Annotated in this window: 45 protein-coding genes and 1 tRNA gene (1 of these 46 only partly in view); 19 read left to right on the top strand and 27 right to left on the bottom strand. The window is 47.4% G+C overall.

Annotated features, from left to right (window positions below):
* Positions 1–41: 41 nt before the first annotated feature.
* The 7 genes from J3491_RS00685 to J3491_RS00660 form a co-directional block, all read right to left on the bottom strand.
* Positions 42–115: transfer RNA gene (locus tag J3491_RS00685), tRNA-Cys, on the bottom strand.
* Between the two features lie 179 nt (positions 116–294).
* The gene (locus J3491_RS11965; RefSeq protein ID WP_208855952.1) at positions 295–429 is read right to left on the bottom strand and encodes a putative transporter small subunit; all 135 of its coding nucleotides are present in this window, start codon (positions 427–429) and stop codon (positions 295–297) included.
* Between the two features lie 114 nt (positions 430–543).
* A complete protein-coding gene (locus J3491_RS00680) occupies positions 544–2,211 on the bottom strand; it encodes a sodium:solute symporter family protein (RefSeq protein WP_243455995.1) in 1,668 nt (555 codons plus the stop codon).
* 913 nt (positions 2,212–3,124) lie between these two features.
* Positions 3,125–4,180 carry a formate dehydrogenase accessory sulfurtransferase FdhD gene (fdhD, locus tag J3491_RS00675; RefSeq protein WP_207968861.1) on the bottom strand — a complete coding sequence of 352 codons (1,056 nt, stop codon included), beginning with the start codon at positions 4,178–4,180 and terminating at the stop codon, positions 3,125–3,127.
* A 148-nt stretch (positions 4,181–4,328) separates the two neighbouring features.
* Positions 4,329–6,698, bottom strand: coding sequence for an FdhF/YdeP family oxidoreductase (locus J3491_RS00670; protein WP_207968860.1), 2,370 nt, complete (start codon positions 6,696–6,698; stop codon positions 4,329–4,331).
* A gap of 197 nt (positions 6,699–6,895) precedes the next feature.
* Positions 6,896–7,819, bottom strand: a complete 924-nt coding sequence (locus J3491_RS00665; protein WP_207968859.1) for a c-type cytochrome — start codon at positions 7,817–7,819, stop codon at positions 6,896–6,898.
* Positions 7,816–9,201 (bottom strand): cytochrome c, encoded by a 1,386-nt coding sequence (locus tag J3491_RS00660; RefSeq protein ID WP_243455994.1) that lies wholly within the window; start codon positions 9,199–9,201, stop codon positions 7,816–7,818. The genes J3491_RS00665 and J3491_RS00660 overlap by 4 nt, the downstream gene beginning before the upstream one ends.
* 265 nt (positions 9,202–9,466) lie before the next feature.
* Here J3491_RS00660 and J3491_RS00655 point away from each other — a divergent pair, with 265 nt between their 5' ends.
* Positions 9,467–11,512 (top strand): PhnD/SsuA/transferrin family substrate-binding protein, encoded by a 2,046-nt coding sequence (locus J3491_RS00655; RefSeq protein ID WP_207968857.1) that lies wholly within the window; start codon positions 9,467–9,469, stop codon positions 11,510–11,512.
* 110 nt (positions 11,513–11,622) lie between these two features.
* On the top strand, positions 11,623–12,300 hold the full coding sequence (locus J3491_RS00650; RefSeq protein ID WP_207968856.1) for a response regulator transcription factor: 678 nt from the start codon (positions 11,623–11,625) through the stop codon (positions 12,298–12,300).
* Between the two features lie 91 nt (positions 12,301–12,391).
* Here the strand turns inward: J3491_RS00650 and J3491_RS00645 are convergent, their stop codons facing one another.
* The 6 genes from J3491_RS00645 to J3491_RS00620 all read right to left on the bottom strand — a co-directional run bounded on the left by J3491_RS00645 (position 12,392) and on the right by J3491_RS00620 (position 20,753).
* Positions 12,392–13,186: an ABC transporter ATP-binding protein gene (locus tag J3491_RS00645; protein WP_100749770.1), complete on the bottom strand. Its 795-nt coding sequence runs from the start codon at positions 13,184–13,186 to the stop codon at positions 12,392–12,394.
* Between the two features lie 66 nt (positions 13,187–13,252).
* Positions 13,253–14,152, bottom strand: coding sequence for an ABC transporter permease (locus J3491_RS00640; RefSeq protein ID WP_075101629.1), 900 nt, complete (start codon positions 14,150–14,152; stop codon positions 13,253–13,255).
* A 296-nt stretch (positions 14,153–14,448) separates the two neighbouring features.
* A complete protein-coding gene (locus J3491_RS00635; RefSeq protein WP_207968855.1) occupies positions 14,449–15,486 on the bottom strand; it encodes an ABC transporter substrate-binding protein in 1,038 nt (345 codons plus the stop codon).
* A 108-nt stretch (positions 15,487–15,594) separates the two neighbouring features.
* The gene (locus tag J3491_RS00630; protein ID WP_075101627.1) at positions 15,595–16,638 is read right to left on the bottom strand and encodes an ABC transporter substrate-binding protein; all 1,044 of its coding nucleotides are present in this window, start codon (positions 16,636–16,638) and stop codon (positions 15,595–15,597) included.
* A 299-nt stretch (positions 16,639–16,937) separates the two neighbouring features.
* Entirely contained in the window at positions 16,938–19,007 is a 2,070-nt protein-coding gene (metG, locus tag J3491_RS00625; RefSeq protein ID WP_424108332.1) for a methionine--tRNA ligase, read from the bottom strand.
* Between the two features lie 330 nt (positions 19,008–19,337).
* Positions 19,338–20,753, bottom strand: coding sequence for a GntP family permease (locus tag J3491_RS00620; protein WP_207968853.1), 1,416 nt, complete (start codon positions 20,751–20,753; stop codon positions 19,338–19,340).
* Positions 20,754–21,109: 356 nt separating this feature from the next.
* Here J3491_RS00620 and J3491_RS00615 point away from each other — a divergent pair, with 356 nt between their 5' ends.
* The 8 genes from J3491_RS00615 to dcd all read left to right on the top strand — a co-directional run bounded on the left by J3491_RS00615 (position 21,110) and on the right by dcd (position 29,037).
* Entirely contained in the window at positions 21,110–21,823 is a 714-nt protein-coding gene (locus J3491_RS00615; RefSeq protein WP_207968852.1) for a CoA transferase subunit A, read from the top strand.
* A 191-nt stretch (positions 21,824–22,014) separates the two neighbouring features.
* Positions 22,015–22,644, top strand: coding sequence for a CoA transferase subunit B (locus tag J3491_RS00610; protein ID WP_207968851.1), 630 nt, complete (start codon positions 22,015–22,017; stop codon positions 22,642–22,644).
* 50 nt (positions 22,645–22,694) lie between these two features.
* Complete coding sequence (locus tag J3491_RS00605) at positions 22,695–23,495, top strand: 3-hydroxybutyrate dehydrogenase (protein WP_207968850.1); 801 nt, start codon at positions 22,695–22,697, stop codon at positions 23,493–23,495.
* A gap of 253 nt (positions 23,496–23,748) precedes the next feature.
* On the top strand, positions 23,749–25,101 hold the full coding sequence (gene mgtE / locus J3491_RS00600) for a magnesium transporter (RefSeq protein ID WP_207968924.1): 1,353 nt from the start codon (positions 23,749–23,751) through the stop codon (positions 25,099–25,101).
* A 195-nt stretch (positions 25,102–25,296) separates the two neighbouring features.
* On the top strand, positions 25,297–26,529 hold the full coding sequence (gene apbC, locus J3491_RS00595; protein ID WP_207968849.1) for an iron-sulfur cluster carrier protein ApbC: 1,233 nt from the start codon (positions 25,297–25,299) through the stop codon (positions 26,527–26,529).
* Positions 26,530–26,614: 85 nt separating this feature from the next.
* Positions 26,615–27,040 carry a hypothetical protein gene (locus J3491_RS00590; RefSeq protein WP_207968848.1) on the top strand — a complete coding sequence of 142 codons (426 nt, stop codon included), beginning with the start codon at positions 26,615–26,617 and terminating at the stop codon, positions 27,038–27,040.
* Positions 27,041–27,063: 23 nt separating this feature from the next.
* Positions 27,064–28,185 (top strand): DUF2804 domain-containing protein, encoded by a 1,122-nt coding sequence (locus tag J3491_RS00585; protein ID WP_207968847.1) that lies wholly within the window; start codon positions 27,064–27,066, stop codon positions 28,183–28,185.
* 276 nt (positions 28,186–28,461) lie between these two features.
* Positions 28,462–29,037, top strand: a complete 576-nt coding sequence (dcd, locus tag J3491_RS00580; protein WP_075101619.1) for a dCTP deaminase — start codon at positions 28,462–28,464, stop codon at positions 29,035–29,037.
* Between the two features lie 149 nt (positions 29,038–29,186).
* Here dcd and J3491_RS00575 read toward each other — a convergent pair whose 3' ends face one another.
* The 6 genes from J3491_RS00575 to J3491_RS00550 all read right to left on the bottom strand — a co-directional run bounded on the left by J3491_RS00575 (position 29,187) and on the right by J3491_RS00550 (position 35,592).
* Entirely contained in the window at positions 29,187–29,612 is a 426-nt protein-coding gene (locus tag J3491_RS00575; RefSeq protein ID WP_207968846.1) for a ClpXP protease specificity-enhancing factor, read from the bottom strand.
* 190 nt (positions 29,613–29,802) lie between these two features.
* Entirely contained in the window at positions 29,803–30,417 is a 615-nt protein-coding gene (locus J3491_RS00570; RefSeq protein WP_075101617.1) for a glutathione S-transferase N-terminal domain-containing protein, read from the bottom strand.
* Positions 30,418–30,653: 236 nt separating this feature from the next.
* Positions 30,654–31,370: a cytochrome c1 gene (locus J3491_RS00565; RefSeq protein WP_207968845.1), complete on the bottom strand. Its 717-nt coding sequence runs from the start codon at positions 31,368–31,370 to the stop codon at positions 30,654–30,656.
* Positions 31,370–32,575, bottom strand: a complete 1,206-nt coding sequence (locus J3491_RS00560) for a cytochrome b (protein ID WP_172953106.1) — start codon at positions 32,573–32,575, stop codon at positions 31,370–31,372. Before J3491_RS00560 ends, J3491_RS00565 begins: the two co-directional genes overlap by 1 nt.
* Before the next feature lie 22 nt (positions 32,576–32,597).
* The gene (petA, locus tag J3491_RS00555) at positions 32,598–33,182 is read right to left on the bottom strand and encodes a ubiquinol-cytochrome c reductase iron-sulfur subunit (RefSeq protein ID WP_075101614.1); all 585 of its coding nucleotides are present in this window, start codon (positions 33,180–33,182) and stop codon (positions 32,598–32,600) included.
* Between the two features lie 469 nt (positions 33,183–33,651).
* Positions 33,652–35,592: an ATP-binding cassette domain-containing protein gene (locus J3491_RS00550; RefSeq protein WP_207968844.1), complete on the bottom strand. Its 1,941-nt coding sequence runs from the start codon at positions 35,590–35,592 to the stop codon at positions 33,652–33,654.
* Positions 35,593–35,832: 240 nt separating this feature from the next.
* Between J3491_RS00550 and J3491_RS00545 the strand changes: the two genes are divergently transcribed.
* From J3491_RS00545 to J3491_RS00530, 4 genes are all read left to right on the top strand, one after another.
* A complete protein-coding gene (locus J3491_RS00545; protein WP_207968843.1) occupies positions 35,833–36,090 on the top strand; it encodes a SlyX family protein in 258 nt (85 codons plus the stop codon).
* Positions 36,091–36,265: 175 nt separating this feature from the next.
* Entirely contained in the window at positions 36,266–37,342 is a 1,077-nt protein-coding gene (locus J3491_RS00540; protein ID WP_207968842.1) for an RNA-guided endonuclease InsQ/TnpB family protein, read from the top strand.
* Between the two features lie 202 nt (positions 37,343–37,544).
* A complete protein-coding gene (locus J3491_RS00535; protein ID WP_207968841.1) occupies positions 37,545–38,996 on the top strand; it encodes an outer membrane protein transport protein in 1,452 nt (483 codons plus the stop codon).
* 701 nt (positions 38,997–39,697) lie between these two features.
* A complete protein-coding gene (locus J3491_RS00530; RefSeq protein WP_424108333.1) occupies positions 39,698–41,266 on the top strand; it encodes an OmpP1/FadL family transporter in 1,569 nt (522 codons plus the stop codon).
* Positions 41,267–41,435: 169 nt separating this feature from the next.
* On the opposite strand, the gene putP is transcribed toward J3491_RS00530, so the two are convergent.
* Together putP and J3491_RS00520 are read right to left on the bottom strand one after the other, a co-directional pair.
* Positions 41,436–42,935 (bottom strand): sodium/proline symporter PutP, encoded by a 1,500-nt coding sequence (gene putP, locus J3491_RS00525; RefSeq protein ID WP_207968839.1) that lies wholly within the window; start codon positions 42,933–42,935, stop codon positions 41,436–41,438.
* Between the two features lie 544 nt (positions 42,936–43,479).
* Complete coding sequence (locus tag J3491_RS00520; protein WP_075101606.1) at positions 43,480–44,352, bottom strand: LysR family transcriptional regulator; 873 nt, start codon at positions 44,350–44,352, stop codon at positions 43,480–43,482.
* Between the two features lie 372 nt (positions 44,353–44,724).
* Between J3491_RS00520 and leuC the strand changes: the two genes are divergently transcribed.
* The 5 genes from leuC to J3491_RS00495 all read left to right on the top strand — a co-directional run bounded on the left by leuC (position 44,725) and on the right by J3491_RS00495 (position 50,469).
* The gene (gene leuC, locus J3491_RS00515) at positions 44,725–46,143 is read left to right on the top strand and encodes a 3-isopropylmalate dehydratase large subunit (RefSeq protein WP_207968838.1); all 1,419 of its coding nucleotides are present in this window, start codon (positions 44,725–44,727) and stop codon (positions 46,141–46,143) included.
* A gap of 44 nt (positions 46,144–46,187) precedes the next feature.
* Positions 46,188–46,850, top strand: coding sequence for a 3-isopropylmalate dehydratase small subunit (gene leuD / locus J3491_RS00510; protein ID WP_207968837.1), 663 nt, complete (start codon positions 46,188–46,190; stop codon positions 46,848–46,850).
* 137 nt (positions 46,851–46,987) lie between these two features.
* Complete coding sequence (locus tag J3491_RS00505) at positions 46,988–47,656, top strand: hypothetical protein (protein ID WP_207968836.1); 669 nt, start codon at positions 46,988–46,990, stop codon at positions 47,654–47,656.
* A 203-nt stretch (positions 47,657–47,859) separates the two neighbouring features.
* Positions 47,860–48,963 (top strand): 3-isopropylmalate dehydrogenase, encoded by a 1,104-nt coding sequence (gene leuB / locus J3491_RS00500; RefSeq protein WP_207968835.1) that lies wholly within the window; start codon positions 47,860–47,862, stop codon positions 48,961–48,963.
* 372 nt (positions 48,964–49,335) lie between these two features.
* Positions 49,336–50,469 (top strand): L,D-transpeptidase family protein, encoded by a 1,134-nt coding sequence (locus tag J3491_RS00495; protein WP_207968834.1) that lies wholly within the window; start codon positions 49,336–49,338, stop codon positions 50,467–50,469.
* Between the two features lie 481 nt (positions 50,470–50,950).
* Here the strand turns inward: J3491_RS00495 and infA are convergent, their stop codons facing one another.
* The 6 genes from infA to queA form a co-directional block, all read right to left on the bottom strand.
* Entirely contained in the window at positions 50,951–51,172 is a 222-nt protein-coding gene (gene infA / locus J3491_RS00490) for a translation initiation factor IF-1 (RefSeq protein WP_021814850.1), read from the bottom strand.
* Between the two features lie 107 nt (positions 51,173–51,279).
* Positions 51,280–52,119 carry a tRNA pseudouridine(38-40) synthase TruA gene (gene truA / locus J3491_RS00485; RefSeq protein WP_207968833.1) on the bottom strand — a complete coding sequence of 280 codons (840 nt, stop codon included), beginning with the start codon at positions 52,117–52,119 and terminating at the stop codon, positions 51,280–51,282.
* A gap of 59 nt (positions 52,120–52,178) precedes the next feature.
* Positions 52,179–53,264, bottom strand: coding sequence for an asparaginase (locus J3491_RS00480; RefSeq protein ID WP_207968923.1), 1,086 nt, complete (start codon positions 53,262–53,264; stop codon positions 52,179–52,181).
* Between the two features lie 213 nt (positions 53,265–53,477).
* Positions 53,478–55,097, bottom strand: coding sequence for a FimV/HubP family polar landmark protein (locus J3491_RS00475; protein ID WP_207968832.1), 1,620 nt, complete (start codon positions 55,095–55,097; stop codon positions 53,478–53,480).
* Between the two features lie 51 nt (positions 55,098–55,148).
* Positions 55,149–57,005 (bottom strand): type IV pilus assembly protein FimV, encoded by a 1,857-nt coding sequence (locus J3491_RS00470; protein WP_207968831.1) that lies wholly within the window; start codon positions 57,003–57,005, stop codon positions 55,149–55,151.
* A 123-nt stretch (positions 57,006–57,128) separates the two neighbouring features.
* Positions 57,129–57,671, bottom strand: partial view of a tRNA preQ1(34) S-adenosylmethionine ribosyltransferase-isomerase QueA gene (gene queA / locus J3491_RS00465; protein ID WP_207968830.1) — the end only. It continues 672 nt past the right edge of the window; 543 of the gene's 1,215 nt are visible here — the last part of the coding sequence; the start codon falls outside the window, past its right edge — the gene reads right to left on this strand; it ends in the stop codon at positions 57,129–57,131.

The raw sequence follows: 57,671 nt of genomic DNA, 5'->3' as shown, positions 1-57,671 counted from the left end.
TGATAATGCAAGCCTAAATTAACATGACGTTAATAAATAATTGGAGGCTGGAGTCGGAATCGAACCGGCGTTAACGGAGTTGCAGTCCGCTGCATGACCACTCTGCCATCCAGCCAATCAAGGTGGACTATATTAGCAAAAATAATTTAAATTACAAGTCATTTTTTGGCTAAAAATAGCTTATTTGTTCACTTGTGCTGATTTTAGTGCTTTTTTATGAGTTTTTTTTGCGTATTCAGGCTCATCAGCGAGCCGGACTCACTGATGAGAGTACTGATCATTGAGTGTGTACTTTTATAATATCTCTTCGTTATTACGTTTGGCTCGTTTGATATCGCGATAAGTTGCGGTACAAATCAATACCAGCACGCCGAGCGTAATGGCTGGCCAAATTAAAATATATAAGCCGTAGATAAAGACGTTGTCCATGATATCTCCTTATAGTATTTATGAAGGGTTGCTTGTGCAGTTGGCCACATATTGACCAACTGCCAAACCCGCAAGCGGTGCTTGCTACCTGTTTTTATGAAAGCTCACCTGTTTTTATGAAAGCTCAGAGGTCGATGCTTTGGCTTTTTTATCATAATCGCCGACACGTTGATTGATTAAAGCAAAATCAAAGTGTTCATCACCCATGAGGCTAACGATGATACAAACGATGGTGCTGGCACCATAGGCCGTTAGTGAGGCCAGTAGTACCATGTACTGACGTAAGAAGCCTGTGGCAAAAATGAGCATCAGTATCAGCGTGATCGCTGCCGCTACCATGCCGATTTTACGACCCAAAAAGCCAAAGACCATCAGTCCAATCACGACTGCGGCGCCCACACTGGCCAGTATTTCAAAGAAAAGGGCAGTAAAGCCTGTCATCGGTAGCAGCTCAAAGCGCACCACACAGAATAGCAGCAGGCCGATGATGACCGCCGAGGTAAAGGCGGCATTGGTCACGCGGTTCCAAAACACACTGGCGATGACCGGGAAAACAATCGCGCCCCACAGCGCCCCTACAAAGACTAACATCACCAAGATATCTAGCTTAAAGCTGGCAAAGATCAGTCCGGCAGCGGTGGCGATAATCATCGTGCTACGACCAACGAGCATCATCGTTTTGGGCTTGACGCGGCCTTTGGCAATGTTTTTGCCATACACATCCGCCATCATAATGGTCGATAATGCCGACAAATCCGAGTCGGCTGTCGATGATAGTGAGCCAATGACCAAGATAAAGAACAAGGCGATAAATACAGGGTGCAAGTAAGTGCTGACCATCTGCGGGATGAGGTTATTCATATTGCCATCTAGTGGCTCGATACCGATGGTCAAAGCCATCAATCCGATCATACCAAGACCGATGACGATACCAGCATAGCCGACTGTGGCGGTAATAAAGGTCTGTTTAATCTTAGTCTTATCGATCGCAAACAAGCGCTGAGTGATGGTTTGGTTACCAATCGCATAAGCAAGTACAGCGACAAAATAGGGCGCCCCTTGCTGAAAAAACGCTTCGGATGAAAAGAAATCCTGCTGTTCAAGCGTGAGGTTAGAGAGGCCATCGACCATGACTTGTGGTCCACCCATCGCAAACAGTACCGCTGGAATAATGACAATACCGATGGCCATCAAAGCGACCAATTGCGCAAAGTCTGTAAAGACGGAAGCGCGAAACCCTGAGGTTAAGGTATAGCTTAGCACCCCGATACCTGCAATCATGACCCCTGTCTGAAACGATAATGGCGATAATACCGACACCAATGCCCCAGCCGCAGTAAAGTTGACCATCAAGCTAATTAAGCTGCCCATAAGGTTGGATATGGCTAAAATTAATTGGCTTGATGAGCCATGGCGGGCGTGGATAAGCTCACCTAAGGTATGACCATCGGGCGCAAGCTCACGAAAGCGCATACCAAAAGGATAGATGAATAAGATCATCAGCGCGCCCCAAAAGCCGTAATGTATCGGCCCTGACACGCCATACTTGTAGCCAGAGGTCGCCGCGGCATAAAATGATGCGGCCCAAATCCAAGTAGCGGTCATACTAGCAGCACCCATGCCAAAGCCGACACCGTGGCCTGCTACCATAAATCCTGAAGTGGTTTCTTTGTCTTTTTTGATCAGCAATGACAACAAATACGTGCCGCCATAAAACGCTAACAACAATAAAATAATGGTTAACGATGAAAATTGGAACAGTGACTCAGTTTTCAAATTCATACCTCGCGATTATTTTACATAAATAAAAGTTTAATAGTATAACTTTATCCAAAACTGTTAAGAATATAATAAAGCCCATAAAATTCTTATGTAGAGGCATCACACAGTGCTAACAGTTGGCCGTCATAAAAAGCGGTCAGCGCCGATCCAAATGCAGCGCGCTGGCGCACTTGGTGTTTTAAGAGTAGATCCTGCAACCTGTAAATGACAACTGCCCATCGACATCATGCCGGTTACTCACTGTTGTACGTCATTTGAAAAAATCACATGCAACAGTGAGCCACGTCTCACAAAAATCGCAGGGCAGTCATCAGCATGCGTCTATTGATGGATAGTCCATCACGCTGTCAAGTGGTCATACTTGATAGTAGCTGGCTGCTATAGAGCGCTGACAAGGCAGGTATCTACAGCAAAATTATGGATAAGCACTCAGCCATCTGCTGATGACGGTGCTAAGTGTAGACAGCTTTATCGGCTAATATTATGTATAGCCGGCTGAAATACACCCAAGCATGAGCGAATTTTTGCCCATGATTAGGTAATTGACGCATTACCTGTAGTTAAGGTATCAAACACGCTATAGCCCTGATGCGTCGCACCATAGGCTCGGTATTTATAAATAAAACTACAGCTATGTTAACTATGTGTAACATACTCGTGCGCTAAGGGTACCCTATTCTGCCGTGAAGCTCAAATCTATCGGTCAGTTATTTATCATCAATGACCAAAAGGCAGAGACAGACCTCAAGAAAAATGGCATTGACAAATAGGGCTTATGAAAAGGTGTTTGTGAGGGTGTCAATAAGGCTAACGTATTGAATGGTGGCAGTATTAAATGCTCAATGTGAGGGTATCAAAGTAAATGAATCGGTGATAATGACAGGATTTAGAAAATGTGGTTAGGCAATACTTATCAAATACCCGTGTAGTAGGTGACTCTATTGTCACGCAAAAACCCAGCCAGCCCTAGACCATAGCGCTGGGCGACCCGTACGGCGGTACTGGTGGGCGCAGACATGCCAACGAGCCAAGGGATACGCCCACGAATCGATTTTTGTACCAGCTCGATAGACAAGCGTGAGGTCATCAGCACACAGTCTGCCTCTCGCTTGTTGCGCAGCTGCCAGCCAATCAGTTTGTCTAGCGCGTTGTGGCGGCCAACATCTTCAAACAAATACAGCTGCTGGTCATGCAGGGTCGCTGCAGCGTGTACCGCTCCTGTCAGCTGATGGGTATGCTGCATGGCAGTGATTTGCTGGCGCATATCCAATAAATAATCCAGACGCGGGCAGGCTGCCCGAATTAGTTGGCTATCTTGCGTATAAGCGCTTAAATCAGGTAGGGCTTGTGTCAGCCCCGTGATACCGCACATACCGCAGCCCGTTCGTCCCGCCAGTTGTCGCTTTTGGGCTTGGATGCGCTGATGGCAGCGTTGGTTTAGCACTAGCTCTACTACATAAATATCGTAATCTTGCAGTGATATTAAGCTTTGCTCAAATGCTTCAGATTCAAGACTCTCATTCATAGGGTTTTTTACATGCGAATCTTGCCTAAATGAATCTTGCGTAAACTTTTGATAACTTGCGATATCTTTAAGCTGGGTAACTTCCCAATCAAGCAGCTCATGACTGTGCTGAATTAAGCCTTCACTAAATAAAAATCCAACAGCTAAATATTCTAGCTGATGAGGACTTGCCATTAATACCGCATAGTGAATACCGTTAATAACGATAGCGACAGCTGCTTCCACTGCCAAGTCCGCCGATTGCTCTTCACTGTGAAGCTGAGACTTATCCATTTGTCCGGTATTGTCTGGCATACGGCTATTGGCAAAGGTAGGATTATCGGGCAGATAACAATGCTTTTTCGCACAGTGGCTACGGGCGAGTGGGGCGGTGGTAGGCGATCTCGTAGAGACAGGCAGGGTGTTTGTTAGCGGATAGCTTCGCTCATTATTACTATCAGGCATGGGGTTGCTTTTGCTTATCATGATGACTCAACACGCTTTATTGCCATGACAGATCGTCTGGCTGTTTTGGAATAACAATCGATATGGAAAACACACCCATACGGCGCTATGCTAAGCGCCTTTATGGGACACGGCCTACGCTGACAATTTATGCTGACAGTACAGGGTCAGATAATCGCGCGGCTGTGGCAACACGCTGCAAAACCACCGTTGTCGATTTGTAGGCAGGTATGTGCGAGTCTGGCGCATGGGTATCCAAATCAAACAGGTCGTTACATTCAGGATAATAGGCGGCGACGGCATTGGCGGCGATATCCATCTCAGTCAATATGAGCGGCCCTAGTACGCGCGGCTTGTTTTTATGCGCTGTGTGGCTTGAGCTGGCGTGCCGCGATACCATCACCTGATCTCCTTTTTGCCAGCCTAGGCGGCTTATCTCGTCTGGATGCATAAATAGCACGTCGCGGCGGTTGGTCTGGCGATAGCGATCGTTATAGCCAAAAATCATGGTATTAAATTGATCATGGCTACGTACACTGGTCAATTGCCAGATTTTTTGTTCGATATTTTGGTCGCTGTCATTGCCAGAGGGGTTTAAGCCATCATTTAAGGCAGCGGCGGTGTTGGCCATTTGGGCTGCGACATAAGTGATGGGGTATTTCGGCACGATAAACTGTGCTTTACCACTGTCTGTATTCCACACGCGGTGGCGCGCTGGATGGTATAAATGAAAACCGCGCTCGGCTGCCCGAATGTGCGTGTTGAAGTTCTCAAAGCCGTCAATCGCTTGGGCGATATAGTCGCGAATGAGATCGAAGTCGGTACTCATCGCTTGCCAAGGAATGTCGGTATCAGTCTTGAGCACATGCGTGGCGATATCGGCGACGATCTGCGCCTCGGATTTGAGCGCGTCGCTGACGGGTGTTAGGGTGCCTTGCGTCGGGACAATCTGACACATAGAGTCTTCGATGGTGGCAAACTGCTCACCTTTGGCCGTCACGATACGCTCAGTACGCCCTAGACAAGGCAGTATTAGGTTGTGCGCCCCGGGGTAGAGCATGGTTTCATTGAGCTTGGTGCCCACAAATATATTGAGCTGTGTGGTGGTGAGTGCTTGCTCGATAGCGCTGGTATCGGGGGCGGCCACGGCATAGTTACCGCCCATACTCATAAAGACTTTTAGCTTACCGGCGATCAATGCTTTGGCACCTGTCACCACATCAAAGCCTGCTGCTTGCGGCATTGGGCGCTTAAAGACGCGCGCTAGGCTGTCGAGTAGCTTTTGCGCTGGGCGCTCATGGATACCCATGGTGCGATCGCCTTGTACATTAGAGTGTCCACGCACAGGAGATGCGCCTGCGCCCTCAATGCCAATCATACCCATCAATAATAATAGGTTGGTAATCATTGCTACATTGTCATCGCCTTGTACATGCTGAGTGATGCCCATGCCCCATGTGCAAATGGTCGCTGGACTATCGGCGACCAACTTAGCAAGCCTGATAATCTCTGTCTGAGCGATACCGCAGCCTTGCTCGATATCCGTCCATGATTGCTCGGTCAGCCATTGTTTTAATGGCTCGAACCCTGAGGTATGCGTTGTAATAAAATCGGTATTAATTTTATTATTCTCAATCAGCCATTTGGCAATGCCGGTCAGTAGCGCCGCATCGCCGCCGATTTGGATTTGCACGACTTCATCGACCATGGTGTCGCTTTGGCCTGCTGCCATATGCGTGGGTTTTTGTGGGTTTCGAAACTTACTCAAGCCTTGCTCGCGCATGGGGTTTATCGAGAGGATTTGGCAGCCTTGCTCATGGGCATGAGCGAGCATCTCGAGCATGCGCGGATGGTTGGTGGCAGGGTTTTGACCAAACATCAATATGAGCTTGGCTTGCTCAAAATCCTCTAGCATGACTGTCGCTTTGCCGACGCCCAGCTGTTTACCGAGCATCACTGAGGTTGGCTCGTGACACATGTTTGAGCAATCTGGTAAATTATTGGTACCAAAACAGCGTACAAACAATTGATACATAAAGGCTGGCTCGTTGGTTACACGGCCTGAGGTATAAAATAGCGCCTCGTCTGGCGAATCAAGCTGTGCTAACTGTTCTGCAATACGCTTATAAGCGGCTTCCCAAGAAATCGGTACATAGCGATCTTGTGCGGCGTCGTAATATAAAGGTTCTGATAAGCGCCCACTATGCTCAAGCTCATAGCCCGACCAGCCTTGCAGCTCGGTGACGGTATGCCGCGCAAAAAATTGTGCATCCGCCTTTTTCGTCATGGTTTCGCTGGCGATGACTTTGATGCCGTTTTCGCAGACGTCGATGCGCTTATGTGACTTATGGTCTGGCCACGCGCAGCCTGGGCAGTCAAATCCACCTTGAGGCTGATTGCTTTTTAGGACGCTGACACTACCGCGTAAAAAGGTTTGATAATCCATCAGTTTGCGTGTCGAGGAGATCAGCGCAGGCCAACCGGCAGCAGGGTGGGAGTAAACAGGAATTTTGCGCATGACAGACCTCATCGATAAATGGCGGCATAATGGTGGTATCTCATCACTATATAATGCCCGCTGTACCGTGTGTAGCAGTAGTAACCATAGATAACAAAAAACCTTTAAGAAAAGCGCGTTTTCTTAAAGGTCTGCTTTGTTAGAGTGGTTTTATTAACAGCTAAGAACAACCACAGAAAACACCGCGTTTAGGACGATCAGTAGCGCGCGTCTTTGGGTTTTTTACCACTGGGCCAGTCATTGACCTTGCCTGCAAAATCAGGGCGCGGCTGATGGGTAAAGAAATGCGCCACGTCGACAGCATCTTGATCGCTTAGGACATTGCCGTGGCCCCATAGCCCTTTGGTCTGAATGCCCATGGGCATGTTGTATTTAATAAAGGCGGCAGCCTTATAGGTGCGAGCCATGCCTGCGCCGATATTAAAGGACTCGTCGCCCCATAATGGCGGAAAGACGATGTCACCGCGACTGTCTTTGAGCCCTTCGCCATTGTCGCCATGGCAAGTCGCGCATTGTGCCTGATAGATTTGCTCGCCGCGTATAGGGTCCGGTGTCAATGAGGTATCGACAGCGCCTGCGTTTTTGATATCGACTTTGTGCTCTTTTGGCGTGTTTTGTGACAGCCATTTCATATAAGCCATCATCGCCTGCATCTCAGGTGACTCACGGTCTAAGGGTTTGCCATTCATTGAGCGCTGAAAACAGCCATTGATACGGGCTTCTAAATCGACTTCTTTGCCAGCGCGCGGCATCACCCGTGGGTAGGTGTTATAGCTGTTGATATAGGGGTCGCCGAGTGGGACTTTGCCTTGTGATATATGGCAGCTATTACAGTTCATCTGCGCGCCGACGTGCTCTGGTAGCAGGCGCTTGGTTTCGTTGAGGAGCCGTTTGCCATAAAATATTTCCTCAGCATTTGGCTCATATAAGATGGCAGTGTCTTGCGGTAGGATATATGTGCCGATGTCTTCGTTGGCATCGTCGGCTGTGACCGTGTTAAATTCAGGCGCATTGCGCTCAGCAGGGGCAGGGTTGGAGCAGCCACTGAAGGCGCCTATACTGATGACACCTAAGACGGCATAAACCGCGGCGCGCGGCCATGTGAATAGTAAATGGGTCATTGGTTTGCTCCTTTTTCTGCAGCGTCAATGCTTAGGTCTGGGGCGATATCGGTACTGGTTTTTGGTTTTTTGGCGAGAAAAGCGCGCATTTTTACTACGTCATTGACGTCGATTTTGGGCGCTTGGTTGGTCCAGCTGTTGCGGACATAGTTGACCACCTCGGCCACATCCGCATCGCTTAAGTTAGAAAACTCAGGCATGGTAAATGCCATACGGTCATAAGGGGTCTTGGGCATCCGGCCGCCGCTTAAGGTGATTTGCAAGACGGAGTCCGCGTTTTTAGAATACACCGCGCTATTACCATCAAGGGCGGGGAAGATACGCGCCACACCTTGACCATCGGCGCGGTGGCACACTTGACAATACTCTGCGTAGAGGATTGCACCGCGTGAGTCATAGTTGCCATCTAGCAGTTTTTGCGTGGTGGTGTCTGCTTTATTCGGCAGGGTTTCTTCTTTGTTTGGTGCAGGGCTTAGGGTTTTGAGGTAGGACGACATGGCGTTGATATCGTCGTCAGTCATGTATTGGGTGCTGTGCTCGACCACTTCGGCCATGGCACCAAAGGCAGCAGTGGTGTCGGTACGGCCAGTTTTAAAGAAGTCGTTTAACTCTGCCACTGTCCACGTGCCAAGTCCGCGATGCTCGCCGCGTATGCTTTTGGCACGCCAGCCATCGATGACCGCGCCGCTTAGATATTTGTTGGAGTCTGCGTTACTGAGCGCGACCTCTTGAAAGCCGATACCGCGGCTAGTGTGACAAGAACCGCAATGTCCAGGGCCTTCGATTAAATACTGACCACGGGTTAAGAGCGCATCGTCCGTTTCAGGGACAAATTCACGCTTGTGATCAAATAACACCTGCCAGTAGGCTAAGGGCCAGCGCCAATTGGCCACTGGTGGTAGCTCGCTCTTTAGGTTGGCTTGCTGAACGGGTTTGACATCAGACATAAAAAACGCATACATTGCGGCCACGTCCTCATCTGGCATCAGCTGATAAGACGGGTAGGGCATCGCAGGATACAAGGCTTTGTTATCACGGCGTACCCCGTGTTTGACCGCATTTTTGAAATCATCAAAACTATAATTGCCAATGCCCGTGTCTTTGTCGGGGGTGATGTTGGTGGAGTAAATCGCCCCAAGTGGCGTCAGCATAGGCAAGCCGCCTGCATAAGTCTCGCCGTCAAGCGTCGTATGACAAGCGACACAGTCTGCGGTACGGGCGATGTACGCGCCTTTTTTGATCAAGGCCGGGTCGGTAATATCGATCTCGACATTGCTCGTGCTGGTGCGCATATTTGGTAGTAATTGTCCAATAATAAAGGCAATGACCAGCCCGATAATACCGATGATCAAGATAATCAGTGGCCACTTTTTGTTTTTCATCCGTCCACCCTCCATAAGATAGCTGTGTCCAGCACACCGTTCCCTAGGATTGCATACGGTGTGCATGACGATTTAAAGGTCATACTATGATGATTGAGTATAGGGCAGGCGCGGCAATGGCGATATTGTGGAAAACCACATTATAATTGGGGTTTTGGCTTATAATGTCGACTGATAGGTCCAGTGGGAAGTGAGCACGATGTACAAAGGCTCTAAAAATAAGGCGACGTGGCATGCGTCTGTTGGTGCTGTTTTGCTGCTTGTAATGACGTTATATAGTGGGGTAGGTGTCGCGACGGCATTTGCGCAGACGTATTATTTGGGTGTGCTGGCGCCGCAAGGCGAGAGAGCCGCGCAAGATCGCTGGCAGCCATGGCTAGATGATATCAATCGGCAACTCGCCGAGGACACGGTGATATTAGTGCCATTGGCATTAGAAAACTGGCAACAGCAAATACAAGCCAAACAGTTTGCATTTGTGCTGGGTCCGCAAGTTCAGTTTATAAAAATGAATACCACCAAATGGCGCTGGCTGGCTACGTTGCAGGCGCCGACAGTGTTGTCTGAGCCGGCGCTGTCGGTCGATGATAAGGTGCAAGGCTTTCGGGCACATACGCTCACCCAACGTGCGTCGCAGGCGACGGTTAGCTTGGCTCAGCAGTTTCGCCAAATACCTAAGCCGATAGCGCAGCAACAGCCCAGCGCGATGGAAGCGGTCGCCAGTGCCTTATGGGTGGCAGCCGATAGCGACATATATCGTTTGTCAGATTTACAGCGCCGTACGGTGGCCGCAGTCGATGCCGATGCGTTTGGTGGATATTTGCTGGGCGCGCATTTACTACAGCAAAACGGCATCACGCCCAGTCATTATCACATACAGTTCACCGGCTATCCGATTGAGCGGAGTTTGCAGGCTTTGGCCTATGGCAGGGTCGATGCTGCCATCGTGCCGCTATGCTTGATGGAGGAGATGACGCGGCAAGGGAAAATACATGCTAAACAATATCGTCTACTGCATCCAGTCGCGACCGCATCAAGCTGCCAGTCTTCTACAGCAATCTATCCCAACTGGACGTTGGCCGCCACTGAGCAAGCACCGGCGGCATTGGTACGGCAAGTCAGTCAGCAGGTATTTGCCCCGCCGCCAGCAGAGCCAATGTCTACGGCAGGGCTGCGCTGGCTACCTCCAGAGTCTAGCATGGAGGCTGAGCGTGTCTTGTATGAGATGCAGCGTCATCCAGCCCAAAAACCGCTCAGCGCTCATTTGCTCGACTGGATACAAGCGCATCGGCTGGGGGTCGGCGTGCTGGTGTTTATTATCCTGATATCGACCATCAATTATGGCTGGATGAGCTGGCTGGCATGGCGTCGACGCCAAAAAATACTGACGCAAAATCGTCTCATTCGTGACTATGATGAGCAGCTGCGTCAATCAGAGCGTTTTGCGGTCATTGGTGAGATGAGCGGTGCCATCGCCCATGAAATCAATCAGCCGCTGGCAACTATCCAAAACTACGCACAAGGACTGCTGATACGGCATCAGCATAAAACAGAGCCAAATAATAAAGAGCCAAATAATAAAATGACACAAAATGCCTTAGAGCAGATTGTCCATGAGACCAGACGTGTCGCGGCGGTCGTCAACAACATCCGTAGCTGGGCGGGACGTCCGCAGCGGAGCGCCGCCGATGACGTGAGGGTCGACATCATAGCGACCTATCGGCAGTGTGTTTTATTATTGGGTGATAAAGCGAGCGGTATCGATTTTTGGCTGATAACCGACTATAAAGGCGTGACCCTGCCGCATCTGCTCTTAGATCAACTGCTCATCAATACCATGAGCAATGCCGCCCAGCAAGGTGCGACAAATATCTCGTTACGCTGTCAGATAGATAGCCGCGATGACGAAAAGTGGCTGGCGCTACATGTCAGTGACGACGCAGGAGGGTTTGATGTGCGGCAATTGGCTCAGTCTCATCAGCACGAGGCTGCATCTGGATATTATGCCGCGCAGTCGAGCAAAGCGGACGGTCTGGGGCTGGGTCTGATGATTTGTCAGCGGCTGTGTAAATCTATAGAGGCGCAGATAGCGCTAAGTAATATCGAAGTAGCCGCAGAGCTCGATAAATATCCTGTGGCAAACGCTCAGACCTATCGCTTTCGGCGTACCTTACAGGGTAAACTGCAGTTGCTCCCCGCGCATCTAGGCCAGCCGCCAGCAAATACGCTGGGCGCGCAAGTCTCTTTTTATTTGCCGCTGTCTGTAATTGATAGAAACAACAGGCAAATAGAAAACGGTTATAAATTGTGAGGCGTGATGGGGATAAGTTTTACGTGTGTGCTGCATACCTTCGATGCTGCGCAACCTATATTTAAAAACACCATCATTTATCATCACTCAATTGGGCCAAAAAGGTTTATATGATTTTCTCCCCTTTGACACACATCTCTGAGCAGGGTCAAGATACGCCTATGATGTCATCTGACCATGTACCAAAAACCAGCGCTGAGCCCCTTGTCGTTCATATCATCGATGATGAAGAAAGCGTGCGCCTCTCTTGTGAGTTTTTACTTGGGAGTTTGGGGGTGCAAGCGCAAGGATGGCCGAGTGCGTTAGCGTTTTTGCAGCAGGTAGATATCTATCGTCCCGCTGTCATCATCAGTGATTTGATGATGCCGGAGATGAGCGGGCAGGCGCTACAGGCGTATCTGAATACTCATGATAGCCCTATGGCGCTCATTGCTTTGACAGGTAATGGCGAGATTGCGGATGCAGTAAATATGCTCAAACAGGGCGCAGCCGACTATTTAGAAAAACCCATAGGCAGCCAGCGTCTACAGCAAGCGTTGGCACAGGCGCAATCATTAACCATCAAGCGTGCCAAACTGTACGAGATTCGCAAGCTGTATGCTCAGCTGACGGATAAAGAAAAGCTGGTAGCCGATGAGCTGCTACAAGGTAATATCAATAAAGTCATCGCCGACCACTTAGATATTGCCGTGCGCACAGTCGAGGTGCACCGCTCACAAGTGATGAAAAAGATGCAAGCGCAGCATGTCAGTGAATTGATTCAAAAGCTGGTGCTGCTTGACGCTTAGGGCATGTCCTTACTGGTGACTCATTTTGCGGTCTATTTACCAGCTATCGGGGATCTATTTTAAAATAAGCACTGTGCATAACATCAATGACTTAGCTTAAAATCAGGCTATCATCTTCGACCTTTTCACCACGGGTTTGCTCGAACATATCGAGCAGGTCATGGACGGTCATGCCGCGACGAGTGTCTCCTGCGACATCTAAGACCACTTGGCCTTGATGTAGCATCACCGTGCGCGTGCCGTGCGCCAGCGCCTGCTGCATAGAGTGGGTAACCATCATCGTCGTGAGGCTGTTGTCTGTGACGATCTTATCAGTCAGCTCCAAGACAAACGCCGCTGTCTTCGGGTCAAGCGCGGCCGTATGCTCATCTAGTAATAAGATTTTGGAAGGCTGGAGCGAGGCCATCAGTAGGCTAACTGCCTGACGTTGCCCGCCTGATAGCAATCCCATGCGGTCAGTTAAGCGGTTTTCTAATCCCAGTTTGAGTACGGACAGCTTTTCGCGAAACAAATCACGGTTATTTTGGTTTAAGGCAAAGCTCAACCCACGCTTGCCGCCGCGTTTGTACGCCAGTGCCATGTTTTCTTCGATGGTGAGCGCCTCGCAGGTGCCCGCCATCGGGTCTTGAAACACGCGAGCGACCCAGTGCGCACGCTGATGCGCGGTTTTTTTGGTGACATCAATACCGTTGAGTAAGATTGAGCCACTATCGACACGTGTGGTGCCACTGACAGCATTCAAAAACGTGGATTTACCGGCACCATTGGTACCAATCACCGTCACAAACTCACCATCAGCAATGTTGAGATTGATGCCGCGTAGCGCCGGATTTTCGATAGGCGTGCCTGGGTTAAAGGTTAACCGCAAATCTGTGGCTTGCATCATAGTCGTTATTCCTTATTGTCACTTTAAGACAGTCACTTCAAGCTTGTACTGCTACTTTACCCACTATTAAGCGCGAGCCTTACGAGATAAAAACTTGGTTTTGGCTTTTGGTAGTACCAGTGCCAGTACCACCAGTAGGGCGGTGATTAGGTTTAAATCCTGCGGACCAAAGCCGATGCTACGTAGTGTATCGCTCGATAGCGCCACCTGAATAAACAGCTTATATAGTACCGCCCCGACGATAACAGCAAAGGTAATCAGCCAGATACGCTTGGCAGGAATGATGGTCTCACCGATGATGACGGCTGCTAGACCAATGACAATGGTACCGATACCGATAGAGATGTCCGCGCCGCCTTGTGTTTGTACAAACAAAGCACCTGCCAGTGCGATTAGACCATTGGATATGGCCATACCGATGATGGTCATCCATGAGGTGTTGATACCTTGGGCTTGTGCCATCCGTAGGTTGGAGCCTGTGGCGCGCATCGACAAGCCAGTTTCAGTGTTATAAAACCAATCTAAAAACAGCTTGGCCAGTAAGATCACCACCCCAATGATCAAGCAGCGCATCCAATAGCCGTTGCCATCAGTTACCAAGCTGCTAAATACAGTGGTCTCACCAAGGAGCGGTAAGTTTGGCGCACCCATGATGCGCAAGTTGACAGAATATAGCGCGACCATCACCAAGATACTGGCAAGTAGCTGCAAGATACCCAGCTTGACGTGGAGCCATGCCGTGACGATACCTGCGACTGATCCTGCGAGCATACCAAACGCGCAAGCTAGCCATGGATTGATACCAGCGACGATAGAGATACCAGCGACAGCGCCGCCGAGCGGAAAACTGCCATCAGCCGTCAGATCAGGAAAGTCGAGCGTACGAAATGAGATCAGGACGCCAAGTGCAACAAGGCCATAAATCAGACCGCTTTCAAGCGCACCAAAAAAAGCAATTAAAGACATAAGAGATCAGTAAGTCATAACCAAGTGTCCGGCGCGTGAGAGTCACATAAATGCGCGGCGATTGCCACACTCATATAAACGCCAAACAGCTAAGCGGTGAATTTAACAGATTAAACAATCTGCGGTTAGGGTAAACCAAAACATATCACGATGAATAACGATCATAAGCTACCTTGGTTTTAATTATATAGCCCCATCGGACAAAGCCAACGACAGACAGCCATGAATAGCGCTGTCTGTTTGGTGGTTTTGCTGATAGATAGACGCTGCTATGTGACGTCAAAGATAAAAGGCCGTTATTCTATCACTTCTTTGGCGTTATCGATAACCGCTTGTGACAAAGTAATGCCTTCTTCAGTCGCATGTTTTGGACTGACATACAAATCTAGCGCTTGCGGCGTATAGACAGGGATAGCGCCGGCTTTTTCACCATTTAAGATACGCACAACGATTTTGCCAGTTTCGCGGCCAAGATCGTAGTAGTTGACGCCCAATGCCGCCACCGCACCGCGCTCGACTGAGCTGGTGTCTGAGGCAATCAGCGGAATCTTACTTTCTTTGGCGATTTGGTATAGCGACTCATAAGCCGACACCACGTTGTTATCGGTTGAGGTGTAGATCATATCCACCTTACCTTCAAGACTGCGGGCGGCCATGGCGATGTCGTTACTACGCTGTGCTGGCGCTTCATGCACATTGATACCAAGTGGCGTCAGCTTTTCTTTTAAGTTTTTTAGGATGATGGTTGAATTGACTTCACCTGGGCTATAGACGTAACCGACGTTTTTTAGGTCTGGGATGATCTGACGCATCAGCTCGATTTGCGGCTCATAGGGTAGCGCATCTGATGCGCCAGTGACGTTGGTGCCTGAGCCATCAAGTTTCGGTACTAGCTTGGCGGCGACAGGGTCAGTCACAGCCGAAAACACCATCGGAATGGTGCTGGTCGCTGCCGCAACAGACTGAGCGGATGGGGTGGCGATCGCGACGATAGCGTCTGGCTCATCCGCGACGAACTGCTTGGCGATCTGTCCGGCTGTTGCCGTATTGCCTTGTGCGCTTTGAAAGTTAACCGTTAGGTTTTCACCGTCTTTAAAACCTGCTTCATCGAGCTCGTCGATCACGCCTTTACGTACGTCATCTAAGGCAGGATGCTCGACAATGGCGGTAATGGCGACCGTTTTCATTTGCGTGGCGGTACTGTCTGTCGCACCGTCAGCACTGTTGGTGTCTTGGGCTGTCTGATTACAGCCAGTTAAGATCGCAGTACAAACGCTGCCTAATAACAGTGCCTTACTGAAGTTGAAATGACCAAAACGGTTTTGATAAAACATAGCTCTCACTCCTGAAAATAATAATGTGTCCGTACATTATTTAATAAATGGGTAAAGGATAACGTCAGTTGACTGTGTCATACAATTACTGCATCACACGCCCTATGACTACTGTGCAGTGGCTTGTGCTTTTTTGTCGATATTGATGGCGTTTTTTAGCAAATCCTCACTCAAGCTGACGCCTTGCTCAGCGGCATGCTTTGGACTGGCGTACAAGGTTAAGGTGTTCATGACCTCAGGCTTGATGGCACTCACGGTTTCACCATTTAGCACGCGATAGACCATCTTGCCTGTGGTACGACCAAAGTCATAATCATTGACCCCAAGTGCGGCGGTCGCGCCGCGTCGTACGCTAAACTCGTCCGAGGCAATCACCGGAATGTCCAGCTCGTTGGCCGCGCCTGCCATGGCTTCAAAGGCGGATACCACGTTGTTGTCAAGCGAGGTATAAATGACATCGGCACGACCTGAGAGGCTGCGCGTTGCCATGGCGACATCAGTTGGGCGATTGGCCGTGACATCTAAGATGGTAAGGCCATAATTTGGCGCGGCTTTTTTGAGCTGATCGAGCACCACCACAGAGTTGACTTCACCTGGGCTATAGACATAGCCGATGGTTTTGGCGTCGGGGACGATTTTTTTGATATTGTCCAGTTGCGGCTCGATAGGCAGCTCACTTGATAGGCCAGTGACATTTGACTGGATAGGCACGTCATTGGCATCGATGAGTTTCGCCGCCACAGGGTCTGAGATGGCGGTGTAAATCACAGGGACGGTTTTGGTAGAGGCCACCACTGACTGTGCCGAGGGCGTCGATATGGCAACGATGGCATCAGGGTTGTCGCCGGCAAACTGTTTGGCGATTTGCCCTGCGGTGGCAGTATTACCCTGCGCACTTTGGAAGTTTACTGTGAGGTTTTGACCTTCGATGTAGCCATTATCAGCCAGCTCATCAATGATACCGCGGCGCATCTCATCTAGCGATGGATGTTCGACGATCTGGGTGATGGCCAAGGTCTTGGCAGGTTTGTCGGCATCAGTACCAGCGCTATCGGCGGCGGTGTCGGTGGCGTCTGAGCAGCCCAGTAGTCCAAGGGCCGCGCTCATGGCGGCACCATATAGGCTAAAGCGTAAAGTAGTAGCAAAGGTCATGTTATTCTGGCTCGTCGGTTAAAGAAGTGCAGGTTACCCGAGTCAATATTATGTACATGCTGAGATAACGGGCGAACATAAAAGTAATCAATCCATGATTATTACGTCCATATTATGACAGTAATGTAAGTTATCGCAATAAAAAATTAAGGCGAGTTCGTCATGAGTCATCTCGCCAGATGTATTGACGATGGCGTTTCTCAGCTTTTATCGGCAAAAACGCAAAAAAGACGTCACTTGGACGTCTTTTTTGAAAAAAAATTATAAAGGTACAAAGAGCATCACGCTCAAAACCGACTTTACGCTAATGTATCGCCAATCACGCAGTCATCTGGCAAGGTGACGACCGTAAGCCCTGTCTTTGGATGACCGGTTGAGAGTACCATGCCTTCTGAGACACCAAACTTCATCTTGCGCGGCGCCAGATTGGTGACGCAGATCACCTTTTTATCCAATAACTGCTCAGGCTCATAAAATTTACGAATACCGCTAAACACATTGCGCGGAGACTCTTCGCCGACATCTAGGGTAAATTGCAATAGTTTGTCCGCGCCTTCGACATGGTTGCACGCGACCACGTGCGCCACTTTCATCTCAACCTTGGCAAAATCCTCGATACCGATATAGTCGTCTGACTCGCTTGCGTTGTCTGCGGCAGAAGCCGGCTGATCAACCGCTGGCGTCTCACTCTGGGTTAGCGATGCTTTGGAGTCTTCAATCATGGCGGTGACGTTTTTTTCTTCGATACGCTGCATGAGTGGCTTGAATTTATTGATTTTATGACCCAGTAGCCACTCATTGCGGCTGGCAAAGCTTAAGTCTTCAATATTCAAAAACGTTTTGGCATTGGCGGTCAGCTCAGGCAATACTGGCGCAAGATAAACCATGAGCTGACGGAAGATGTTGATCGCCACCGAGCAGACGTCTTGCACCTCTTGTTCAGTGCCTTCTTGCTTGGCAAGTGACCATGGTTTTTTGCCATCGATATATTCGTTGGCCTTGTCCGCGCACTGCATGATAAGGCGCATGGCACGGGAGAACTCGCGGTTTTCATAAGCAGCCGCAATCTCATCGCCCGTTTTGGTGATGTCTTCTAATAACTCAGGCTCAGCGCAGACCTCTGAGAGCATCCCGTCGTATTTTTTGACGATAAAACCGGCGCTGCGACTGGCGATATTGACCACTTTACCCACCAAGTCAGAGTTGACCTTTTGCATAAAGTCTTCTAAATCAAGGTTGATGTCCTCGACCTTGTCCGACAGCTTGCTGGCGAAGTAATAACGCAGATACTCTGGGTGCAAGTGCTCGGCATAAGTCTCAGCTTTGATAAAGGTGCCACGTGACTTACTCATTTTTTCGCCATTGACCATTAAGAAACCATGAGCAAAAACGCCCGTTGGCGTGCGGAATTCACTACCGGCTAGCATGGCAGGCCAAAATAGCGCATGGAAATACACGATGTCTTTACCGATGAAGTGATACACCTCGGTTTTATGCTCATTTTCCTGTGCCCAGTAGCGGTCAAAATCAAGCGCCTGATCGCTGCCTTCGCGTTTGTCGCATAGGTTTTTAAAGCTGGCCATGTAGCCCACTGGTGCATCGAGCCATACATAAAAGTATTTGTCTGGCTCATCGCTTGGGGTATCTGGGATTTGGAAGCCGAAGTAGGGTGCATCGCGAGAGATATCCCAACTGGTGAGACCCGCTTCAAACCATTCTTGCAGTTTATTGGCGACCGAGACTTGCAAGCGCTCATCACTGCGGGTCCAGTCTTTTAAAAACTGCTCAAATTCTGGCAAATCAAAGAAATAATGCTTTGAGGTTTTGAGTATCGGCGTGGCATCCGACAACGTCGAATAGGGGTTTTTTAGCTCGGTGGCATCATAGGTGGTGCCGCAGACTTCACAGTTATCACCATATTGGTCTGGGCTAGCGCATTCTGGGCACTCTCCCTTGACAAATCGATCGGCCAAAAACAATTGTTTTTCGGGGTCAAACAATTGCTCGACATCCTTTGTGCTAATGTGGCCGGCGTTATTAAGACGACGATAAATCAGCTCTGAGAAATGCTTGTTTTCTTCTGAATGGGTGCTGTGGTAGTTGTCAAATTCAATCAAAAACTTCGCAAAGTCTGCTTCGTGTGAGGCTTTGACCGAGGCGATTTGCTCTTCTGGCGTGACGCCATTGGCTTCTGCTTTGAGCATGATGGCTGTACCGTGCGCGTCATCGGCACAGACATAAGTGACCTGATGGCCTTGCGCCTTCATGGCACGTACCCAGATGTCTGTCTGAATGTATTCTACAAGGTGCCCCAAATGGATGTAGCCATTGGCGTAGGGCAGCGCACTGGTTACTAAAATCTCACGCACTTTTATCACCTATATTTTTGTATAAATGGGTTGGTTATCAAACGTCACACGCTGTTTATAAAGGTATGATGATGACGTTATCAAGGCTAAAAACTTCTAAAATAAGCAAAAGTCTAAAAAGTGTGCCTATGATACCGTAATTCGGCCAAATTTGTGATATTCCTTAGTAATTAACGCTAAGTGATGACCGATTTTTTATAAAAAACCAGCATCGCTCTGACATAAAAAACCCACCGAGCGCAGGCTAAGTGGGTGGTATTCGTGGTTATCATCAATCGAAAATAAAACAGTTGTAGAGTGAGGTGCGCTAAGGCTAGGCAAGCGGTGCGATCAAAAAGAGCCAAACATCGTCCCTAAGATGATGATAGCGACCACTGCGACCAGCGGAATCACGATGGTGACCATGGCTAGGTTGAGATACGACTGCTTATGAGTCAAGCCACAAATCGCCAGCAAGGTGATGACCGCGCCACTGTGCGGCAAGGTATCCAGACCGCCTGCCGCCATGACCGCCACACGGTGCATCAGCTCAGGGTCGATACCAGCATTGACTGCCATTCTAAGATAGTCTTCACCCAAGGTTGAGAGAGCGATACTCAAGCCACCAGACGAGGAGCCAGTGATACCTGCCAAGGTCGTCATTGCCACCGCTTCTGAAATCAAAGGATTGTCAGGGTTTAGGTTTAAGATACTATCACGAATGATAAGAAAGCCTGCGAGTGAGGCAATCACCGCGCCGTAACCCACTTCCGATGCCGTGTTAAAAATCGGCAACATCGAGTCGTAAGTGCCACGGTTGATGGTTTTTTGTAGGTTATTCCAATGACCAATACGCAGCACAATCAAAACCGTACAAGCAACGACCAATGAGATGATAATTGACCAAAGGCCAAGCGAGCCTGCGATATTGAGATCAGGGAACTGCGCTTGTAAGCCGCTAAAGTCCATTGAAGGAAAAATGAAATAGGTCAGAACGGCGTTGAGAGCGATGACCAACACCAGCGGAATCATCGCAACGGTAAATGAGGTAGGATGCGTACTGAGGGTTTCGGTTTCTTTTTTAACCGCACCAACACCGCCCACATCTTCTTCGTCATGCTGACCATAGCCTTCACCTGCGGCATTGGCTTTTTTGGCGCGTGTCTGTAGCCATAGCCAGCCGCAGACAAACATAATGGTACCGCCGATAATACCTAGGATAGGCGCGGCAAAAACATTGGTATTGTAGTATGGGATTGGGATGGCGTTTTGAATGGCTGGCGTGCCTGGTAGCGCTGTCATGGTAAAGGTAAAGGAGCCAAGCGCAATCGCCGCTGGAATCAAGCGCTTGGGTACATCTGCAGCCTTAAATAAATCCTTGGCGATTGGATAAATGGCAAAGGCCACAACAAACAACGACACACCGCCGTAGGTTAAGATAGCGCAGACTAAGATGACGGCGAGAATGGCTTTGCTGGCACCGAGTTTTTCGACCACGGTATTGGCAATCGCTGTCGCCGCGCCTGAGTCTGCCATCAAGCGCCCAAATAGCGCACCTAACAAAAATATGGGGAAAAACTTAAGCAAAAACCCACTTAACGCGCCCATAAACACATCGGTATAAGCCGGAATACTGCTAAGAAAGTCGCCCGACAGTAATACGGCCAGCGTCGCCATAATCGGTGCTAATATCAGCACTGAATAACCGCGATAAGCAAAGAACATCAATAATAATAACGTAATGACAATAGCAAATGTGCTAAACATAATCGCCCTCCTTGGCAAAGTTCAATCAGCGAGTATGCAGGGCATGTTTATCTGGGTCAATAAAATTAATCAAAATATGTAATTTTTGATTTTTTATCAAACATTAATCTAGAAGAGCCTGATATTGACTTGCCTCATACCCCGCCACTGTGCTGTCTCGTTCGTTCTTAGTGTTATTGTCTTCTCGCTACGAGATTTATATGTTAAGTTAGCATAAGTATTTGATATATGATATATCGATATAAAGTGTATTAATATAAATTTAAAACAGTCAATACGCTATTGATGGGCACAGTAAATAAATCATGATAGATAATGGACGTTAATAACAAAAACAGACTTGCAAGGAGATAAGCATGAGTCGCTCAAAAGTATACAGTAGTGCCGAAGAGGCGCTAAAAGGTGTGGTAAGTGATGGACAAACACTTGCTATCGGCGGTTTTGGTCTGTGCGGTATTCCTGAAGCGTTAATCGAAGCGCTACGTGATAGCGGTGTCAAAGATTTGACTTGTATCAGTAATAACGCCGGTGTCGATGACTTTGGCTTAGGATTACTACTACAAACCCGTCAAATTAAGAAAATGATTTCGTCTTACGTCGGCGAAAACAAAGAGTTTGAGCGTCAATACTTGGCCGGCGAGTTAGAGGTTGAGCTGACGCCGCAAGGCACCTTGGCCGAAAAACTGCGCTCAGGCGGTGCAGGCATTCCTGCATTTTATACCGCCACAGGCGTTGGCACGTTGGTCGCTGAAGGCAAAGAAACCCGTGAGTTTGACGGCCGTACTTATGTGCTAGAGCATTCACTGCGCGCCGATGTGGCATTGATTAAAGCGCAAAAAGCAGATAAGGCAGGCAATTTAATCTTTAATAAGACCGCTCGTAACTTCAACCCAGATTGCGCGATGGCAGGCAAAATCACCATCGTCGAGGTCGAAGAAATCGTCGAGACAGGCGCTCTTGACCCTGATGACGTGCATCTACCCGGTATCTTTGTGCAGCGTATTGTCTTAAATAATAACCCCGAAAAACGTATCGAAAAAACCACCACGAAAGCCGCTGAGAGTGCTTAGTTAGTGGTTTTATCCAAACCTTTCAAAGATGACATTAATAATAGAATATTGTAATACCACTTCTAAAAATTGAGCAGCAAGTAAGATAACCCTAAGTGCTACATTTTGTAGACTAAGCGAGTTTGATGCCGCTAATCATATTTTTTCGAGTGGTTATAAATTCGAGTGGTTATAAAAATAAGGAAATCACCATGGCATGGACAAGAGAGCAGATGGCACAGCGTGCCGCACAAGAGTTGCAAGACGGTTATTATGTAAATTTGGGAATCGGACTACCGACCCTCGTGGCCAACTATATTCCTGAAGGGGTGGATGTATGGCTACAGTCTGAAAATGGCTTATTGGGTATTGGTGAGTTTCCAACGGCGGAGAATGTCGATGCCGATTTAATTAATGCAGGCAAGCAAACGGTGACCGCAGAGCCGGGGGCCAGTTATTTTAGTAGCTCAGAGTCATTTGCCATGATTCGCGGTGGGCATGTCAATCTGGCGATACTCGGCGCAATGGAGGTCTCAGAAAAAGGCGACTTGGCCAACTGGATGATCCCCAAAAAAATGGTCAAAGGCATGGGCGGGGCGATGGATTTGGTCGCAGGTGTACAGCGCGTGATTGTACTGATGGAGCAAGTCAATAAGCATGGCGACCCAAAAATCCTTGCAGAATGCGCGCTCCCCTTGACAGGCAAAGGCGTGGTCGATCGTATCATCACCGAGCTTGCGGTATTAGACGTCACCGACGATGGCCTAAAGCTGGTGGAATTGGCAGAGGGTGTCAGCTTTGAGGAGCTACAAGAAAAAACGCCAGTGAGCATTGTGCAATAACGGCGGCCAACAAAGACTGAAAACAGCCAACTGATAAAGGATGATCGCATATGGCGACCCAATTACAACAAGATTTGACAGGCAAAGTGGCCTTAGTCACAGGCGCCGCAAGTGGTATCGGACGCGATATCGCCGAAACCTATGCCAAGGCAGGCGCTGCGGTTGGTATTGCTGATATCAATCTGGCCGCCGCCCAGCAAACGGTTGATGCCATCGAGTCAGCTGGTGGCCGTGCGCTGGCAATCGCCATGGATGTCACCGCAGAGCAAGCGGTGGGTGAGGGCGTGCAGCAGCTGGTAGATACGTTTGGTAGTATCGATATTCTCGTCTCCAATGCCGGTATTCAAATCATTGATCCTATCGATAAGATGGCGTTTGCGGACTGGAAAAAAATGCTCGACATTCATTTGGATGGGGCGTTTTTGACCACCAAAGCGGCCACGCAGCACATGTATAAAGATGACAAAGGCGGTACGATCATCTATATGGGTTCGGTGCACTCGCACGAAGCATCGCTATATAAAGCGCCGTATGTCACTGCCAAACATGGACTCCTAGGGCTGTGCCGTGTGTTGGCAAAAGAAGGCGCGCCTCATAATGTCCGCGCGCATGTGATCTGCCCTGGGTTTGTCAAAACCCCACTGGTCGAAAAACAAATCCCCGAACAAGCCGCCGAAAAAGGCATCAGTGAAGAGTCGGTGGTGAATGACATTATGTTGGTCAATACCGTCGATAAAGCGTTTACCACAGTCGATGATATTGCCCAGCTGGCTTTGTTTTTAGCGGCATTCCCAAGCAATGTCTTTACTGGGCAATCCATCGTCGCCAGCCATGGTTGGTTTATGAATTAATAAAATCCAAACTGAGCCAGTCGCGGGTTTATGGCGCTTTTATATAAATCGATACCATCCATGTTGGTTTGTGGTATCAACTTTGGCAACACTGACCGTGATTTGCTGGCTATTTGAGGCGTTTGACCATCATCAGCTTGCTAATAAAAGACCAATCCATTAGGATTTGATTTTATGTTGACTTGAGCCAATTGTATTGGCTCTTTTTTATGAGCGCCTGTTGCCTGACTTCGCGCTGCACGGAGTGACAATGATGAATGAGAAAGATTTTGCAGAAACGTTTGCAGCCAAGTTAAGCGACGCTGTCGCACAGCAGCAACTTGATGAGTCGGTACAGCAGTTGCAAGACCTGCGACCTATCGATAGCGCTGACGTACTGGCATTAATGACGCCTACGCTTGCGTGGCCATTACTACAGCGACTGCCCAATCGTGCGACAGTGTTTGCCTACTTAGCGCCTGATATTCAGGTCGCCATGGCGCAGGTGTTCCCGCGGGCCAGCCTAGCAAAGATTGTCGGCGAGATGCCCGCTGATGAGCGTACCGATTTATATAAACGCCTCAATCAAGCGCAGCGTGATGCCCTGCTGCCAGCGTTGGCACAGGCAGAGCGCGAAGATATTCGCAGACTCTCCGCCTATGAAGAGCGTACCGCTGGGGCGCTGATGACCTCAGATTATGCTACCTTAAGCGCTCAGATGAGTGTCGCTGAGGCATTGGCCGCGCTACGCTTAGAGGCGCCGGATGCTGAGACCATTTATCATGCTTATGTCATCGATGCGGCGCGCAAGCTGTTGGGCGTGGTGTCCTTACGTGTATTGATTTTGGCATCGCCTGAGCAGCGTATCGCCGATCTGATGATGAGTAGTGTGGTGTCGTGTAATGTCCATGATGACCAAGAGGACGTCGCCAAAACCATCGCGCGTTATGACTTGATCGCCTTGCCCATTACCGATGACAGTGGCGCTCTGGTTGGGATCGTCACTCATGATGATGCGATCGATGTGGTCAATGATGAAGCCACCGACGATTTTCATAAGTCGGGTGGTGTCTCGACCATGGTCGGTAAGCTAAAAGACGTCAGTATCCGTATGCTCTACCGCAAACGGGTGTTTTGGCTGGTGTTTTTGGTGTTTGGCAACTTGCTATCTGGTTTGAGTATTGCAAATTTTGAAGAGGTGATTGCCGCCAATTTAGTGCTGGTGTTTTTTTTGCCGCTGTTGGTCGATAGTGGTGGTAACGCCGGCTCGCAGTCTGCAACCTTGATGGTACGGGCGCTGGCCACGGGCGAAGTGGTGATGCGCGATTGGTTTTCCTTACTTGGCCGAGAGGCTTTGGTAGCATTGATGCTCGGTGCGACCATGGCGGTGGCGATCTCTATCATCGGTTATATTCGCGGTGATGCCGTGGTGTCGCTGGTGCTGGCGCTTAGCATGATGTCGGTGGTGATGATTGGTTGTGTGATCGGCATGAGCTTACCATTTGTGCTGAACAAATTAGGCTTTGACCCTGCCGCCGCCAGTGCGCCTTTGATCACTTCAGTGTGTGATGCATCGGGGGTGCTGATCTATTTATTTATCGCCTCGAAGTTTTTGGCGATTGGTTGATTTGGTTTTTGCCATAGGTATCGTCGGCGCGCGTGTTCCCACTGGCATTGTGGTTTTTTTATAGCGTCAATTGAGCTACACTGTCGGATAATAAGGGTAGACAAAAAGCTGATGATGTATTATTGACCAGCGCGACGACGGTATTGCTCGAGTTGTTCTACCGACCCACTTGCAAAATAGGTAGTCATGATAGCCATGTTTAATTTTATGAAAAAAAAGCCCAAAGCCGAAACACCGCAGCAGCGCGCCGAGCGTGATAGCGCGGTCGATAAAGTCTTGCTCGGCTATGAAGTCGGCACCGTTAGCATCGCCACGATGGTGACGGGACTTGAGCGCGACGGGCAAGTGCTCACTTTAGATTTGCGCTTACCCAAAGACAGTAACCCTGAACAGATACAACAGGAGCTGGGGCAACTGCTGCATCCGCATGGTATCAGAACCATTCATATGAATGTGCGCCTACCAGCCGATGCTAAAGGCGCCGGTGCAAGCTTGCCCAAAGCGCCGCCCAAATCGATGCCAAAGACGACAGATGCCATGGCCACTCACGCCAAACCTGCTACCCCAACAGACCAACAACCGACAAGCAGCGAGCCGCCGATTACTAAGGCTGCGCCGACGCAAGCATCGCTGGCAGCGCACCCACGTATTCGTCATATCATTGTGGTGGCCTCAGGCAAAGGCGGCGTCGGCAAATCAACGACGACAGTCAATATTGCCTTGGCATTACAAAAGCTTGGCAACCGTGTGGGCGTGCTAGATGCCGATATCTATGGTCCTAGTATGCCAACGATGCTGGGTGTGGCGGACATCAAGCCTGAGCTAGAAAACGAGCAGTTTGTGCCTGTCGAGGCGCACAGTATGGCCATGCTATCGATAGGTAGCTTGCTCGATAGTGACAACACTCCTGTCGCGTGGCGCGGCCCTAAGGCCACGGGCGCCCTGATGCAGCTATACAATCAAACCAACTGGCCCCAATTGGACTATTTGGTGATTGATATGCCACCAGGTACAGGTGATATTCAGCTGACATTGGCGCAGCGTATTCCTGTCACAGGGGCGGTGATTGTGACAACACCGCAGCATGTGGCCTTGATGGATGCGCAAAAGGGCGTTGAGATGTTTCATAAAACCAATATCCCTGTACTGGGTGTGGTGGAAAACATGGCCTTGCATACTTGTAGTAACTGCAACCATACCGAGGCCATCTTTGGCAGCGGCGGCGGCGAGTTTATCGCAGAGCAGTATCAGGTGCCGCTACTAGGCCAGCTGCCACTTGCCAGTGGTATCCGCGCCCAAGTGGACAAAGGGGTGCCAAGCGTTTTGGCTGACGATGAGTTTGCCTCTTATTATTTGAGCATTGCCAAAAACATCGAAGCCAACATTGCAAAATTTGCCAAACCAGTCGATGATAAGCGGATTTTTTGATAAGTTTCGCGCGCTACTCGAATAATAGCAAGATAACCTAAGCGTACTTTTCCATAAAGAACGTGGTTTACAACAAGGAAGTATGGTGAGCGTATCGATTTATCGGCATTATTTGGACGATATTCCCAAGCAGTATGTGTTATTGAAACTGTTGCGCCCGCCGATATATGTGATCGAGCTTTCAAACAATCAAATAATTGCCGTTTGCTATAACAAAGATGGTAGTAGCAAACGGTATCAAATCAACGCCGAATTTAGCAATCGCCGCATGGTGATCGCCGACTTCAATAAGTTTTCAGCAGTGTTGGCTGAGTTATTAAAAAAGTTTCCTCGTCACTTTTTGTGGACGAGCGCGATAGCCGTTACCGATGTGACACAAACGCTGACAGATGGTTTGACCGATATAGAGATTAAGGTGATAAGAGAAGCCATTTGGGTGTCTGCAAGACAAGCAAAAAGAAGCGTCATAAGCACCACCGTTGGCTACCAAGGACGGGTAGTCTCACGATAAAATTTGGCTAGGATGCCGTAAACATGAACCAAAACCCCAGCCCCAACGCACAAAATCAGCTGCACTCATCTGTGAGTGCAAGACCAGTTATTGAACAGCTTATCCAAGAGGGACAGCCCACTTTTGGGGTGTTTACGCAAGTCAAAAGTATCAATTATCTTGACTACCACAGTCATCTGATCTCGCAAAAGACGTTGCCAAACTGGCGAAAAGACCTCAAAGCCAATCAATTTTGCTTTATCCAAATTATCCAGCCGCCTTATCGCATCTGTTTGGCACTGGCGACCATCAAGCTTGCCACCAGTGCCTTTGTTTACCTTTATAACGATGAGACTGATGAGCTAGAGGTTTGTGAAGCTTTGCAGCCTTTGACGCGGCAGACGCAGCTAATAGGTGATTGCTATCAAGGGCGAATGGCATTTACCCATAATAAGCTGACCGTAACGTTGGATTTTACGCCTTCACAAATCGCAGTAGCATTGGATAGTAAACATATTACGCTTGATGCGACGCTACAGCGGCAAGCGCAGCCACTTTCGATCTGCACCCCAACGGGCAGGCGCGGCTGGATATACACACAAAAAGAGCCACTGACAGCAGTCATGGGACACATGTGCATCAAAGAAGCGTCAATACTTAATATCGCTGCGGTTACGGCTGGCAGCCAAACCAAGCAAATAGACTTTGATGCGTCTGCAATTGCCAATCTAGATTGGACGCTGGGCTATATGCGCCGCGAGACAAATTGGTTTTGGACATGTATCAATCACTATGTGCCCGATGGTCGCCATTTTTTATTAAACTTATCGATGGGTGTCAATGAAACGGGTATGAGCGAAAATGCCTGCTGGCTAGATGGGCAGATACATTATCTACCGCCTGTGATGTTTGTACGTAAGGACTTGCAGGCAGCTGTGCCAAGTACTTGGCGTGTTTATCATCAAAACCTTGGCTGGAGCAATGTCGATATTGATTTGACCTTTACGCCCATGACTGTTTATCAAAAAACCGATAACTTTGGCGTGCTGGCCAGTATTTTTGAGCAGTGGCTTGGCTGGTATAGTGGGGAGATACGGCTGGGCGATACCGTCATCAGACTTGACCATGTCATGGGATTGGCAGAAGACCATTTTGCCAAATGGTAGCCTAGAGGTCGTGCCTGCTTTTTATAAAGTTACTCGGTTGAGTCGGGTGTTAAAAGTTTGGTTGTCAAGTAGTTTGGGTGTTAAGGGTTTGACTATTAAATGGTTTGCATGATAAATAGTGACAGCTCTATAAATTCAGCGCTCAATTCCGTATAATCACCGCTACCAATATACGAAGCGTGTCTCTTAGAGGGTGACAATCATGACAGCCTCTGGGTCATTGATGCGCTATCGTCAGCGCCCAACCCCTATATTATTATTTGCTAAGGAACAAAAATGTCTATCAAATCTGACCGCTGGATTCGCAAAATGGCTGAAGAACATGGCATGATTGAGCCATTTGAGGCGGGTCAAGTACGTTTCAACGATGCAGGCGAGCGTTTGGTCAGCTACGGCACATCAAGCTACGGATACGATGTACGCTGTGCTCCTGAATTTAAAGTTTTTACCAATGTACACTCTGTGGTGGTCGATCCCAAAAACTTCGATGATAAAAGCTTTATCGATATCGTTGGTGATGAGTGCATCATTCCGCCCAACTCATTTGCGCTGGCGCGTACCGTTGAGTACTTTCGCATACCGCGCGATGTCCTGACTATTTGTCTTGGTAAGTCTACTTATGCACGCTGCGGCATCATCGTCAACGTCACGCCACTTGAGCCTGAATGGGAAGGGCATGTGACACTTGAGTTTAGTAATACCACCAATCTACCTGCGCGTATTTATGCGGGTGAAGGGGTTGCACAGATGCTGTTTTTCCAAAGCGATAGCGATGATGTATGTGAAACCAGCTATAAAGACCGCGGCGGCAAGTACCAAGGCCAACGCGGTGTCACGCTACCAAGAACGTAATTGGCAGCCGCTCAATTATCGCTGTTTGGCGATAGCTTAGGTCTTTAGCCTTATAGAGTAAAGTTATAGAGTGTTAAATAAAAAAAGCCAGTCATATGAACCATGACTGGCTTTTTTGTGGGCTAAAACCAAGGTGTTGGAGATTTCTGTTACTTTAAGACTTTTAGACCCGCTTTGTTATCGCGTTTGGGTTTAGGCTTGTCAACCTTGGCCGTCGTGTGCTGCTCTTCTGGCACATAATTATCATACTCGTTTGGATCAAAAAACATGCCTTGCGAGTTTTCTTTGGCATAGATACCCATCACCGCCGTCAATGGCACCCAAATCTCTTGTGAGACGCCACCAAAACGAGCGCTAAACTGGATATAGTCATTGTCCATGCGCATATTGCCTGTCGCACGGCTGGCAATATTGAGCACAATACGACCATCTTGCACATGTTCGGTTGGTACCTGGACGTTTTTGGCCGTCGCATCGACCATCAGATAGGGCGTCAGTGCATTGTCCTCTATCCATTGATAAAGGGCGCGTACCATATAAGGGCGAGTTGGGGTGAGAGAAGTGGTATCGCTCATCTAATGATTTCCTATACTAAATATGGGTTATGAGATAAACGGTTATCTATGACAACAGTCTACTATTTTAAATAATACATTGTTTGCAACAGGCAAGTATGGTGGGACTGATTTTTGCGCAGTCACTGTCTGTTTGGTTTTTATTGTTTTTACATTTTTTATTTTAAGACAGACATCGAGCGTTGTCTAATTAGCGCACACTTCTTTGGAAGCTCTCGCGCTCAAAGATACGCTGCTGGTAGTCCAATAAAGGCCGACTAATCGCACGCGGTAGTGCTATGCCCATGTCTTCTAGTCGCCACAGTAAAGGCGCTAACAACACGTCACACCAGCCAAAGTCATCTGCCATAAAATAAGGCTTATGCGCAAACAAAGGCGCAAGCGTGATTAAAGAATCACTGAGCTGTTTTTTGGCAATGACAGCTTTTGCTTTATGAAAACTATCAGGATGTGTCAGTAGCTGCTTGCCGAGCACCAGCCAATCATGCTGGATGCGCCATGCCAATTGGCGAAACTGTGCGCGCTCTTGCGGGGCTTCAGGGAGCAGCTTATTGGTATGGTAGCGCTCTTCTAAGTATTCAAAAATCACGTTGATTTCATAAAGGGCAATATCACGCTGCTGCAACACAGGCAGGGTATGATAGGGGTTTAGCTCAGTCAAGTCCTCGGGGCGCTCAGAGTGCAAACGTGACAAATAATAGTCGAGCTTTTTTTCTTCAAGTAATAGGCGCACCACATGACTGTCGTAGCCGTCATCAGCATATAAGATTAGCTGACTACTTGGAATGTCGTTTGCATCAATCATGAAAGCCTAATGTTCATAGTAAAGGATGTCATCGTAAACAAAGTAGAGCCGATTATCAAGCCAGCGTACGTAAACACGATGAGGTGTTTGTCCTATTATCAGTCTCTATTGTCCACCCTATAGTAACACGTACAAAATATGGTGCGGCAAAATGAAAAAAGGCACTACCAAAGTAGTGCCTTTTTGTGTTTATTATGACCAAGTTTTTATAGCGATAGGCTATGTTTATGATTCTATTACTTTACGTCTTTCCAGAACTCTTTATTGAGTAAGTAAACTGGGATCAGTAATACTAACAAGAATAAAATCACAAAGAAGCCAATCACTTGACGGTCATGACGGACAGGCTCTGCCATCCACGCCATAAAGTTGACCAAGTCACCAACTTCAGATTCAAACTCTTCAGCACTAAGCTCTTCTTGCATGTTATGCAATACGTGCGGCATGGCTGCGTTTGCCAGTACTAAGTTATTTGAGCCCCAAGGACGGCTTGGATCTTCATAAAATGACAATAGATAAGTATAAACCCAGTCATCACCGCGTAGTCTGGTTTCAAGCGATAAGTCTGGTGGCGCCGCCCCAAACCATGCGGCTTGAACATCAGGGTCAATCTCCGCTGTGATATGGTCACCGATTTGATCGGTGGTGACCATTAGGTATTTTTCGACCAGCTCAGGTGGAATATCCAAGTCTTTGGCGATGCGCGAATGACGAACGTACTGTGCAGAGTGACAACCAGCACAGTAGTTCATAAATATTTTTGCACCGTTTTGTAGCGAGCCTTTATTGGTAAAGTCAATGGGGGCTTCACTACAAGCCAAAGATTCTACCACGCCGTCGGCATTGGTAAAAGTACCACATCCGCCGCCGCCTGCTGCCAGCGCACTACCAGCAGTCAAACTCAATGCCGCGCCTAAGCCTAGACCAGCTAGGGATTTGATTAGCGTGCTCATTAGTGACCTCCGGTAACGCGTTCTGGTGGCTGTTTACACTTCTCGATTGCAGTGTAAAACGGCATCAACAAGAAGAACAAGAAATACAGAATGGTGAATATACGTGACATAATCGTCGCGGTTGGCGTCGCAGGTGTTGCACCCAAGTAGCCTAGTACTACAAAGCTAATAGCAAAGACAGTTAGTGCAATCTTAGACAAGATACCTTTGTAGCGTATTGAGCGTACAGGTGATCTGTCGAGCCATGGTATCAAGAATAGTACAGCAATGGCTGCACCCATGGCGATGACCCCGCCCAGCTTACTTGGAACTGCACGTAAGATGGCATAGAACGGTGTGTAGTACCAGACTGGCGCGATATGCTCTGGTGTTTTTAGAGAGTTCGCCGCTTCAAAGTTAGGTGGCTCAAGGAAGAAGCCGCCGCCTTCAGGGAAGAAGAACACCACCGCAAAGAAACAGATAAAGAATACCACGATACCCACCATATCATGCACAGTGTAGTATGGATGGAATTCGATACCGTCTAATGGTACGCCGTTTTTATCTTTTAGCTTCTTAATATCGATACCATCAGGGTTGTTAGAGCCCACATGGTGCAATGCAACAATGTGCATAAAGACCAAGCCCACAAGGACCAATGGAATAGCAACAACGTGTAGCGCAAAGAAGCGGTTTAGAGTGATACCTGATATGATATAGTCACCACGTACCCATTCAGCAAGACCGTCACCAATCACTGGCAGCGCCGCAGGAAGGTTTAAGATAACCTGAGCACCCCAAAATGACATGTTGCCCCAAGGGAGTAGGTATCCAAAGAAACCTTCGGCCATAAGAGCCAAATAGATGCCCATGCCGATGAGCCAAATAAGCTCACGAGGTTTTTGATATGAGCCGTAGAGCAGTGCTCTAAACATATGCAAATACACCACGACAAAGAACGCTGAAGCGCCAGTCGAGTGCATATAACGGATGAGCCAACCGCCTTTGACATCACGCATGATGTATTCTACAGACGCAAATGCGCCCTCGGCACTAGGGTTGTACATCATCGTCAGCCAAATACCGGTCACCAACTGGTTGACCAATACGATCATTGACAATACGCCAAAGAAGTACCAAAAGTTAAAGTTCTTTGGTGCATAGTACTTTGACATGTGGTATTCATAGGTTTCAGTCGCTGGGAAACGCGCGTCCACCCAATGCATTAACTTTTTACCCATACTCATATTAAGCCTCCCCAACCGTCAAGATGGTACCGTCCATGCTATATTCTGGAACAGGTAAATTCAGCGGTGCAGGAACGCCACTATAGACACGGCCTGCTAAGTCATATTTTGATCCGTGACAGGGGCAAAAAAAGCCGCCGTACCAGTCGTTACCACCCAAATCGGTTGCGCCCACATCAGGGCGGTAGTTCGGTGCACAGCCTAAATGCGTACACACGCCTTCGACCACCAAGACCTCTGGTGTCAAAGAACGCTCTGGGTTTTGGCAATACTCTGGTTGTAGCGATGCTTCTGAATTAGGGTCAGATAGTAATGGCTTAACTGACTCAAGCGTGCTCAACATGTCTTCGGTACGTTTTACCACAAAGATCGGTTTACCGCGATATTTGACGACAATCATCTGTCCCGCTTCAATAGAGCTGATATCTTGGGTGACTGCAGCCCCTGCAGCCTCAGCTTTGGCGCTTGGGTACCAAGAGCGGACAAAAGGTGTTGCCACAGCAGCTACCCCAGCTGCACCAATTGCGGCAGTTGAGGCAATAAGAACTCTACGGCGTTGTACGTTAACGCCTTCGGCTTGGCTCATTAATACTTCCTCCAGGTGAATGAAATGGGATTATCCCACACTGGGTTTGTGGCTTAGAAAATATACAATATCAAGCCACTTTAGCTGTGCCTAATTTTGCTAATTGTTGCTATTCTAAGCTATTTCGGTGATAAAATAAATTATTGCGTTAAAAATAAAGCAACCTTGAGAGAACACAGTATAAGGTTGAACAGGGTAACCCATACAAAAAAGCTGGATTATCAACGTCTAACATCCGTTTTGTTTCGATAAAGGGCGCAAAGGCGCTTCAAAGGTTTTGCAAACGATGGTCACGTGATGACCTTATAATTAATAAGGATATTCAGCAATAGCGAATGATACTTGAAATTCAGGCAATGTTCACTAACTTTCAGTACTTAAGCGTTATGTCTCTCATTGTCAATCAAAAATCACCACTTTAGCGACAAAAGCGGTGATTTTTTATTATCCTAAACGCGTCTCTAGGCGATTAGCCTTCAAGCTCACTCCAGCGTTCAAGCTTGCTCATCATCTCCTCTTCGATGACCAACAAGCGCTCACTGGCGGCCGTCGCGGCATCAAAGTCGGTGGTAAACCATGAGCCATCAGCCAGCTTGTCTTCTAGCGTTTTTTGTTCGGCTTCTAGCGCCGCGATTTCTTTGGGTAAGCTATCTAGCTCGCGCTGCTCATTGAAGTTGAGCTTTTTGGCGGCTTTATTTGGCTTTCCAGCGTCAGCTTTATTGGCTGATTTTGACGCTTTAGTATTGCTAACGGGTGCTTTTGCGGCGTGCGCGGCTTCCTCACGGTTTTTTTGTATCAAGTACTCTTGATAACCGCCGACATACTCTTTGACGATGCCATTGCCATTTTCATCCGTGTCAAATACCCAAGTGGAGGTGACCACATTGTCCATAAATGAGCGGTCATGACTGATCAGCAAGATGGTACCGTTAAAGCTGCTGACCGACTCTTCTAATAGCTCAAGGGTGGCCATATCCAAATCGTTGGTTGGCTCATCAAGTACTAATATGTTGGCAGGTTTTAATAACTGCTTGGCAAGTAATACGCGGTTGCGCTCACCACCTGATAAGGCTTTGACAGGTGTACGCGCACGCTCTGGCGCAAATAAGAAGTCTTGCAAATAGCTCATGATATGGGTTTTTCGGCCGCCCACTTCGACAAAGTCCGAGCCCTCTGAGACGTTTTGCGCGACGCTTGCCTCAAGGTCGAGCTGATCACGCAGCTGATCAAAAAAGGCAATTTGCAAATTGGTGCCAAGCGTGACGCTGCCGGTCTTGGTGACCTCGTCATCCGACATATCGAGTAGGGCTTTGATTAACGTGGTTTTGCCTGCGCCGTTAGGGCCGACAATTCCAATCTTATCACCGCGCATGACCATGGTGCTAAAGTCATTGACGAGTACATTGCCGTCATATTCAAGATGTAGGTTTTTGACTTTACAGACCAGTTTGCCGCTTTTTTCGCCTTCACCCATGGTGATGTTGACGTTGCCGACTTGCTCGCGGCGGCTTTTTCGCTCTTCGCGCAGGGCCTTTAGCTCGCGTACCCGGCCTTCGTTACGGGTACGACGGGCTTTGATGCCTTGACGAATCCACACTTCTTCTTGCGCCAGTTTTTTATCAAAATTGGCATTGTTTTTTTCTTCGGCAAGTAGCTGCTGCTCTTTTAGCTCTTGATAACGAGCGTAGCCTTTGGCACCTTGGGTGACGTCATAGCTGGTCAATTGGCCACGGTCAAGCTCTACAATACGAGTCGCAAGCTTATCAACGAATGCTCTATCGTGCGTGACAAATAACAACGTCAACCCTTGCCAATCAAGCAAGAAGCGCTCGAGCCATTCGATACTATCAACGTCTAAATGGTTGGTCGGCTCGTCTAATAATAATACGTCAGGTTTGGTAACCAGCGCACGCGCGAGTAAAACGCGGCGCTTACGGCCGCCAGATAGCGAGGAGAGGTCGTCCTCTGGGTCAAGCCCCATAGTGGTGATCAGACGGGTGGCATCGCGCTCTAAATCCCAGCCATGGACGGCGTCGATATCATGCTGCAAGGTTGCCATGTGCTCGCAAGCGTCCATGTCGCCATTGGCGCACATCTCCACTTGCTTATTATAATTGATCAGCAGCTCAGCTGTGCGGCGGCTACCGCCCATGACGATGTCCAAGATACGTCCGCTCGACTCGGGGACGTCTTGCTCGAGCATCGCAACGCGCATGCTACTATTGATGATGATCTCACCACTATCTGGCTGCAGCGAGCCATTGATCAGTTTAAATAAGGTAGATTTACCTTCGCCATTGCGGCCGATTAAGCACACGCGCTCGCCTGCATCAATTGAAAAATCAATACCATCGAGAATGGGGGCGACGCCAAAGGCTAAGTGAATGTCTTTTAAATGTATCAGTGCCATAAAGTATCTTAAGCTTATATAATAGTGAGGTAGGGGTTGTTGCAAAATTGCCAGCAGTATAACATGCCACCGCATCACTGTAGTGCGCGTAAGTGGTTTTATCATCACTATTTATTACTTTGCATAGTGGCGGCGATTTGACGCCCGTTATCAAAGGTGACTGGCTATTATTGACGCTGCTGCAAATATGCTGCCGACGAGTCTATTAGACCTTACACTTACCATTATTTAGAGAACAACATGAATCAATTCAAAGATAAAGAGGACGGGTTTGGTATGCAAGATGACTTGCAAGCCCAAGTAATCGATTTACAAACGAGCCTAGCGCATCTTGAGGTCACTGTCGAAAGGTTAAATGACGTCATCACGCGACAAGATAGGGATATTCATACATTGCAGCGTCAGTTACAGCTCATTTATAAGCAAATAGACAGTCAAGCTACTGAAGTGGGTATTGCACCATTTGATGTGATGGCAGATAGACCGCCACATTACTGATTTCTAAACCAATATCTGATGCAGGACTGGATATTTTTTGTTTGATTGTTTTATCATCCAGCGCCTGATATCTACATTCTTCTAGGGCGTAGATATCAGGCATCAGGCGTCAGCCATTGTCGCCCAGTATGGCGAACCCCTTGATACCCAACTGCATTGAGATCATAATTAATCCATGAAAACGCTCAAGCTACGCATCAAAGACAAACACGCCACTCAGCTCAATATCTTAGCTGGGGCGGTTAACTTTGTCTGGAATTACGTCAATGAGCTAAGTTTTAAACATCTTAAGCGCACAGGCAAATTCTTTTCAGCCTATGACTTGGCTACTTATACCAAAGGTAGTGGCGAGTATTTAAACTTGCACAGTCAAACCCTACAAGCCATCTCTGAAACCCATGCCAAAAGCCGTAAACAATTCAAAAAAGCCAAACTAAACTGGCGCACCAACAACCCAAAGGCCAAGCGCAGATCTCTTGGATGGATTCCGTTTAAGAAAACCGCTATCAAACACTTGGCAACCAGACAAACAGGCAAGAAAAGCCTTAAATCAACTATCCAACTAAGCCTCGCTAAAGGTAAAAAACTTACTATAGATCTATGGGACAGCTATAACCTAGCCCTGTACAGCATCAATACGTGCGAATTAGTACAAGACAATAGCGGTCACTGGTACGCCTGTATCACCGTCAAAGAGTTTCCAAAGATTAAGTGCGGCACTGGTCAAGTCGGTATTGATCTAGGCTGCAAAGATGCCGCAGTCAGTAGTAATGGTGATCAGCTACAAACCAAAGTCACCCATCAATACGCCGAAAAACTGGCCAGCGCCCAAAGAGCCAAAAACAAAAAACGGGTTAAGGCCATTCACGCCAAGATTAAAAACACCCGCCAAGACTTGATCCATAAATTCACATCAAAGCTTGTTAAAGCCAACAGCCTAATCGTTGTTGGAAAGATTAAATCAACATCATTCACTTCATCCAAACTGGCCAAATCCGTCTATGACGCTGGTTGGTTTGAAATAAAGCGGCAACTGGATTATAAATGCGCGAACGCAGGTTGCCACTATATCGAAGTCAATGAAGCGTACAGCACCCAAACCTGCTCGTGTTGCGGCTCTCGCCAAGACAGTCCGAAAGGTAGATCAGGTCTTGGTATAAGAGAGTGGTTTTGTCGTTCTTGTAAAGCGACCCATAACAGAGATGTTAATGGAGCAAAAAACATTCTCGCGGTCGGGCTTGGCCGTCTTTAGTAGGAATCCCCTCACTTTAGGGAGGGGAGGAAGTCAAATGCACATTATTAGATGAAGATACTGTTCAGTCATAAACAAGAAATAATGTGTTTTTGTAGTTGTTTTCGTGTGCCAAAATCTTTACTATCTTCACCCTCGGATGCTGCTTACTCATAAAAGTCGGGTTAAGTAGTGAAACAATGCGGATGTTTGGAGATATACAATGCGCGCAACTTTTCATTTAAAAACTCTCACAGTAGCTGTTGCTGCTCTATCTGTCGCTAGCGTTGCTAGTGCTGCTGGTCTTGATCGTTCAGGTCAAGACATCACCGCATTCTTACAAGATGGTACCTATGCCGAAACCGTTTATACTTATATCGATGCCGATGTGAGTGGTAAGGATTCATCAGGCAACAAAATTGATGATATCGCAGAAGACTATGACTTTTTCCGTTATGGTGTAAAAGCAGATATCAATGACACCTTTAGTATCGGTATCTTATATGACGAGCCATTTGGTGCTGCCGCTGATTATCTTGGCGACAATGACTTTGTAGCCCAAGGTGATGTAAACAACTCTGCGAAATATTTAACACAAGGCAAATATACGTCTTTTGAAGATTTAAACTCAGACTTTAGTAGTGCTCGTAATAATGCGGTAGAAGAAGCTACCAAAGCGCAAAATTTTGCTCAGCAAGCAGGGCAAGCTCAGCAGAGAGGTGACCTTGCAGAAGCGGGTAGACTAGCTGCTCTAGCGAAGGATTCAGAAAAAAAGGCATTAGCTTCTAAAGCTACAGCTGAGAAACTTGGTGCTCCCTTAAATGCAGTTAAGTCTGAGCTAGATAGTAAAGGCGAGGGTACAAATGTTGAAGTGCGTACTGAAAGCCTTACAGCGATTTTAGGTGCTAAATTCGGTACTAACAAAGAGTTTCAAATCTATGGTGGCCCCGTTGCTCAGCAAGTACAAGCTGATGTCAAACTAAGAGGACTGGCTTATGGTTTGGCAAATGGTTATACCGCTCATATAACCTCTGATAAGGATATTGGTTGGTTGGCAGGTGTTGCTTACAGCAAACCTGAAATTGCTTTAAAAGCTGCATTGACCTACCGTTCAGAAATTGACCACACGCTTCCTATAGACGAACAATACCCAGTAGCAGGAATAAGCCAGGGTGGTAATATTGATATTACTACACCAAAATCAGTCAACCTTGATTTCCAAACGGGTGTCAATCCCACTACGTTAGCTACTGCTAAAGTACGCTGGGTGCCGTGGGGTGACTTCGCTATCGTACCGCCGCTATATAATGAGGTTAGCAAAAACGCGACTAAAGATGATAAAGGGCTACCTTTAGTGAGCTATGATAAAGACCAGTGGCAGGTTGAGTTAGGTCTTGCCAAGCGTTTGTCACCTGTATTGGCAGTTAGCGGTAGTGTTGGTTGGGACAGTGGTGCTGGCGACCCAGTCACTTCACTTGGCCCTATTGAAGGTTATTATAGTGCTGGCCTAGGTGCAAAGTATAACGTGACAGAAAACTGGGCAGTGTCTGCAGGTGGTAAATACCTATGGTTTGGTGATGCCAAAGGCCAGATTCCAACCAAAGACGTGGTTAGCAAGTTTGAAGACAACGACGGTTTTGCGCTGGGTGTGAAGCTGTCTTATCAAGCAAAATAAGCACTAAATCAGTTTAGTTTTAAAATGAGATAAATACTAAAAAAGCGATCCATTATGGGTCGCTTTTTTTTGGCAAAAACAAATAATATGGTCAGCCTAATTGGTGAATGAACATATGATTTTTTTATTTAGAGTCGATCATAGATTAGATTCTTGCTTAATAAAAATGTCAAATAGCTAGTTGATACTCGTCAGTCAGTGAACGATTGTTTTAATAATTTATTGTGCTGTTCTTTATAAAAATGGTGACCTAAAACGGCTGACTTTTTTTACAAAAACCTTTTTATAATATATTTCTATTATAATCAATAAGATATGTTGAATCATGTAAGGTTGTATATAGACGATAAGAAAGCGTTTATGAAGCAGGAAATACTACATCATTGGCTCAATGGAACAGTGGTGAATATTCTAGTAACATAAATCTATTTTCGTAAAATCTCTAAAAGAGTATTGCTATAATATAGAAGTTTAATTATGATACTGAAATCAGTTACGTTGTCTTACATAGCGGTAATGTCTGATAACAACGAAAGTAAGGTTGCATAAGTCTTCGTTACTTTCGACAGTTAAGTCGTTTGGCAAAGGATTGCATAGCATCGGCTGACGTTACTAGTACAGGTCACTAGTCTGTATAGTCTCCGAGCTACTTGCCAGTTATTTTATTCATGGAGGATATCTAAGTGTCTCAAAATTTTCCTATCTCTAAACTTACCCTCGCTCTGATCACGCTATCGGCTGCTTCGTTGACGCAAGCTGCTGGCCTCGACCGTTCTGGTCAAGACATCACTGCATTCTTGCAAGATGGTACTTATGCAGAGACTGTTTATACCTACATCGATGCTGATGTTACTGGGGTTGATAATGATGGTAATAAAAGTGGTGATATTGCTGAATCCTATGACTTCTTTCGCTATGGTGTAAAAACAGATATAGGCGATAGATTCAGTGTGGGTGTATTGTATGATGAGCCTTTTGGTGCAGCCGCAAAGTATGAAGGTGATAATAACTTCACTGGAGTAGCAGATGTAACTGGTGCTGGAGCTATTCAAACAGTTGCACAAACTGCTGTTGGAAGAACTCAAGATAAAATTGATCAAATTAATACACAAATAGCAGGTATTGATGCAGCTTTAGCAAACCCCAATCTGCCACCAGCGCAACAGCAAGTATTAGGTCAAAACAAAGCAGTTTTAGAACTGGCAAATGGCGCTCTAGCTAATGCAGTTACAGGCTTTGAGTCATTAAATGATGCGCCAACCCTTGAAAATTATAATAATTTAATTGAGGGTACTCGAGAGAATATTGCTCAAACTGAAGGAATTCTTAACCAAATAGCACCAGGCTTGTCGGATGAGACAAATCAACTTGCACAAAATCTGTTGGATGGTAACAAAGAAGATCTAGCGCAAAGTGAAGCCACCCGTGATGCAGTCGCCAACTTATTAAGTATTGATGAGGCAACCAATGTAGAAGTACGTTCTCATACGCTATCACTTATCGGTGGTATGAAGTTTGGTGCTCAGAACCAGTTTCAAATATATGGTGGGCCTGTTGCTCAGCGTTTAGAAGCAGATGTTAAGCTAAGAGGTAACGCTTATAAAGGAGCTGCTGGATATACTGCACACATAAGCCCCGATCAGGACTATGGTTGGTTGGCTGGTATTTCTTATAGTAAGCCTGAGATTGCTTTAAAGGCGGCTTTGACGTACCGCTCTGAGATAGACCATACATTAAATGCCGCCGAATACTTCCCAGCACTTGCAATTCGTGGGCAGAATCCAAATAGTACTACTAAGTTTGATGTAACCACGCCAGAATCGGTCAACTTAGATCTTCAGACAGGTGTGAATCCAACAACCTTGGCTACTGCCAAAGTGCGCTGGGTACCGTGGGGTGACTTTGCAATTAGACCACCTGCATATACTCAAGCATCGAACTTACCCTTGGTTGATTATGATAAAGATCAATGGCAAGTAGAACTAGGGTTAGGCAAGCGTCTTGCTCCAAAACTAGCGGTTTCAGGCACAGTGGGCTGGGATAGTGGTGCTGGTAATCCAGTGTCTTCTTTAGGTCCTATTGAAGGCTACTATAGTGTAGGTCTGGGTGCGAAATATAATGTCACTGAAAACTGGGCAGTCTCCGCTGGTGGTAAATATCTATGGTTCGGTGATGCTGAAGGTTCATTGCCAGATAGTACTATAGTCTCTGATTTTGAAGATAATGATGGGTATGTATTAGGAGTCAAACTGTCTTATCAAGATAAGTAAGCTTCCAGCCTAATACATATTGATAAGTATGAAGAAGAAGCGATCCGTTGATGGGTCGCTTTTTTTATGTGTCTGATTTGAGATAAAGACAGGCTTAGCCAATAAAAAACCCCGCTACGATCAAGGTAGCGAGGCCGGTCATTAAGATACTATGAGTAGCATATCTGACTTATTTGTTTAAGTTAAGCTCCATCTCTTTATATTTGGCAGATACCGAAGGTCTTGGACCGCCAGTCATGATACTCACTGCAAAGATAGCAATAGTACTTAAAATAAAGCCTGGAACGATGGCGTATAACCAGCTATTCAACGCCACACCATTCATCTCAAATGGACCATAGACCCATAGGATGACTGTCAAGGCACCGACGACCATACCGGCGACAGCGCCGTTACGGTTCATACCGCGCCAGGTGAGGCTAAAGATAACGAGCGGGCCAAATGCTGCGCCAAATCCTGCCCAAGCGTTAGATACAAGGTTCAGTACTGAGCTGTCTGGGTTCGACGCTAATAAGATAGCCACGAGAGCCACGACAATCACAGAAATACGGCCGACCAATACTTGACGCGCCTCTGGTGCTTCTTTATCAAAAAACAGCTTATACACATCTTTTGTCAATGAGCTTGAGACCACCAATAGCTGAGATGAGATGGTACTCATAATCGCTGCTAAGATGGCGGCTAACAAGAAGCCTGAAACCAATGGATGGAATAAGAACTGCGTGAATACCAAAAAGATGGTCTCAGGATCATCTAGGGTCATCGCGGTTTTTTGTACGTAAGCGCGACCAGCGATACCCGTCACACAAGCACCGATCAAGCTGATGATCATCCAGCTCATACCGATGTTACGCGCTGTCGGAACATCTCGCACTGAGCGAATCGCCATGAAGCGCACGATGATATGTGGTTGACCAAAATAGCCTAAGCCCCATGCGAGTAGCGAGATGATACCAAGGGCTGTCATACCACTTGTGATATCAAGCATACTAGGATCGATGGTTCTGATGGCATCAGTCGTGGCTGACACGCCGCCCAAATCTGTCAAGGCAACGATAGGGACGATTACCATAGCAAACAGCATGATGACACCCTGTACAAAGTCAGTCATCGATACGGCAAGGAAACCACCAAACAAGGTATAGATGACGACCACACCCGCGGTGACCCATAGGCCTGTGCTATAAGATAGATTTAATGAGCTTTCAAACAGTTTACCACCACCGACGAGGCTGGCTGCGGTATAAACTGTGAAGAAGAGGATGATAACGATGGCAGAGATGACGCGCAGCGTGTGCGACTTGTCCTCAAAGCGATTGGCGAAGTAATCAGGAAGGGTGATGGCGTTGTCAGCAACTTCGGTATAAACCCGAAGACGCGGTGCCACGATGATATAGTTTAAAAAAGCACCCAATGTCAGACCGATGGCAATCCAAGCACTGACCACACCATCGGCATACATAGCGCCTGGCAATCCAAGCAATAACCAGCCTGACATGTCTGACGCACCCGCTGAGAGTGCCGTTACTGCTGGGCCGAGATTACGACCACCGAGCATATAGCCTTCTGTGTCATTGGCCTGCTTAAAGTAAGCATAAATGCCAATCCCAATCATCACTAAAAAATAGGCGCCGAGCGATATCAGCACGCCACTAGAAACTCCGTTCATATAAATTGTCCTTAACCAACTGCGTTGGCGGTAATTATTTTTAACTATAAAGAGTAAGTATTACAAGACGCTGTCCAAAACAATATCTAAAGACAAAAAAAGCCATTAAGTAGGACATAATGGCTTTGATTCAATATCTGCTGTTAGTTTTATATGATTGGCGTTGCTCTAGGGCGAAGGTATATAGATCATGACACTGCAATTATCGACCCAGTCATCCGCTCATAAATAGCAAATGGTATAGTCAATAAGGAGCAAATCAAAAAGTCAATGTTTCGCTTTATCGCATTTGTCGGTTATATACCTATATTAGTCGCCAATATAACCAATCATTTAAAACCATTAAACCTACTGCCACCTATCATATATTACTCGAAGTGTTCAATATATGACTATCAGTGTTCATATGGTAAATTTTTGTTATAAAAACAACGTCAAGCGTATTATAACGTATGACTACTACAAATGCGAATGGCGTGCCTGCTAGTGGTAAGGTGCAAGAATTATGCACCTTGACTGATGCAATATAGTATGAATCACTTTATTAATCGATAGGGGATAATAAATCCAATAGCGCCGTCACACTGCTAGATTGAGTCAGCTTTGGATTGATGACCACGCCCAAATAACGCTGTAGCTCAATATTGTCCGCCATATCGATACGCTCTAAATCTTGACTGATCATGGTCTGCGGCAGTACCGACCAACCAAGGCCGACAGAGACCAGCATGCGAATAGACTCTAGTGGGTTAGTGCTCATAGTCGCATAAGGCTTGAGGTTATGCTTGGCGAACTCAGCTAGTGTAATCTGACTGGTAAAGGTATTAGCAGAGGGCAAAATCGCAGGGTAGCGAGCTAACTGCTCGAGCGTCACATTGGATTTGGTCGCTAATGGTGACAAAGTGCCTGTCATAAAGTATAAAGGATCAGACCAAAGCGTATGGTAGGTTAGGCGCTTGTCGTAGACAGGCGGCAAAGTGACAAACGCCAGTGACAAGTCACCGTCTAATACTGCTTTGTGTGCCGCTTCTGAATCGACAAAATGCACCTCTAGCTGAACGGCAGGGTACGCTTGGATAAAGTGTTTGAGGACAGGTGCTAAATGATGTAGGCCAATATGATGGCTGGTACCGATGATCAGCTTACCTGAGACAATATGCTGAGAGTGCTGCAGGTTTATTTTGAAGTTTTCATAATCTTCAAGCCAGCGTTTGGCATGCGGCAACATTTCGGTCGCCGCTTGCGTGGGTACGATACCGCGTCCGACAGTATCGAATAAAGTGATGTTAAACTCATCTTCCAAATTTTTGATACGTTTACTGACCGCAGGCTGAGTAATAAATAGCTTTTCGGCTGCGCCTGAGATGCTGCCAGTGTGCATAACGGTAACGAATGTCGTCAAATTTGTGGTGTTCAAATGGATGTCCTTAGCTACTTCGTAAGCTATAAATAAAAGTTGGCTGACCCAATCACAATGTATTAGAAATAAAAGTTTGCGTCTATGTAAAAATCATCAATTATTATTATAGGATTAGCCTGCTATAATCACAAGACATCGAGACGTATTGTCACATATTTATTGCATAAACGGCGGTATTTTTTCGTATAACGCTTGTTTTAAGCATAGTTTTTAGCAATAAATAATAGATAAATATACTGACCTGACAAAGCGTCGGCATAGAGATAAAACATACTACCTAGATTTCATTTTCGCTTACCGATAGCAAGCAGATAAAAATAGTAAGCAAGTGAAAAACTGAGCAATTAGCAATTAATAAAGGATAGCAATATGGCCGGTCAAACGTTATATGACAAACTTTGGAACGCTCACGAAGTCACCAAGCGTGATGATGGCTCGAGCCTGATTTATATCGATCGCCATTTGCTGCACGAAGTGACCAGTCCACAAGCGTTTGAAGGCTTAGAGCTGGCCAATCGTACACCGTGGCGTCTGTCTGCAAATATCGCAAGCCCGGATCATAACGTCCCAACAGTGACCAAAGAGCGCTTAGAGGGCGTGTCGGGTATCAAAGACAAAGTATCGCGCTTACAAGTATTGACGTTGGATGAAAACTGCAGCAAGTTCGATATTGCCGAATTTACCATCAATGACGCGCGTCAAGGTATTTTGCACGTGGTCGGTCCTGAGCAGGGCTTGGTATTGCCCGGTATGACAGTAGTCTGCGGTGATTCACATACCGCCACTCATGGTGCGCTAGGTTGTCTCGCTCATGGCATCGGTACCTCTGAGGTTGAGCATGTACTAGCCACTCAGTGTTTGATTCAAAAGAAATCAAAAAACATGCAAATCCGAGTCAATGGTACGCTGGGTGCTGGCGTGACGCCAAAAGATGTGGTGCTAGCGATTATTGCCAAAATCGGTACGGCAGGCGGCACAGGATACGCCATTGAGTTTGCAGGGCAAGTGTTTGAAGACATGAGCATGGAGGGGCGCATGACCGTCTGTAATATGGCGATTGAGGCGGGCGCACGCGTTGGTATGGTGGCGGTCGATGATACGACGATTGACTATGTCAAAGGTCGTCCTTATGCGCCAACCGAGGAGCAGTGGGAGCAAGCTGAAGCTTATTGGCGTACGTTATACTCAGATGACGACGCAGTATTTGATAGCGTAATTGAGATTGATGGGAGCGAGATTGCGCCGCAGGTGTCTTGGGGCACCTCGCCTGAGATGGTCGTCGATGTCACTCAGTCTGTCCCGACACCTGACGAAGCTATCGATGAGGCGCAACAAGAAGGCTGGCTACGCGCATATACCTATATGGGCCTAAGCGCAGGACAAAAGATTACCGATATCCAGCTTGATCGTATTTTTATTGGCTCATGCACCAACTCGCGTATCGAAGACTTGCGTGATGCTGCTGCGGTCATCAAAGGCCGCAAAGTCGCTGACAATATCAAGGAAGCGATTGTGGTGGCAGGCTCAGGACAGGTCAAGCAGCAGGCAGAGTCAGAAGGCTTGGATGCCGTCTTTACGGAGGCAGGTTTTGAGTGGCGTGAGCCTGGCTGTTCGATGTGCCTTGCGATGAATGCCGATAAGTTAGAGCCCGGAGAGCATTGTGCCTCAACCTCTAACCGTAACTTTGAAGGTCGTCAGGGTAACGGCGGTCGTACGCATTTGGTCAGTCCCGCGATGGCAGCAGCAGCAGCATTGGCGGGTCACTTTGTAGACGTGCGTACGTTTTAAGACCGCTTATTCATAACTCCCTCATTGAATTGATAGGAAAAACTATGCAAGCTTATAACACTGAAAAGGGTATCGTTTGCCCACTTGATCGCGCCAACGTCGATACTGATCAAATTATCGCCAAACAGTTTTTAAAATCTATTAAACGTACCGGTTTTGGCGTCAATCTATTTGATGACTGGCGTTACCTTGATGAAGGCGTGCCTTCTTTGGATGAGGGCCAAGACAGCAGCACTCGCGTGATTAATCCAGACTTTGTATTAAATCAGCCTCGCTATCAAGGCGCTACCATTTTGCTGGCACGCAGAAACTTTGGCTGTGGCTCAAGCCGTGAGCATGCGCCTTGGGCACTGTCAGAATATGGCTTTCGTACGATTATTGCGCCAAGCTTTGCCGATATTTTTTATAATAACTGCTTTAAAAACGGTATGTTGCCCATCGTCTTAGACGAAGAGATTGTCGATGAATTGATGAAAGCGACCATGGCCAATGAAGGCTATGAGCTCACCGCCGACCTTGAGCGTCAAGTAGTTATCACACCGACAGGGGAGACGTATCCGTTTGAAGTAGACGCTTTTCGCAAGCATTGTTTGCTAAATGGACTTGATGACATCGGTTTGACATTGCAGCAAGGCGATGCCATCAAAGCGTATGAAGATAAAATGAAGCAAAAAACACCGTGGGTATTTAATGACGTACAAGCATAAATAAAGCGCCTTTAAACCACGGTGGGTAAAGTGCTGAACAATAGTAATGCAGCGTTGAGTTATGGCGGTGAACTGGCTAAAATAAGGGGGTCGTTGTGTTGTTTTTATCTTCCTTATCATTAATAGTAGCCGCCATTATGAATAAAACACGTTATGCTTTGTGGACCAGTACAGTGATTGCTGCCAGTTTTTTAATGTCAGGCTGCCAGCTATTAACCGGTTATCAAAAAATCGATGAAGCCGAAAATGCCAAAGTATGGGCAGGCCATATTCAGCCAATCCCAGGCGAGGTAAGTATCGCGTGTGTTGGAACCTATCACTGCGAAATCGTGCAGATAGACAAAACACTCGTCATCGCTCCTGACAGTCACGAGCCGGTAAATCCAGCCATGGTGACGACGCTTGCAGAGGGCACAAAAAAGACCCCAACCAGTGCAGAGATGATGCCGCTTGCCAATAAAAAGTCGATCAAGATAGTGCCGCTATCCGCCTCTGCAATGCCAGGACTGACCAATTACTATGCCAGAGTCATGCCAGCCAAGCGCGAAATTCACGTCAACTTCTACCCAGAAAACAACGTGGGCTATGTTGAGCGTTTTGCCATGATTCATGATTTTACTCAGGCAGGGACTTATCAGTTACGTGCTTATCAAAAAAAACCTAATAATAAGTCAGGCAGCTTGCTAGAGACCGCGTCGCCCGAGCCTTTATGCATTGAGCTGCTACAGGGTAGTACCGTACAGCGCCGGTTTTGTAAACAGTTAGATAGCAAGCATCGCGGTGAGTTTGTAGAAACCCGTATGTAACAATCTGGTTAATACGTCGATGTCATCTATTTGTGTTAGATAGCCTGCTTGACTGTCGCTTATCTCATGTTTAATGCAGTTTTGGGATAAAGACGCGCCTTAAAAGCCGCGAAATACGCTGTAGCGAGAGCGTATCTTTTGGTATGTTTTAGCAAAAATCCATAGCAATATTATTCAATAAAAACCTATGAAAAAGGATCAGTATGGCAACGATTTTGACACTAGCGGGCGATGGCATCGGCCCTGAGATTATGACCCAAGCCATTGATGTATTAAATGCCGTCAATGACAAGTTTGCATTAAATTTGACCCTTGAATCTGGGCTGATCGGCGGCGTCGCCATCGATGCGACAGGCGAGCCTTTACCAGATGAGACCTTGGCTCGTGCCCGTGCCGCCGATGCAGTATTGCTAGGCGCGGTCGGTGGCCCAAAATGGGATGGTATCGAGCGCAGCAAGCGTCCTGAGCGCGGTCTTCTAAAGATTCGCGGTGAGCTTGGCTTGTTTGCCAATCTACGTGTGGCAAAGCTGTATCCTCAGTTGGCCAATGCCTCGAGTATCAAGCCTGAAATCATCTCAGGTCTCGACCTGCTAATCGTGCGTGAACTGACAGGCGGTATCTATTTTGGAGAGCCGCGCGGTATTCGTACGCTAGATAATGGTGAGCAGCAAGGCTATAACACCATGGTCTATAGCACAAGCGAAATTCAGCGTATCGGCAAGGTGGCATTTGAGTTGGCAAAAACGCGGGCAGCTGCGACAGGTGGCGCCGCCAAAGTCTGCTCAGTGGATAAGGCCAATGTCTTAGAGGTCACTGAGCTGTGGAAGCAGACGATGATTGAGATGCAGCAGGCTGAGTATAGTGATGTGGCGTTATCACATATGTATGCTGATAATGCGTGCATGCAGCTGATCAAAGACCCAAAACAGTTTGACGTCATGGTGACGGGCAATATGTTTGGTGACATCTTATCTGATGAAGCTGCGATGCTGACAGGGTCTATTGGTATGTTGCCATCAGCCAGTCTTGATGCGTCAGGAAAAGGCATGTACGAGCCTTGTCATGGCTCGGCACCGGATATCGCAGGGCAAGACAAGGCCAACCCATTAGCGACGATATTATCTGTTGCCATGATGCTGCGCTATACCTTTAAACAAGAAATGGCCGCCCAAGCCATTGAACAAGCAGTCAGCGACGTGCTGGATGATGGACTTCGTACGCTCGATATTTTAGATCCTAGTGAAGCTGGATTGACTCAAGTTGGCTGTCAGCAAATGGGACAAGCTGTTTTGGCAAAATTGGTATAAGGCTCTGCGATATCGCGCTCTATAAAAAGCCATATACAAAGTTTGACGACTCATTTTTTAACTGTTAAATCATTATATTCTGTAAATTTAGTACCCATAAATTGCTGTGCAGTTTATGGGTTTTTTTATACTTGTTTAACAGTTGGCTGCGCTGGGTAACATAACCAACCTGTTATCCGCAAAAAAGTACTTTTATTAACACAGCTTGTGCAGAAGGCCGGTCTTATTAACATAAAGGTGTTATATGCTCACAGACCGATATGGCACCATATTTCACGTATACAACTGAAAAAAACAATCTGATTATAAAAAACAATCTGATAAAAATAATCGATATAACAATAAAACCTGATAAAAATGCTAGGAGCACACATGTATCATTTAAATAAAGTCAGTGCAGCGCTCGCCGCGGTTGGTTTGTCAGCTGCCGTATTGATAGGACAAAGCGTTATCGCCGATACAGACAATGCCAGGGGCGATGCTCAGGCAACGATGAGCAAATCCGCCGCCACTAAAGACGTTAGCCCAGTCACCAACGGCGTCAGTCAAAAGCTGACTGGTGATAGCAAAACGTCGATGTCGCTTAACAAACTGCTTCCTACCATTAAGTACAGCACCGACGATTTGCCAGCGATGGCAAAAAAAGTAAACGACGCCAGCTGGACGCCAGGTACTAATATCGATCGGACAATTGGCACCAAGTTACAAGCATTATTAAATTGGCATCACAGTGGCGTGGGTGCGGTCGATGGATACTGGGGAAAAAATACCAAAAAAGCCATGCAAGCCTTTCAAAAAGCCAATGGCCTAAGTGTCACAGAAACTCTAAATACCGAGACTTGGCAGGCCCTCACAAGTGATAAGGCGCTTATGATACAGCCTGTATTGGTCAACTATCAATTGACAGACGTGGACGTCGATATCAAAACCACTTCTATCCCAGCGGGTGCTACCGCAAAAGCTGAGCTAGAGGGTCTGTATTATGAGAGTGTGATAGAGGCGTTGGCAGAGAAGTTTCACATGAGTGAAAAATATCTCAAAACCCTAAACCCCAATGCCAGCTTTTCAGCGGGTGAGACCATAACGGTCTATAATCCAGGAAACCCCAACACCGCGCCTGTCAGCCGTGTGGTCGCCGACAAAACCACTCAGACGCTATATGCGTACGATGACAAAGGAACACTGGTTGCCAGTTATCCGACGACAGTAGGGAGTACGGCCACCCCGTCGCCATCAGGCACGCATACAGTAGAGGTAAAGGTTCATGAGCCCAACTATACTTATACTGCCGATGATGGGAGCCAAACTATCTTGCCGCCAGGCCCTAACAACCCAGTCGGCTCTGTGTGGATTGGCCTGAGTAAACCCTCTTATGGTATTCATGGCTCGCCAGACCCTGATCGTATCAGCCGTCAAGCATCCGCAGGCTGCGTGCGTCTGACCAACTGGGATGCCTTGGCACTATTAGGCGTCATACAAGATGGGGCTACGGTAGAGTTCAAATAGCTTCAGACAAAAGACAAAGAGCATGAAACCATCAGGGTTTTTTGCTTATAAAGGCGGGTTTTATGAACGCGTCAAAAAAATACCGCTAACCATCAGTTAGCGGTATTTTTATGCGGGTATGGCGGATATAGTCATTACTAAATAAAAAAGATGCACAGCATAAATTCGCGAGATTGGTACAAGTTTTTCTTGCGTGCTGTGCCTGCGCCGCTCGATGCCGCAAAAAACTTATCCGAGTCATGCCATATCTTTTCTATATTGATGTGACTAACTTGTAAGACAAAACATTGATAGCCAATAATGAGTCGGTTTGCATTTTCATTATTATTATCTGTTAAACCACCCAAGCATTCACAAAAATGCTCTTAAAATTGTCTTAGCAAGTACTGCATCATTTGGTAATGATGATATTTGTCATAACCACGTTTTCGTCATCACTGTTTAATAAAATCGATTGCAATAAAGCCGATTTTTATCGTAATTAGTTTTTACCACGATAGGTGATACGACCCTTTGATAAGTCATAGGGGGTCATCTCGACTTTGACTTTATCGCCAGTCAAGATACGGATGTAGTGTTTACGCATTTTACCAGAGATATGCGCGATGATTTCGTGTCCGTTTTCTAAACGAACTTTAAATAATGTGTTTGGAAGGGTGTCGATGACTTCGCCTTCAAATTCGATAATATCGTCTTTTGCCATAATTTTGTATCAATCAGTTAAAAATAAGCCCATATTATACGCAAGCTAGCGTATTAAAGCAATACAGAACCTGGTTTTGGCTTGACAGCTTGTAATCGATATGTATATCAGTCAGGCAGGTTTAGCCAAAGGGGCGTAAGAGGCACGGTGGGCAATAGTTTTTGCCAATGCTCGGGATAGTAAGCATTGACAAAGTATAGGCCGTCACCAGAGGCGGTCGGTGGTGCAATAGTACGGTCTTTTTTGGCCAAAATAGTCAAAAAATCAGACGGCTCTAGCTCGTGCTTACCGATAGCGTACAAGGTGCCCATTAGGTTGCGTACCATATGATGCAAAAAACCATCTGCTTGAATGTCAAACACGATAAACTGGCCATGGGCAAACAATCTGGCATGACTGACTGAGCGCACTGGCTGATTGGACTGACAAGCGGCAGCGCGGAAACTACTAAAGTTGTGCGTACCGACGATATCCGCTGCTGCCTGCTGCATGGCGGCCAGGTCAAGTGGTTCATAAATATGAGTGACTTGATGGTTTAAGATAGCAGGGCGCTGGGGTTGATTGAGGGTGATATAACGATAACGACGGGCGATAGCGCCAAACCGTGCATGAAAGTCGTTCGGCATGGGCTGTATCCAGCGCAGCGCAATGTCGTCAGGGAGTAGGCTGTTTACACCGCGAAGCCAGTTATGAGTCGGGCGATAGGCGTGAGTGGTAAAGTGGGCAATCATATTGCTGGCATGGACGCTGGCATCGGTACGCCCTGCGGCGACGACTTCTACGGTCTCATTGGCGACTTTGCCGATAGCGGTTTCGAGGGCCTCTTGGACACCCAGCACTTCTTGTTGCCGCTGCCAGCCGTGATACTGCGTACCCAAAAACTCGATAGCGATTGCTAGGGTGTAAGTGGGTTGGCTGGCGGTTTCGATAGGGAGTATCTCAGACATGATAATGTGTGGCTTATAAAGTAAATGGTAAGGTTTTTTTATGGCTTTAATAGGACCGATCAGCGCTTTTTGATGGTGATGCTGGCTTGGCTGACATTGTTTGTCCAGCGTTGACGGCGTCTGGTAGGACTGTCGTACCGCAGCAGCAGCCACAATAACCGCGCATAGATGGCTGGAATGGTCAACCGGCCGCCAGCGATGACATGATACTCATATTGCCAACTACCAGCCGCATAGTTATCACTTACGCCGCCAAAAGGCGATTGACTGGCACAAACCACCATATGCCCATGTTGATGCGCAAGGGTCAATGCCTGCGCCAAATCAGCTGAATAGGGCACGTTGCCTGCACCAAATCCTAATAAGATAATGCCACATGGCGGCTGAGAAAGTAGGGCTTGTAGCTGATTGCTTATAACCTCAGTATCGTTGGGGAGGCAATACAGAGCATGAATACGTGCTTGCTTGGCACGAGCATCGATGCTTTTGCTGACTTCTTGTTGATCCTCGACCCAGTGTTGGCGGCGGGCATCTGGCAAGTGCTTTATATAACTATTGGCAGGATAGGCTGCCCGAGAGTGACCAGTAAACGCCATGAGATCATGACTATGAATTTTTTGTACCGTTTGCGCAGGCCAAGATTCGCCGCCAAAGGCAATTTTTACTCCTGACTCACCCGCTGCTGCCAGTTTTAACGCATCGTTTAGGTTGCCCCACGCATCGCTATGCGTATCGACGCTATAGGTATGTAGCATCTCGCTGTCTAATAGCGGGCGCATACTGCCAGTGACCGCCACACAGATATCACTCCCTGCAAAGGCCTCTGCTAAAAACGCCCCGAGATAACTAAGCGTATCGGTACCAGTGATCAGCACAAAACGTCTGTGCCCCTGCGTATAGGCGGCTAGTATCAGCTGGTAAAAATGCACAAAATCGACGGGCGTTAATTGGCTACTGTCTTTGATCAAAGTGTTGTCTAGCCAAGAGACTGGCGGCAGATAGTGGGCATGGTCTGGCTCTGTTAGCAGTGTTTGTAATGTCGGTAAAAACACCTCTGCTGGTAGCGGTGCTAATGGCCGGCCATAACTGCCAAAAGTGCCGCCTGCATAAATTAGCTGGACGGGATCAGTAAGCGTCTTGGTCATAACAGAAGAGGGCATAGTCGGCGCCGTCATAAAAAGTAAATAAAAATAAGAACTAGGGTGCCCCAGCTCAATCGCTCAAATGAACTGCTCAATGAGTTGCTCAATAAATTGATAGTCATCTAAATCAGACCCTACTATAAAGGCTCAATGCAAAAAAAAGCAAGTATTCTCAAGGCACAAGAATACTTGCTGATAAAAAAGCCTGCTTTTTAATTACGCTGTGCGCTCGAGTAGTGACTGCGCTTGCTGCTGCTGTGCACTATTGCCTTGAGAAATGACTTCATTGAGCAAGCGTTTGGCACTATCGTACTCACCTAGCTGCAGGTACTGGCCTGCCAAGTCTAATGCTACCTGATTGCTGTCTAATGATTTGACAAAGTCAAAATCAGCGGCAAAGCGTGCTAAGAAGTCCTCAGCGTTATCTTTTTCAATACTCCCGGCAGGTTGAGCTGCTACTGGGGCAGCTGAGCTTGCTGCTGTATCCGATTCATCTGATAATGCATCAAGATCAAAATCAAAGTCATCATCGATCAATGTATTATCATCAAACGATGTGGGGCTACTCGAAGTCAGCTCAGAGGCTGCTGTCAAAGTAGGAGTAGCGTCATCACTGCTGTCTGCAAAATCACTGTCTAATGTTAAGTCATCAATATCGATGCTGTCATCACTTAATTCGCCACTTATCTCATCGCTCAGATCAAGCACAGGCTCATCAGTGTTTGTTTCAACATCTAAGTCAGCTAAGTCAGACTCTGTTTCAATTCCTAGTCCAGTCTCTGATGCAACGTTTAAGTCATCTGCGTCATCCAAATCGTCTAAGGACAAGACAAAGTCGTCGTTGCGGCTTTGGGCGGTCGCATCAGTCATGTGGTCAGTCGTGCTTGCTTTATCAGCAGCATCTTCTGAATCCATATCTGTCACTAAATCATCAAAATCTAAGACGAAATCCTCTTCATCTAGCGTTAGCGCTTCATTGGTATCCGCGCCGACACTGTCCGCTTGGGTTGAGACATCAGATGACTCTGGCTGCGCTGTTTCAATGTCCTCAAGACCAAAGTCGAATTCACTAAAATCTGTCTCTTCAGTCGTTTCTGTGGCCGCAGTGCTCTCGTCAGCTGCCGTGGTAGGCATTGCTGCCAGTGCCGGCTCATCTAAATCCGCTTCCAAATCACTGAGCGTCAAAGCAAAATCTGTGTCGGTATTGTCATCTGCCAGCACTTGTTCTGATAATGCTGGGGTCTCGACAGAAGAAGTTAAGGAGGCATCGCTCTCGCTGATATCATCAGTTGCCACATCATGGGTGGGACTGGCAGGTGTCGTTGGCAGATCAAAATCTATGCTTTCAAAGTCGGCGGCTTGCTCAACGGGCGCAGTTTGCGCGGCGACTTGATTTTGCTCTTCAAAAAACAGCATCTTTAGCTCATCTGCTAAGGCAAGGCTTTTTGGGTCATTTTGCGAGCTGATGGTGTCATAGACTTTGTTGAAATTCTCTGATTGATTAATCGTCGCATAGATGCTTAGCAGCTTTAAAGAAAGCTGACTATCGTTAGGCTTTTCGCGCAAGCCGCGATTGAGTGTTTCAATCGCTTTGTCATAACGTTGCTGATCTATAAAGCGCTGGGCAATGGTGATGGGGTCAAACTTGTTTTCGCTGCTGACATCAGTTTGTACGGGCGCACTTGTTTTTGGCGCTGGTGTCTGTGCCGCTGTATCTCTATCTGACTTGACATAAGGCTGCGCCGAAGGTTTTTGCGCTTTGTTTTTACGTATCACTAAAACCGCTATTAATACAATCAGTACCAAGCCGGCGATGATGTATAGCATATTGTCCATTGTTACTCCCACGCCTATGATCACAGCATAATACGCTGCTATATCAGGCAATTATTGGTTGCGTAGTTTTTTGAGACGAGCTTGCAGCTCTGCCAATTTTTGATTCTGTAATTGAATTTTTCGCGTATAACTGTCAAGTGCGCTACTGGTCTTGGATAAGCTTTGGGCCTGAGAGGCAGCCGCTTGCCGTGATGCTTTTAAAGTAGCTAGTATGTCTGTGCTAATTCCATTGCCTGTGGCCGCCGCTGATTTGGTTTGGGTACCGTCGGCATTGCCATCATGTCCTGGAGCCAATACAGAAAACTGCGCTCTTGGCAGGGTCTTGGTAATGGTTGGTTTTTTTTGTGACTTGGCTGCAGGCGCTGAGTTGTTTTTCGCTTTAGCTGTATGGGGCTTTGCTTTAGGCGCTGGCTGTGCGACAGGGGTATTTATCCGCCGACGATATTTTTGTTTTTGGGCGCTGATAGCGGCCTCTAGCGCTTGCTGTGATGGCAATACATCATAATTCGGCAGATTTAGCTTGGCGTCGGCTTTGAGCTGGTCTGCGTCTTTATTGATAAAAGCATTGGGGTTTTGTGATTGAATCTGTTTCATCACGGTCTGAATATCGACATTGTTTTCTTGGGCAATCTGCTGAGCAATGATCCATAAGCTATCATTGCGCTGTACTTGATATTGAAAGTTTGCCGTGCTTTGCGTTTGGGCGTCTGCTATAGAGTCTGCCGCCACGTGGTTTGTAGGTGCAGTTTGATCGTTGGTGCTTGACTGAGAGGGTGCGGCAGTATCAGCCGGTATGTTGCTACCAACAACCGTTGCCGCTGCCGTATGCGCTGTGCTCAAAGCCGCTTGCTCGGCGGTTTGGTTATCCTGAGCTGCGTCGTTTTTTGGGGCGGCAGCTACGATGCTGGCACTCATATCCGTGTTTTTTTGCTGACTCGGCTGTATCTGACGCGTGACTTGAATATTTAGCGTATCTAGCGCGTTGTCTGCTTGCGCTGTGCCGAGCGTGTGTTGCGTAGCAGGTGATACTTCGCTCGCGGTGCTAATACTTGAGGCGGTTTGCTCTTGAGCCAAACGGCCATTGTCCAAGCGGCTGGCAGGGTTAGGTCGGCTAGCGTTGGTCTGCGCTGGACTGGCGGCCGTGAGCTCAAAGTCATTAGCCAAACGCCCATTGTCTAAACGGCTAGGCGTATAGGTTAGATGGTCAGTTGCTGATACAGATGTCTTGGCAGGCGTGCTGGCTGAGGCAGCTTGCGTTTGAATACTTGCGCTTTGCGTATTGGCCCTTTGCGTATTCGGCAGTTGCACGTTGGGCGCGGACCGTTTGACGGCCGTAGGAGCGCTTGTCGATGAGCTTGCGGCTGATGCCGATATCAGTGGTGGCGGAGCACCTTTTCTAAGGGTCAAAGGCTTGGTATTATTGGCGGATACGGCAGGTAAATTGGGCTTTTTTGCGCCTGTTACGATGTTTTTGGTGGTGTCGATGGGCAAGCTGGCATCGAGCGGCATCAATAATGTTTTGGGCACGACATTACGCTGACCCTGATCATTGATGGTCAACACAATATCGGCAAAGGGTTTAGAAACAGGTTTTGATGTACTGATATAGACTTGGCCGCTGGTTTCTGAAGTCGGCTGAAAGCGTACCATCATTGAGTCAGTTGGCGTCAACCCCATTTGCTGATAGATAGCAGGGTTGGCCAAGCTGGCTGAAAAGTCAGCTGCTCGAATGTCCGAGACACTGATGCTGGCTCTTAGAGGCTCATGCTGTGCTGAGGTCACAACGGTCTTGCCAATCGTGGCCGCTTGGGCGCTAGAGACAAAGGCGGCACAGCTTACCGAACACAGTAATGCCATCGATACCGCACGGTGTACGCGAGTCAAACGATGAGATAAACGACAAGACATATGCAGCCCTTAGAATATAGGTTATCTTTGCTTTTATAACAAAATCTGGTTTAGTTTACCAGTTTATTTCACAACTGTTGTGTCCAATGTATCAAATGTTAATTTACTGTATAAAACACCCGTTTATTCAGTCGTCATCTGCTTCTCAAGTAGCATGGCGTCTCCATAACTAAAGAAGCGGTATTGCTGCTCGACGGCATGTTTGTACGCTTGTTCAATCGCTTGTTTGCCCGAAAACGCCGAGACCAGCATCAATAGGGTAGACTTTGGCAAATGAAAGTTGGTCAGTAGCTTATCGATGACAGCGAATTTAAAGCCTGGATAAATAAAAATATCTGTGTCGCCTGACCAGCCAGCAAGCGGTTTGCCCGTGCTCGCAGTCTTTTGGTAGGCAGTTTCGAGCACGCGCGTGACCGTCGTGCCAATCGCGATCACCTGCTTGCCGTTTGCATGGGTTTGATTGATCAGATCCGCGGTTGCCTGCGGTAAATGCGCATATTCACTGTGCATGGTGTGATTGAGCAAGTTGTCGGTTTTGACAGGGGCAAAGGTGCCCGCGCCCACATGCAACGTCACAAAGGCGGTATGAATCCCTTTGGCTGCCAGTTTATCCAAAACCACTTCATCGAAATGTAAGCTGGCAGTCGGTGCCGCCACGCTAGCGAG

The organism is Psychrobacter halodurans (assembly GCF_017498075.1).
GTDB lineage: Bacteria > Pseudomonadota > Gammaproteobacteria > Pseudomonadales > Moraxellaceae > Psychrobacter > Psychrobacter celer.
Note: the sequence above shows the minus strand (reverse complement) of the source record. Positions and strands in the feature narration are given on the sequence as shown.

Excerpts from the sequence above, each read along its gene's own strand:
- J3491_RS00680 (WP_243455995.1), bottom strand. The coding sequence starts at position 2,211 with ATGAATTTGAAAACTGAGTCACTGTTCCAATTTTCATCGTTAACCATT.
- truA (WP_207968833.1), bottom strand. The coding sequence starts at position 52,119 with ATGTCTGAGATACTCCCTATCGAAACCGCCAGCCAACCCACTTACACC.
- J3491_RS11965 (WP_208855952.1), bottom strand. The coding sequence starts at position 429 with ATGGACAACGTCTTTATCTACGGCTTATATATTTTAATTTGGCCAGCC.
- mgtE (WP_207968924.1), top strand. The coding sequence starts at position 23,749 with ATGAATGAGAAAGATTTTGCAGAAACGTTTGCAGCCAAGTTAAGCGAC.
- leuD (WP_207968837.1), top strand. The coding sequence starts at position 46,188 with ATGCAAGCTTATAACACTGAAAAGGGTATCGTTTGCCCACTTGATCGC.
- J3491_RS00650 (WP_207968856.1), top strand. The coding sequence starts at position 11,623 with ATGATTTTCTCCCCTTTGACACACATCTCTGAGCAGGGTCAAGATACG.
- J3491_RS00585 (WP_207968847.1), top strand. The coding sequence starts at position 27,064 with ATGAACCAAAACCCCAGCCCCAACGCACAAAATCAGCTGCACTCATCT.
- J3491_RS00570 (WP_075101617.1), bottom strand. The coding sequence starts at position 30,417 with ATGATTGATGCAAACGACATTCCAAGTAGTCAGCTAATCTTATATGCT.
- J3491_RS00610 (WP_207968851.1), top strand. The coding sequence starts at position 22,015 with ATGGCATGGACAAGAGAGCAGATGGCACAGCGTGCCGCACAAGAGTTG.
- J3491_RS00480 (WP_207968923.1), bottom strand. The coding sequence starts at position 53,264 with ATGACCAAGACGCTTACTGATCCCGTCCAGCTAATTTATGCAGGCGGC.
- J3491_RS00660 (WP_243455994.1), bottom strand. The coding sequence starts at position 9,201 with ATGAAAAACAAAAAGTGGCCACTGATTATCTTGATCATCGGTATTATC.
- J3491_RS00605 (WP_207968850.1), top strand. The coding sequence starts at position 22,695 with ATGGCGACCCAATTACAACAAGATTTGACAGGCAAAGTGGCCTTAGTC.
- J3491_RS00550 (WP_207968844.1), bottom strand. The coding sequence starts at position 35,592 with ATGGCACTGATACATTTAAAAGACATTCACTTAGCCTTTGGCGTCGCC.
- J3491_RS00620 (WP_207968853.1), bottom strand. The coding sequence starts at position 20,753 with ATGTTTAGCACATTTGCTATTGTCATTACGTTATTATTATTGATGTTC.
- J3491_RS00470 (WP_207968831.1), bottom strand. The coding sequence starts at position 57,005 with ATGTCTTGTCGTTTATCTCATCGTTTGACTCGCGTACACCGTGCGGTA.
- apbC (WP_207968849.1), top strand. The coding sequence starts at position 25,297 with ATGTTTAATTTTATGAAAAAAAAGCCCAAAGCCGAAACACCGCAGCAG.
- J3491_RS00630 (WP_075101627.1), bottom strand. The coding sequence starts at position 16,638 with ATGACCTTTGCTACTACTTTACGCTTTAGCCTATATGGTGCCGCCATG.
- J3491_RS00545 (WP_207968843.1), top strand. The coding sequence starts at position 35,833 with ATGAATCAATTCAAAGATAAAGAGGACGGGTTTGGTATGCAAGATGAC.
- J3491_RS00505 (WP_207968836.1), top strand. The coding sequence starts at position 46,988 with ATGAATAAAACACGTTATGCTTTGTGGACCAGTACAGTGATTGCTGCC.
- J3491_RS00635 (WP_207968855.1), bottom strand. The coding sequence starts at position 15,486 with ATGTTTTATCAAAACCGTTTTGGTCATTTCAACTTCAGTAAGGCACTG.
- J3491_RS00565 (WP_207968845.1), bottom strand. The coding sequence starts at position 31,370 with ATGAGCACGCTAATCAAATCCCTAGCTGGTCTAGGCTTAGGCGCGGCA.
- J3491_RS00495 (WP_207968834.1), top strand. The coding sequence starts at position 49,336 with ATGTATCATTTAAATAAAGTCAGTGCAGCGCTCGCCGCGGTTGGTTTG.
- J3491_RS00575 (WP_207968846.1), bottom strand. The coding sequence starts at position 29,612 with ATGAGCGATACCACTTCTCTCACCCCAACTCGCCCTTATATGGTACGC.
- J3491_RS00535 (WP_207968841.1), top strand. The coding sequence starts at position 37,545 with ATGCGCGCAACTTTTCATTTAAAAACTCTCACAGTAGCTGTTGCTGCT.
- infA (WP_021814850.1), bottom strand. The coding sequence starts at position 51,172 with ATGGCAAAAGACGATATTATCGAATTTGAAGGCGAAGTCATCGACACC.
- petA (WP_075101614.1), bottom strand. The coding sequence starts at position 33,182 with ATGAGCCAAGCCGAAGGCGTTAACGTACAACGCCGTAGAGTTCTTATT.
- J3491_RS00540 (WP_207968842.1), top strand. The coding sequence starts at position 36,266 with ATGAAAACGCTCAAGCTACGCATCAAAGACAAACACGCCACTCAGCTC.
- J3491_RS00655 (WP_207968857.1), top strand. The coding sequence starts at position 9,467 with ATGACGTTATATAGTGGGGTAGGTGTCGCGACGGCATTTGCGCAGACG.
- J3491_RS00475 (WP_207968832.1), bottom strand. The coding sequence starts at position 55,097 with ATGGACAATATGCTATACATCATCGCCGGCTTGGTACTGATTGTATTA.
- J3491_RS00645 (WP_100749770.1), bottom strand. The coding sequence starts at position 13,186 with ATGATGCAAGCCACAGATTTGCGGTTAACCTTTAACCCAGGCACGCCT.
- leuC (WP_207968838.1), top strand. The coding sequence starts at position 44,725 with ATGGCCGGTCAAACGTTATATGACAAACTTTGGAACGCTCACGAAGTC.
- J3491_RS00640 (WP_075101629.1), bottom strand. The coding sequence starts at position 14,152 with ATGTCTTTAATTGCTTTTTTTGGTGCGCTTGAAAGCGGTCTGATTTAT.
- J3491_RS00615 (WP_207968852.1), top strand. The coding sequence starts at position 21,110 with ATGAGTCGCTCAAAAGTATACAGTAGTGCCGAAGAGGCGCTAAAAGGT.
- leuB (WP_207968835.1), top strand. The coding sequence starts at position 47,860 with ATGGCAACGATTTTGACACTAGCGGGCGATGGCATCGGCCCTGAGATT.
- J3491_RS00560 (WP_172953106.1), bottom strand. The coding sequence starts at position 32,575 with ATGCATTGGGTGGACGCGCGTTTCCCAGCGACTGAAACCTATGAATAC.
- putP (WP_207968839.1), bottom strand. The coding sequence starts at position 42,935 with ATGAACGGAGTTTCTAGTGGCGTGCTGATATCGCTCGGCGCCTATTTT.
- dcd (WP_075101619.1), top strand. The coding sequence starts at position 28,462 with ATGTCTATCAAATCTGACCGCTGGATTCGCAAAATGGCTGAAGAACAT.
- fdhD (WP_207968861.1), bottom strand. The coding sequence starts at position 4,180 with ATGCCTGATAGTAATAATGAGCGAAGCTATCCGCTAACAAACACCCTG.
- J3491_RS00670 (WP_207968860.1), bottom strand. The coding sequence starts at position 6,698 with ATGCGCAAAATTCCTGTTTACTCCCACCCTGCTGCCGGTTGGCCTGCG.
- J3491_RS00665 (WP_207968859.1), bottom strand. The coding sequence starts at position 7,819 with ATGACCCATTTACTATTCACATGGCCGCGCGCCGCGGTTTATGCCGTC.